Consider the following 42,993-nt stretch of genomic DNA (forward strand, 5'->3'; position numbering starts at 1 on the left):
GCGCTAATTGAAAAGCTATTTTTTATTAGCCTAGTATTGAGCAATGCCAATCAATCTTTTGTCGATGGCTTTTGGCTATCAATGGTAATGGACAGTATTATATGTGCTTACATCGCCGCTTATTTATGGTTTTGTCGAACCACTTCAGATTTAACGTCTTAAGCTAAGCAAACTTAATTTAGCCAAGACTATCTGGCGGTGCCGCGACATCGCATTTTTTACAAATAAGGATCATTCCTAATTGCTGTTGCCGACCTTCTACTGTTATTACCCAAGGGCGAACAGTCCAAGGTGGATTATGCCGAACATGTTGAAAATGGCCGCAACCTAATTCTGCCACCCAATGATGTTCTTCATCCAAATGATAACCGGTAATTTTTTGCTGCATCCTAGTTCACCCAATCTTTAATCCCAATTCTAATAGACGGTAAACACCTACAAAAAAGCCTGAACAAGTCAGGCTTTTTGAGTAATAAGTAACTTAAATAACAACGAGGTTACTTAGTACGATCGCGAATGTGGCTCATTGCACGCTTACGACGACGCTCTTGACCCACGGTCAACTTCTCAGTTCTACCTTCAAACGGGTTAGAACCTTCATGGAAACGTAACTGAATTGGCGTACCGACTACTTTTAATGAACGACGGAAATAGTTCATCATATAGCGCTTATACGAATCAGGTAGTTTCTTAACTTGGTTACCATGAATAACCACGATTGGTGGATTATAACCGCCAGCGTGAGCATATTTAAGCTTCACACGACGACCATTCACCAATGGTGGTTGGTGATCATCTTGCGACATTTGCATAACGCGCGTTAGCATTGATGTACTTACGCGACGTGTCGCACTGTCGTAGGCTTCTTCAATTGACTCATATAAATGACCAACGCCAGTGCCATGTAATGCCGAAATAAAGTGAATACGAGCAAAATCGATAAAGCCTAAACGGCGATCAAGTTCGCTTTTAACACGGTCTTTGACTTTTTGATCAATACCGTCCCACTTGTTTATCGCAATCACCAATGCACGGCCTGCGTTTAAGGTAAAACCTAATAAACCAAGATCTTGCTCTGCAATACCTTCGCGTGCATCGATAACTAATAATACTACGTTAGCATCTTCAACCGCTTTCAAGGTTTTAATTACCGAGAATTTCTCGATAACTTCATTTACTTTACTGCGACGTCGAACACCAGCAGTATCAATTAACACGTACTCTCTACCTTCGCGTGACATTGGAATGTAAATACTGTCACGAGTGGTACCTGGCTCGTCATAAACGACGACACGTTCTTCGCCGAGGATACGGTTAATCAGTGTTGATTTACCCACGTTAGGCTTACCAATAATGGCGAGCTTAATCGGTAAGTTTTGTAGGCGTTCTTGTTCTGCTTCCGCTTCTTCTTCAGTATATTCACGTTCAACTTGCTCGCCTTCTTCGTCGAGTTCGCGAACAATACCCATAGCTTCGGCATAAGGCGTTAGTGCGTAGTCAATCATGTTGGTTACACCACGACCTTGCGCGGCAGCCATTTGATAGACTTCACCTAAACCTAGAGACCAAAATTCACCACAAGCTGAATCGGCATCAATACCATCAACTTTGTTGGCAACCACAAAAGTGACTTTATCACGGCTACGTAAATGCTGAGCAATCGCTAAATCGGCAGCGGTCATACCAGCACGAGCATCGGTCATAAATAATACGACGTCAGCTTCTTCAATCGCGGCCAATGACTGTTCAGCCATTTTGGTTTCGATCCCTTCTTCGCTGCCATCAATACCGCCAGTATCAACAACGATAAACTCGTAGCCAGCTAGAAATGCACGGCCGTACTTACGGTCACGTGTTAAACCTGGGAAATCAGCGACTAACGCATCACGAGTACGAGTAAGACGGTTAAATAATGTCGATTTGCCGACATTCGGTCGCCCTACAAGGGCCACAACAGGGATCATGATTTTGCCTCTAAAAAACTTTTCAATAAAAAGCCCCCGGAACGCTTCCAGGGGCTCTAGTAAGGACATTATACCTTAATTAACGCAAAAATAGTGCTATGACTTATTCCGCATCAGTTTCAGTATCTTCCTCAACATTCATTTGCTCTTCTTTGTTCAACGTAACAATCGCGACTTTGCCGCTACGGCCTTGAACATAGATTTTGTCACCCACCACTAAAGGTTGGGCATATAATCCATCACTATCAACTTGAACTCGGCCAACTATATCGCCGCTATTACGGTCAATAAAATGCAAGTAACCTTCAAAGTCACCGACAACAATATAATTATCAATTACTGCAGGGGCTGTTAACTCACGGTTTTTAAGGACTGAAGTGCTCCATAACTCTAAACCATTACGGCGATCGACAGAGTAAATACGGCTATGATCATCGACCAAATACAGGCTAATACCTGCAGCGGCTAAATCATTAAAGCTTGAATATTTACGCGACCAAACTACGCGACCGCTACGAAGTTCCATAGAGACTAAGTTACCATTGTAACTAGCAACATACAGATTTTCGCCCAGTATTAATGGCGTCATATCAATATCAGCCATCCGGGTAAACTCATTTGCACCGGTTGGACTAAAAACGGCTTGTTCCCAAGCAGCTTGGCCATTACTTTTAACGACAACTGCGACTTTACCGTCAGCTGTTCCCAAAAAGAACCCGCCCGCTTCATACGCAGCAGAACCTGTACCTCTTAAGGTAAGATTTGGCAGTTGCATTTCATAGGTCCATAACTTTTTACCATTATCGATATCAAATGCTTCAAATGCGCCTTTACTGGTATTTACCGCGACAACATCTTCTGCCACTGTTGGTGCCGATAATAACTCGCCATTTGCTTGCGCAGACCACACAACGTCACCCGTTGCTTCGTCAAGCGCAACCAATAAACCGGTTTCGCCACCAACAAACACTTTATTACGTGCAGCGGTAACACCTGCAGCTAAAAGAATACCCTTGGTTTTGGTTTCAAGCTTATCTTCAAAGACATCATTGAAGTCTTTTTTCCAAAGCTCATCACCGGTTGTTTCATCAAAGGCAACCACAATACCGCTACGATCGGCGACAAACACCTTGCCGTAACGAACGGTAGGACGAAGTTGAGAGTAATAATCCCCTACACCGTCGCCGACACTGGTATCCCAAGTAATCTCAGGAAACACGGTTGCTTGTATATCAACTAATTCACTCACTGGCTCTTCTTCAACATCACTTGAAGAACAAGCAGACATAAGAGCAACACTTAACCCAACGGCAAGTAGATTTTTACACCACGACTTCATCGGCTAAATTCCTTATGCCTTGTTTAGATTGTCTAATTTCATGGTCAGCGCTGGACTGGCTAACGCGCCACCATTATCCACTGCTGCTTGATAAGCTGATTTGGCTTTATCCAAATCACCTTGACGCACTAAAAAGTCGCCTTTCAATTCTTCACGTTGTGAAGCAAATGCTTTATCAGTCACTTGATCTAACGTCGCTAACGCCATGCCTATATTGTTTTGTTCTGCTTGAATACGTGCTAAACGAATCATCGCTACCATACCCAAACCAGAACCTGGTTGGGCAGCAATTATCTTAGTAAATGAGGCTTCAGCTTTAGCTAAATCACCCGCTTCAACCGCTGACTTTGCTACCATCAATTCAAGCAATGCTTGATAACCTTGCTGATCATGTTCTGATGCAAAGCTTTCTGCCTGAACCAATAACGCAGCAGGGTTAGCCGACTGTGTCACGATAGACTGAAACGACTCTGAAGCTTCTTCAGCCGCCGTCACTTTCATGTCTGAATATTCGTTCCAACCATATAGACCGCCAAGGCCTACTACGGCACCCACAATAATTGAGGTACCATAATCTTTCCAGAACTGCTTGATAGCATCTACTTGTTGTTCTTCTGTGCTATAAATTTCCACTTGCACTTCCCCTTTAAAATCTGTTCTTAAATCAGTTCTGCAATTTTAGCTACGAGTTCACTACGCGTAACCAATTGTTGTTCATCGTTTGTTCTTAGCGGTTTAATAGCGACTTGGCTATTAGCCATTTCGTTTTCACCAATAATTAACGCAAACTGAGCACCACTTTTATCGGCACGTTTCATTTGCTTTTTAAAGTTGCCACCACCGCAATGGCTCATGACTTTAAGTGTTGGTAACTGTTGACGCAACTCTTGAGCCACTTTAATGGCTTCAACGACGCAATTTTCACCCATTGCAGTGACATAAACGTCAACTTCTGGGGCAATATCACTGGTTAACTCAAGTGTTTCAAGCAATAGTACAATACGCTCAAGGCCCATTGCAAAACCAACAGCTGGGGTATCTTTACCACCAAGTTGGCCGACTAAGCCGTCGTAGCGCCCACCCGCCAATACTGTACCTTGAGAGCCCAGACTAGTGGTAACCCATTCAAATACAGTGCGGTTATAATAATCTAAACCACGGACTAAGCGCGGATTAATGGTGTATTGGATACCAACAGCGTCTAAGAGTTCACATAAAGTTGAAAAATGTGTCTTGGTCTCTTCACCAAGATAGTCCATCAATGCGGGAGCATCAGCTAAAAGAGCCTGCACTTGCTGATCTTTACTGTCTAGCACTCGCAATGGATTGGAATACATGCGACGTTGACTATCTTCATCTAACTTGTCTTTGTGCTGCTCTAAGAATGCAATTAAGGCATCACGGTAAGCTGCACGTTCAGCCGGATCGCCTAAAGTATTAAGCTCAAGTGCCACGTGTTCTTTAATGCCTAACAAGTCCCATAAACGGGCAGATAACATTAATACTTCAGCATCAATATCGGCGCTAGCAATGCCGTAAACTTCAACGCCAAACTGGTGGAATTGACGGTAACGACCTTTTTGCGGGCGCTCATGGCGAAACATGGGTCCCATATACCATAAACGTTGTTCTTGATTGTAAAGCAGACCATGTTCGTTACCCGCACGCACTGTTGAGGCTGTGCCTTCAGGGCGTAAGGTTAAGCTGTCACTGTTACGATCTTCAAAGGTGTACATTTCCTTTTCAACAATATCGGTCACTTCACCAATAGAGCGTTTAAAAAGATCGGTACTTTCTACAATAGGAGTACGAATTTCACTGTAACCAAATGCACTAACTGATGAGCGCAATACAGCTTCGACTTTTTGCCATAAAGGACTTTGAGTAGGCAGAATATCATTCATTCCACGAATAGCTTGGATTTGCTTTGCCACTGTTAACGTGTCCACTTCTTGATTAGCTTGCGCTAATAAAATGTAAATATACCCTCAACATCGACAACTCTTGGTTGCCATGCACAGGATTAAGATTATTCAGTTTTATCGATTATCGCGATGCGATTAGCCATCATGCTGGCTTTAGCGCGGATTTTTGCTTCTAAACCATCGACAATATTTTTATTGTCAAAGCGCTCTTTTTGACGCACTCCGTCATCATAATAACCGCTCTTAGCATGGCCGCCAGTTAAGCCGATATCAGCCACTAACGCTTCACCTGGACCGTTGACTACGCAACCAATAATAGACACATCCATTGCAGTGGTAATGTCCTCAAGACGACGTTCGAGTTCATTGACGGTACTAATCACATCAAACTCTTGGCGCGAACAAGAAGGACAAGCAATAAAGTTAATGCCACGGCTACGAATACGTAGCGACTTTAAAATATCAAAACCAACTTTAATTTCTTCAACCGGATCGGCCGCTAACGAAATACGTAAAGTATCACCAATGCCTTCAGCTAATAACATGCCTAAACCGACAGCTGATTTAACTGAACCCGCACGCATCCCACCGGCTTCGGTAATACCTAAATGTAACGGTTGACGAATTTGTTTAGCCAGCAGACGGTATGATGCGACAGCCAGGAATACATCTGACGCTTTAACGCTGACTTTAAATTGATCGAAATTCAAACGGTCCAAAATATCCACATGACGCATCGCTGATTCAAATAATGCTTCAGGCGTTGGTTCACGATATTTGTCCATTAAGTCTTTTTCAAGCGAGCCACCATTCACTCCGATACGGATGGGAATGTTTTTATCGCGGGCGCACTCAACCACACTGCGAATGCGTTCTTCATTGCCGATATTACCTGGGTTAATACGCAGGCAATCTGCACCGTATTCGGCCACTTTAAGCGCGATACGATAATCGAAATGAATATCGGCCACTAATGGCACATTGACAGACTGTTTGATAATTTTAAAGGCTTCAGCATCATCCATTGTCGGTACTGAAATACGTACAATATCAGCGCCCACTTTTTCTAATGCTAGAATTTGCGCCACGGTGGCCGCAACATCGGTAGTTTTAGTATTCGTCATCGATTGAACAGCAATCGGTGCACCATCACCAATAGGGACATTGCCCACATAGATACGTGTTGATGGTCTGCGAATAATTGGGGATTCGTTATACATGCAAATATGCTCTACTGCTGATGCTAAAGCATTATGACGCTTTAGGCAGGGTTAATCTTGCAACTCGACCGTTGGCAAACTCAGCTAAACTGACATTATTGCCATCGAGGCTGATGCTGGCTACTTGAGGAGCACCCAGAATCACTTTAAAAGGTTTTATTCCACGAACTTCAATTCGTTGTGCCGAATTCTTCACGCCATCAACCATCACTTTGCCATTAGCATCAGTCACGTTAACCCAACAGTCACCGGTAAGCTCAATGGTTAATACACTTTCGCCACTGGTTAAACTGGTGTCTGTTGTTGATGAAGATTCAGTACTAGCAGTTGTAACACTGCTGCTAGCCGCTAATTGTTGTGCAGTACTGGCTGCATCTTGTGCCGTTTGAATCAGCTTATCTTCGGCTTCTATTGCTGCCTTGTTAGCCGAATCTGTTGCACTATCATTGCCTTCGTTACCTACATCATTAGCAGTAGATTGCACTGAGCCACTTCGAATGATCTGTTGCGGTTCAGGCATGTTACTTTCAGCAGCAATCTCTTCAACGGTAGGCTGCGATAAATCAACATTGGTTAGTAACGATGATTTCTGTACCCACCACAACACTAACATGGCAATCAATACGGCAACGATAAGATAAGTCACTAAATTAAGACGACTATTACGAGCTTGATGAGTCGTTTTACGTGAAAAACTTTGCATCGCAGGCGCAACAATTTCAGGCAACTGATGGCTTAAGCATTGTTGAATTTGGTTAATGTCAGCACTCACAACACGGGCATAATTTTTAATATAACCTCTAACATATGTGGTGGAGGCAATATTAACAAAAATGTCATTTTCAAGATCATTGATAATCTTGGGACGTAAATGCAATTGGGTTGCTACGGTCTCAATTGAGAGTCCCTTTGCTTCGCGAGCCGCTTTTAAAATGGCGCCAGCAGTAACAACATCCTTTAACAATGACGTTTCTTCTACGTCTTGTTCTACTTCGAATTCTTTAGTCATTAATTCAAGTTAGCTCTATAATTTTTGGCTTGTGGAGATGCAGGAAACTTAGCAATAAGTAAAATGCCAAATCGTTTTACGGCTTCTATATCATTCGCCGCCCGCTCAATCTTAATCCCTAAGGCTAAACTTTCTGCTGATTCGCTAGCAACTCGATGGTATCTTGCGAGTTGTTCGCGCGCATTGCCGTAGTCAGCATCTTCCATGGCTAACTCGGTTAATTCTAATAACGTTACTTTACGTCTTTGATCATACTTTAACGCCATATTAAAATACTGTCGCGCTTTTTCTTTATCACCGGCTTTACGGCTGCATACGCCTAAGTTTTCATAACTCGATGCGGTACGGGTATATTTAGGTGTTTCAATCGCCGCAAGAAACATTTTCTCAGACTCAACAAAATTATTTTGCTGACACAAAAACACCCCAAAGTTATTCCGTGCATCACCAGTAACATCACTCAAGCTAATGGCTTTTTTATATGACTCTTCTGTTCGCTCTATATCACCAACTGTTTGATAATAATAAGCCATTGCCATATGAACTTCACTGATATTCGGTGCATATTCAACAGCTTTATTTAAATTGTACTTGGCTTGTTCACTATTTCCACGATTTAGATAAGTTAACCCAAGTTGCATTCGTTCTCTAGCGGCCCCCTGCTTATCAAACCGACGCTCTGCTACAGGGGTATCAGTACCACTGTAAGTACGCTCAGTAACACAAGCAGTGACGGACAAAGCCACTAAAGTAATCAGAACAACCTTTTGCATTCCGTGCTTCATTTATAAGCCTATTATCTATGCAAACAACGAGTTATTCCATTGTGACTGAAATCTGATTCTGTTGCATTTGTTTTTTTGCTAAACGCTTTGTTCTATCACGAATATCGCCAGCTAGTTGGCCACAAGCAGCATCAATATCATCACCACGAGTTTTACGAACAATCACAGTTAGGCCGTGTTCCATCAACACTTTAGAAAAACGATCTATGCGTGAGTTAGATGAACGACCGTAAGGAGAACCAGGGTACGGGTTAAACGGAATTAAGTTAATCTTACATGGAGTATCTTTCATTAGAATCGCAAGTTCATGCGCTTGGTCTGTGCTGTCATTAATATGATCAAGCATGACATATTCAACCGTCACGCGGCCGCGATTTGCATTAGACTTTTCTAAATAACGACGAATACCCGCTAAAAATTCTTGTAATGGATATTTTTTATTAACTGGAACCAACACATCGCGCAGTTCATCATTTGGTGCGTGAATACTTACCGCTAATGCGACATCAATGGCGTCACCTAATTTATCAAGTGCAGGTACTACACCAGAGGTTGATAACGTCACTCGACGTTTAGATAAACTAAAGCCAAAATCATCCAGCATAATATCCATCGCAGGGATCACGTTAGCAAGGTTCAGCAAAGGCTCACCCATCCCCATCATCACTACGTTAGAAATTGGTCGATCGCCAGTGTCTTTATGGAAACCTAAAAATTGCGATACACGCCAAACTTGGCCAATAATTTCAGATACCGTTAAATTACGGTTAAAACCTTGTTGGCCCGTTGAGCAGAAGGTACATTCTAAAGCGCAGCCGACTTGTGACGATACACACAAGGTCGCGCGGTCTTCTTCAGGAATATATACGGTTTCAACTTCTTGGCCTTGGCCAACATTGATAGCAAATTTAATAGTGCCATCATTCGACTTTTGAAAACTCGCAATTTCAGGCGCAACAATTTCACATTTCGCTGCAAGTTTGGTACGCAACACTTTGTTTATGTTGTTCATTTCTTCAAAGTCAGTGACACCAAAGTGATAAACCCACTTCATTAACTGATCGGCACGAAACGGTTTTTCGCCCATCTCACTGAACAACGCCCGTAGTCCTTTACGATCAAGATCTAATAAATTGATTTTCTTTACACTCATTCGCCTAACCTCAAAACACCAAAACCTGTAACAGGGCGGCGAATTATACAGTTAGCATCACGTTTTAGCCAGTATATCTGCATCTAGTGATATGTTAGTATTACTGCAGGCTATATGGCCTTCTACGAGGAAGTTTTTACTCACACTATGTTAACCCTTTTATTGATTGTTTCTTTTGCTATTTTGATTTCCTTTTTGTGTAGTATTTTTGAAGCAGTTCTCTTATCTGTCACTCCAAGTTATATCGCAACCCTAAAAGAAACTAACCCCTTTATTGCTGCGCAGCTAGATAAGCAAAAGCAAAATATTGACTCTCCTTTAGTGTCTATCCTAACGCTAAATACCATCTCACATACCATGGGTGCTTCTATTGCTGGCGCACAGGCGGCTATTGTGTTTGGTAGTCAAATGCTTGGGGTATTCTCTGCTGTTCTAACTTTTTTAATTTTGTTCCTCTCAGAAATCATCCCTAAAACACTAGGGGCTAATCATTGGCGTAAATTGGCGCCATCGGTATCGGTATGCCTATTCTGGATGGAAAAAATGACCATGCCTTTAATTTGGATGTCTCAAAAAGTCACCAATCTGTTAGGCAAAGGTAATAACGGTCAATACATTCGTCAAGAGCTCGGCGCGATGAGTAAAATGGGTAAAGACAGTGGTGAGTTAAGTGAACAAGAATCACAAATTTTAACCCAAATGTTATCGATGAAAGACATGCACGTCAGCGACATCATGACCCCCAGAACGGTAATATTTAAATTATCGACTCACATCACTCATGCGCAATTTATCGACCAATATTTGTCGAGCCCGTTTACTCGTTTTCCGATTTACCAAGGTGACCGAGATAATGTGATTGGTTATGTCAATCGTAATGACATTATCCTTCAGTCTCGACAAGCACCAGATACCGAAATTGGTACTCATTTAAAAACGTTACTTGTAGTCCCCTCTTCCGTAAGAGTATTGCCACTGTTTCAATTAATGATAAAACGTAATGCTAAAATGGCATTAGTGGTTGATGAATATGGCTCAAGTGAAGGGATAGTGACAATTGAAGATATCATCGAAACCTTAATTGGTTTAGAAATCGTTGATTCAAAGGATTTAGCTCCCAACATGCAAGCTCTGGCGCGTAAGCTGTGGCAACGACGAATCAAGAATAAAGGGTTAGTTATATACGATGATAATTAACTTGGTTAATTAAGCCACTTGCGCACGGATACATAATCAAAAAATCAATTATTAACATTCTGTTGGTCGCATTTTTTAATACAAACTGTATTGGCTATATCCAGCCAATTAGTACCATCATTTCCGTTGTTTGAGCTGCAATATAAAGATCACAACAACGCGCAGTGATGACATGTTTAGCTAAATTAGTATAAGATGGTGACATTATATTGAGGAAAAAAATGTCACATATTTATCGTTTATCTATAGCTCATATTAATGACACTCATTCTAACTTCGAACCTAGTCCAGTCCAGTTTAGCCTGACAGCCCAGCAACGCACTTATACACTTGAAGGCCATTCAGGTGGCTATGCGCGTTTAGGTTACCAAATTGAACAAACAAGGCAGCAAGCCGCAGCCGAGCAAACTCCATTTCTATTTTTACATGGCGGCGATAGCTTTCAGGGCACTTTATATTTTAGAGAGTTTCAAGGTGCCGCCAATGCACACCTTCTTAACTTACTCAAACCTGATGCCATGGTGTTGGGTAATCACGAAATCGATGCAGGTAATAGCCCTGTGCAGGCCTTTTTAAACCGTATCGACTTTCCGGTATTAGCCGGAAATATGGATTTAAGCGCAGAAGATAGGCAGAAAACAGGTCGATTATACGGCCACCCGATGTTGTACGACTTTGATGACAGTACCGGGACAGCAAAAGTATTGATAAAGCCATTTCACGATATTCAAATGGCTATTATTGGTATTACCTTAGATCAAATGCATTTAATTGCTAGGCCGGATCCCGATACCCACTTTGTTAATGCTATCGACACTACCCGTAAAACAGTTCAAAAACTGAAACAGCAAGGCATTAATCATATTATTGTACTAAGCCACCTAGGTTTAGACCAAGACCAAGAACTTGCTGCCTGTGTCGACGGCATAAGTCTAATTGTCGGCGGACATTCTCATACTCTCCAAGGTAATATGAGCAACATTGGCTTAAGCGATATTCCTTACGCAGAAACCATAAACTCAACGCCTATTTTGCATGCCGGAAAATATGCAGAAACGCTGGGTATTGCTCAAATCAATTTTGATTCAAATGGCAAAGTAACCGAACTTATCGGTAATAACTATTTTATGCTTGATGACAATATTCATGTCAGCACTAAAGACGGACAGCCTGCCGATAGTGCTATTGCCGCAGATTTAATCGAGCAGTTGTTCAATCACCCAAGCATAAAAGACGCTAAGCATGATGATGCTATTCATCAGGTGATTCACAGCCAATACCGCCCATCATTAGATGCGCTAGAAAACCAAATACTGGCTCATATACCTCGAAACTTTGTCCACACTAGGTTGCCCAGCAAACAGCTGCCTCATGGCAGTGAAATAGCCCCTTGGGTGAGTCGTAGCATGTATAAAGCGGCTAAATATATTGAGCCAAATATCGATTTTGCACTCCATAATGCGGGAGGTGTAAGGCAATCACTCAATAAAGGGCAATTATCACTTGCCGATGTTATTGGCCGCATTTTGCCATTCGAATTACCCCTAACCTTGTATCAAATTATGGGTAAACATATTATTGAAGCTTTAGAATCGTCCATCAATAGCGCTACCAATAATGGTATTGTCGGCACAGGTGCGGGCAGTTTCCCCTACCCCTATGGATTACGCTACTTCTATGATGGTAAGCGAGTTAAAGGCCAGCGGATCACTCAAATTGATATCTACAAGCAGGATCAATGGCAAACTCTTGAATCTAATAAGTTGTATATTGGCGTATCAAGTTCTTATACCGCAGCGGGTAAGGAAGGTTATGATGCGTTATTGCATGCCCACTGGCAGCAACCGATGAGCAATCAAACGCTGCCAGAAGCCTTCATCGATTTTGTTAGTCAACATGGCCATCTCATTACGGGACAACTGTTTACAAATGTACATTACATTAGCCATCGCGATTAAACGGCAACTTCATATATTTAGAAGACAATACCTAAAAGAAACCACCTAACAGCAGATAGAAGACAATAATTCGCGGTAGATCACAGACCATAATGAGCAGAGATGGTTAAATAGTTCAAAGGTTGAATTAATATCCTCATTAATTATCATTTTTGGCAAAATAGGAATACATACATGAAAGCTAAATTAATTGCATTTGCTGCCGCTGCCACTTTGGCTATGGGTGTTTCTTCTGTATGGGCACAAGGTGCTTTGCATCAAGGCGAAGTACTCGACACCATGAATGGTGGCGGTTATACCTACGTTCAACTAAAAGAAGCTGACAAAACATATTGGGCTGCGGGTCCGCAAACTGAAGTGGCTAAAGGCGATAAGGTAGAAGTGTCGGAACAAATGTGGATGAGCGACTTTAAAAGCTCAAGCCTAAACAGAACCTTTGATAAAATCATGTTTGTTGGCAATATTAATAAAAAATAGTACGTTTTATCGTAAAAAACTTACATAATTGGCCAATCTTATCGATTGGTCTTTTTTATGAAAAACTCAATAAATCAACCTCATCAAATCGTTGATTTTTCTGCATCCTATGCAACTCAAATAAGTGAATTATACCATACGGCTGTACAAGGCATTATTCATCCAAGATACCCGACCTTAAAACTCAATGCGTGGTCATCAGCACCCCGTTCGGCTAAATTTTGGCAACTACGATACAAACGAAATAAAGCCTGGTTAGCACTTGATAACCAAAAGGTCATTGGTTTTATTAGTCTAGAAACTCATTTTAAACACCTGGGGTATATTGACTGCTTATACGTTCACCCCGACTATCAGCAGCAAGGCATCGCCCGCGCACTCTATAAACACTTACAACATTGGGCTCTTCAGCAACCATATCCTTATCTCAGTGTTGATGCGTCATACTTATCTAAACCGTTGTTTGAAGCTATGGGATTTGTTTTGCAACAAACAAGCTATCAACAAAAGTGTGGCCAAACGTTTACCGGCTTTTACATGAAAAAACGGTTAATAGACTCGCTACTAGGGCGGGCTTAGTCCTGCGAGAACGCTATAAAAGCGATAACGAGCGTTAAAAGCCTAGGTGCTAGGACGATAACGAGCGAACGCTTTGACCGCTTTATTTAACAGCGTAGCGATCTAGCAGGACGCAGTCCGCGCTAGCCTCTAGGCTGTTACGTTCGTCATCGCTTGTTACCAGCTTCATCGCTTACTACCTAGCTTCACCGCTTTAACAGAGGTTGTAGCATTTCTTCCAATCCATTGAGCTTCACTTCATACATTAATGCTAGTTGCTCACCAAGTTTGCCTTCAGGAAAACCTTTAGAGTGAAACCAAACCAAATAAGGTTCTGGTAACTGCAGTAATTTACGACCAGCATATTTACCAAATGGCATGGTTTGATTAATCGCTTCTAACAATTGCTGCTCATTCATCACTTATGGCTCCACGCCTTTGTTTATCGATTAGGTTAATGTAATACCGATTACATTAACTATTTTATCAGTTCAAAGCCTTTATCAAAACTGCTTTAAGTTAAGCAAAGTGAACTGACAATGCACGCGATTGACATTACGGGCCATCAAAAAAGTACAACGAGTGAAATGCACAATGAATTGATACTGGGTTAATTAATGAGAGGTTAGCTACTCATTAATCAACCAACCCAGAGTAAACTCATGCTGAATGAATCGTCGCCTCTATTCAAACTCACCCCAGGCTCAGTTCAAAAGCGATTGTAACTGACTATATCGGACAATAATAAGACCACTGGTTAGCGTAAAATAACCGATTGAATCAAATTTAAGCTTAAAATAACTCGTTTTGCTGCATCCCTAAAATATATCAATTAGCTATATCAAAATAGATTTATAGTCATTTAATGCATATAAAACACGTATTCATATTTTATATGCATTGAAAACACCTCATAAAACAACGATGTTATTTGCACATAACAGCTGCAAGTCATTATTAAATTTAACCTTTCACTAACATTGGCGGATGCAAACCTTTGCTGTCAATTTTCTGCCTTTATGGTCAAAAAAGTCAAATAACCGCCTCGAAGACATTAATAAAAAACCGTCAAAAATCAGCTAATTGACTAAATCTATAACCATTATTACAGTGTAGTATCAATTACATTTAACGGTGTAAGTTAGTTATATTGAGAGGGCAACATCCATGATCATATTAGTTGGTGGTGAAAAAGGGGGGAGTGGTAAAAGCTGCCTTGCGCAAAATATTGCAGTCTTCCTAACCAATGAAGTTCAAGCCAGCGTGATTATGGTCGACTGCGATCCGCAAAGAACCACATCAGACTGGATCCAAGCTCGGAACAACAACCCAAAACTGCCGGCCATTAACTGCGTGCAGCTGTATGGCAAAATTCGTAATGACTTGCTCAGCTTAAAGCAACATTATGACTATGTTATTGTCGATTGTGGTGGCCAAGATAATCTAGCGCTTAGAGCAACCATGTCAGTTGCATCCTATGTATTAATGCCATTGCGCCCAAAACGACGAGATTTAAAAACCGTCAGCCATATGGACGATATCGTCTCAACTTGTTTGATGATAAACCCAAAAATGAAAGCATCATTTGTGATCACTCAATGCCCAAGTTTACCGAACCAGGCAAGCAGAATTACTGAAGCAAAAGATGTCTGTCGTACTTATGACATTAATGTATTAGATGCCGTTAACTACAGTCGCAATATTTACGACGACAGTGAAGAATCTGGCTTATCAGTATTTGAGTTAGAACCCCAAGGTAAAGCTGCAGAAGAAATGCGCAATATTGCCTGTGAATTACTCAACATTACTGATGCAAAGCAACTCATTGAACAGCGCAATACTGCATCGAACGTGACCACGATGAGAGGAAATTATGGGACTAGCCGATCTCAAGAAAAACGCTTCGTTATGTAAAAGCACCAATAACATTGCAGTATCAATTGATGACTTTATTGCAGCAGCCGATTTATATGCTGCTGGCCAAGACCGCCCTCAACATGAGGAAAAGCAAACGCTAATGACAAGCGATGCAGGTAAGCAAAACAATATAATCGATTTTTTACAACGAAAATATCCACAGCATATAGAGCCAATAAAATCGGTCAATAAAAGTAAACAGCAACCTTATAGACGTTGTACCTATACCTTAAGTGAAACGGCAATAAGCCAGCTCGCATTACTCAGTCAGCAGGGAGGAGTTGCAAAATCAAAACTTATCAGGCAGTTGATTTCACAATATTTTAGTCTATCTCCACAACAACAAAAACGGTTAGATGTTAGCTTTACAGACCAATAGTTAATTTTGCAGACCAATAGTTAATTTTGCAGACAAATAGTTAATTGAACATAAATTTAACCAAACACAACGACGACCACTTTATCCCCGCCCTTTCACTGGCAGTAAATATGAGACTAATATTTGCTAGCCAGTGCTTTTACTTAACCAAAATCCCAACCTACACGTTAAGCAAACTACGTTATCACTTATGGCTCCCATTGCTATTTAGTTTTTCCTAAAGCTTGAATTTGCTAACAAACTGCCCCATTAAATACTCATGGAATTAAACAGCGACTAGCGAATGAAATAAATGAGCCATGCTAAAAATTGCAAGCTCAGATAATACATAAGCTTAAAATAACAATCTTAACGCCCTCTTCGACTACCAGGACACTTCTATGATCGCGATTGTAATATTGCTCGTTATATCAATAACAGCTGTGGCATGGATTGTCAGTAGCCAATGGCGCCTCAACCGTCAACGTAGCATTGTCGCCAGCAAACCATTTCCCACTCAATGGCGTCATATATTAAAAAAGCGTTTTCCTTATTTCAAAGCCATGCCGACGGATTTGCAACTTCAACTCAAAAAGCATATTCAGATATTTATTGATGAGAAACAATTTATCGGTTGTGACGGATTCGAAATCAATGACGAAGTAAAAGTGACGATTGCAGCCCAAGCATGTTTATTATTACTCAACCGTAAAACTGACTATTACCCAAAACTTAAACAAATTTTAGTCTATCCAAGCGCGTTTATCGTTGAGAAAAACCGCACGGATCTCGCAGGGGTACAATCAAACCAACGCAATGTGTTGCTTGGAGAATCTTGGGAATATGGCAAAGTCGTATTGTCATGGAACAGCACTATAGAAGGCGCTGCCGATCCGTTTGATGGTAGCAATGTTGTTATACACGAATTCGCTCACCAGCTTGATCAAGAAGATGGAACAGCTAATGGTGCACCACCACTGCGCGATATCACTTCATATCGCTCATGGTCTAGCACATTGGGGCAAGAATTTAAGCAACTTCAGTATTGCGCTCAACACCATATCCCGTCATTATTTAACTATTACGGCGCGACCAACCCGGCGGAGTTTTTTGCAGTGATAAGTGAAACGTTTTTTGAACGACCCGTGGAGTTTTACCAACAGCATCAACAATTGTATAAAGAATTGAGCCAGTTTTATCAGCTAGATCCAATAAATTGGCATTAAAAAAGTATTAAAACACATAATAATAATTTACTAGGTTAACAGGAATACTATGCAATCAATCATTCACCGACTCGGTTTTATTGCCGTGTTAATGACGACAGTGGCAGCCTTCGATTTACACGCAACTGAAGCCGAAGAATCAACACTTGAACAAAGCCAAACTGAGCCTAAAAACAAACAAGTTAGTCAGCAAGTGAGCTCCGAAAGTGAAGCTGTTATAAAAGACATTAGCCAAAAAAATGAGTTAATTGATAGCCAAGGCTTATCAGAAAAAGACAACCAAGAAGTCAGCGCCTTGTTAAATTTATTACATGAAAGTGCAGCTGCTGCTGACTGGACCACTTATTTTAGCCTTTATCATCCACAAGCGGTGTTTATTGGTACCGATGATTCAGAGCGTTGGAATATGGTTGAATTTGAGCATTATGCCAAACCCACTAAAGGCTGGCGTTACGATTTAAAGTCACGTCACTTGTTACAAATTGACGATACCATTGTATTTGACGAGCAGCTCTATAGCCCGGCGTATGGCATCAGCCGGGGTACTGGTGCGTTGGTACAAACTTCTGAAGGATGGAAAATAGCGCAATATCATTTGAGTTTTCCAATTCCAAACGATAAAGCCAAACGTATTACCAGCTTAATTATGCAATAGCCATTAAACAATATGGTGGCCATTGTCGAGTATGATGACCGCCATAATAGTGAATAGTTAACGCTTCACTAGACACTAGACAGATTGTAGCGAATTGGAAACTATTCAATAGCCACCTTATGTCATCGACACCCCAAAACACACGTTAGCGAGTTCACTAAAGTGAGTAAAACTGTCGAAATCCTCTTGCTCAAAACAACGTCCAGATCCCTGCCTGTCCGCATAAAATAATCCCAACACTTTATGGCCAACAAAGAGTGGTGCTAATAAAAAGCCATTTTGAGAAAAGCGTTCAACTAGCACATCATCAATTTGTACTTTGCATTCTTTACTGGTGGGTGCATTGACCCACACACTCTTTTTTTGCCCTATACATTGAGTGAAAACCGATCGAGGATCGTCTAGTTCAATCACAAAGGCTTGTTTCAACAATTCAGCGCCATCCCCCATCATCACCCTAGGTTGTAATAATTTACGGCTTGGAGAGAGTAACAGTACACCACAACGGTCTAAGCCAACTCCGGTTAACATCCCTTCTAATGTGGTTTGCATTATTTGATTAAAATCAGTTTTAACCACTGCATAGTGGGTTAATTGTCTCAATTTACTTAACTGATAACCTTGATTGGTTAGCCGAATTTCAGTGGGCTCAACAGGAGAGTCGACATGTTCTAATACGTCTGCGGTATTCGGTAAATAAGACACTATGGCTTTGGCACCATATTCAATGGCTAATTTATGGGTTATTTTACTGCAATCGATAAATTTTTCAGTAAATTCATCCACACTGATGTCTAGCATTTCTGCGGCTTGAGATAGGCGCTTATGCAGTTCTTCAGGGTTAACTTTAGGCTGCGACACAATTTCTGATAACTTATCGGCTAAAAAAATACAACGGATCTCAGGCATGCGCTCATCGGGTTGTGCTAAAGACTTAATCAGCACTTCACCTAAGCCCCAGCTTCTGGCAATACTTTGGGTCAGCTGGGTAAAAGAGGTGCCTAGTTCAGCTCGAATCAATGAGTTTTGTTCAATTTTATTGTCAATGGCTAACAGCTTATTATCAAGCTGTTCGGTCAATTCACCGCCCATACTCCAAAAAGCGCTTTCGCCTATTCGATACAATAACGAGGCAATAAACACCTCTTCACGTAGCGATTCTCCACGGTCGCTCATCATCATTCTGGCGAGCATCGCCGCTTGAAAAGATTGCGCCATCAGTTTTAATAAACGTTGATAGACACCTTCGCTCAGGTGCTTATTTTCAAGTAAACTGGTGAGTAGTTTTGCGGTAATGCATATGTTGCGGATAGTATCAAAACCTAATACTACCGCTGCACGGCTAACGGTCGAAACAGGATTAATACCTTTATTGTAAGTGGCGCTGTTTGCCACTCGTAAAATACGCGAGGTGAGTGCATTGTCGTGCATGACACTTCGACCTAACAAAGATAACGAAGACACATCGTCTTTTGCCAACTTTTCTAAATCACGCACAGTTGAACATAATGCAGGCATTTCTTGATCACTAATCCGCTTGGTCCAGTAATCAGCCCCTTTTTGCTGAGTCATCGCCTTCAAAAATTAACCTAAATATAACAAACATTGTTTTCAGTATACTCAATTTCATCACAGTGTCTTGTAGATATTGCTATTCACTCAAGCTAGCTCACGTATCAAAGCAAAACAACAATACTCATATCCTAGCGCCTACTGGTTGATGAATTAATCTCGCTGATGCTAGTACAACAAGTAAGCGACATGTTACATCGCTATTACATCACTTTATTCAGGAATAGCGATTTTTGAGCAAGTGTGGTTCGAAATAAATGGGATTCATCTGGGCGCAAAAGTGACATCTACATAAACGATAAATATTGGGCAAAAAAAAACGGCTCACAAGAGCCGCAATCACAATAGTGTGGTTGGAAAAAACTTACGGGTAGGAAGTATCCAAACAATCAGGTTTAACAACTAAGCATTCGCTTATAAACCATCATATGAGGATAAAAATCCCGTACGACCTGTAGGTGAGCCGCACGGGGTTACAACAGCCACAAAGTGACCAAACTTGTAAAACGGTTGGGACTAACGATTAAAACTGTTCTTCTTCAGTAGAGCCCGTTAGCGCTGTTACTGACGATTTACCGCCTTGAATACACGTTGTCACTTGATCAAAGTAACCTGTACCCACTTCTTGCTGGTGCGATACGAAGGTATAACCTTTCTTAGCCGCAGCAAATTCAAGCTCTTGTACTTTTTCAACATAATGCTTCATGCCTTCACCACGTGCATAGTCATAGGCTAAATCGAACATGTTGTACCACATGTTATGAATGCCCGCTAACGTGATGAACTGATACTTATAACCCATGTTAGACAGCTCTTGCTGGAATTTAGCAATCGTTACATCATCTAAATTCTTCTTCCAGTTGAACGAAGGTGAACAGTTATAAGCTAATAGTTGATCGGGGTATTTTGCATGAATGGCATCAGCAAATTTCTTCGCTTCTTCAAGACAAGGTTTAGCCGTTTCACACCAAATTAAATCAGCATAAGGAGCATAAGCAAGACCACGTGAGATTGCTTGGTCTAAACCAGCTCGAACACGGTAGAAACCTTCGTTAGTACGTTCACCGGTAACAAATTCACGGTCATATTCATCACAATCAGAAGTCATTAAATCAGCAGCATTAGCATCAGTACGTGCAATAACTAAGGTATCAACGCCACTAACATCTGCCGCTAAACGTGCAGCAACTAACTTTTGCACCGCTTCTTGGGTTGGCACTAAAACTTTACCGCCCATGTGACCACACTTCTTAACAGACGCTAATTGGTCTTCAAAGTGAACACCTGCAGCACCAGCATCAATCATCGACTTCATTAGTTCAAATGCATTCAATACACCACCAAAACCGGCTTCTGCATCAGCAACGATAGGTAGGAAATAGTCAGTGTAATTGTCATCACCAGGATTTACTTCTTTGCCCCATTGAATCTGGTCAGCACGGCGAAATGAGTTATTAATACGGCTCACAACAGCAGGTACTGAGTTTGCTGGGTAAAGTGATTGGTCTGGATACATAGTGCCCGCTAAGTTAGCGTCAGCAGCTACCTGCCAGCCTGATAAGTAAATCGCTTCTATTCCCGCTTTTGCTTGTTGTACAGCTTGACCACCAGTAAGTGCGCCCAGTGAGTTTACGTAGCCTTTTTTAGCGCCGCCGTTAACCAGTTCCCACAATTTTGCAGCACCCATTTTAGCAATGGTATTTTCTGGCACAACAGAGCCACGTAATGCGACAACTTCTTCAGCAGTAAAAGGACGCTTAACCGATTTCCAACGTGGATTTTCAGCCCAATCTTTCTTAATTACATCAACCTGTTGCTGACGAGTAAGTTGTGTAGTCATAGTGTCGATCCTTACTGTATGAGGGTGGCAAAGTGAATCATTCAACTTTGCCTAATTCAGTAGTGTTGTAATTAATATAGTTATCCGACATTACGCCGTTAACAGTTCATATCCTGGTAATGTTAAGAAATCGACTAGCTCATCAGAGGTAGTAATTTGTTCAAATAATGCTGCCGCTTTGGCGAACTCACCTGCTTTAAAGCGCTCTGCACCAAGTTCCTCTTTCACGTTGGCCATTTCTTCTTTCAACATGTCTTTAAACAATGCTTTAGTGACCAGTTTGCCGTTGGATAAACTTTTACCATGCTGGATCCATTGCCAAATAGAAGTGCGCGATATTTCAGCCGTGGCAGCATCTTCCATCAAACCGTAAATCGGTACGCAACCATTGCCCTGGATCCACGCTTCGATGTACTGCAACGCAATACGAATGTTCAAACGCATGCCTGCTTCAGTTCGCTCGCCTTGACAAGGCTCAAGTAACTCGCTGGCTAAAATAGGTGCATCGACATCACGAGTAATGTGTAATTGATTGGTTCTATCGCCACCGATGTAATCATTGAAAATTTTCATTGCGGTGTCGGCTAAACCAGGATGTGCGACCCAAGTACCGTCATGGCCATTGCGAGCCTCTAACTCTTTATCGCCACGCACTTTTTGCAGTACCAGTTCGTTAGTCGCTTCATCTTTAGCAGGAATAAATGCTGCCATACCGCCCATGGCCAGTGCGCCACGTTTATGGCAAGTTTTTATCAATAGACGTGAATAAGCACTTAAAAATTTAGTATCCATCGTTACCGCTTGACGGTCGGGTAGTACACGGTCCGGATAGTTCTTTAAGGTTTTGATGTAGCTGAAGATATAATCCCAACGACCACAATTAAGCGCGACAATGTTTGAACGAAGTTCATAAAGAATCTCTTCCATTTCAAATACCGCAGGTAATGTCTCAATTAAACAAGTACATTTAATCGTGCCAGGCTGTAAGCAAAAACGCTCTTCTACAAAGGCAAACATTTTTGCCCACCAACGCGCTTCCACATGGCTTTCTAACTTAGGAATATAAAAGTAAGGTCCAGATTTTTTAGCTAACAGCTGACGATAATTATGGTAAAAGTACATAGCAAAATCGACTAACCCACCAGGAATAGGTTTGCCTTTGTATTCAATGTGCTTTTCAATAAGATGCAAACCACGTACACGAGCAATTAACACTGCAGGGTCAGGGTTTAACGAATAATGCTTACCGGTTTCAGGAACGGTTAGTTCAATATCGCCACGAACGGCATCACGAAGGTTAATTTGTCCTTCGACAATTTTTTGCCAACTCGGTGCTAATGAATCCTCAAAGTCGGCCATAAACACTTTTACATTGGCGTTTAAAGCATTGATGATCATTTTACGGTCAACGGGGCCAGTAATTTCAACACGTCTGTCGGTGAGATCATCAGGCATGCCACGGATAGTCCAATCACCACCACGTATTGCACGAGTTTCAGGTAAAAAATCAGGCAACTCACCATTATCAATACGAGCTTGTTTTTGTTTACGCTTAGCTAATAGCTCAGGTACTTCATCAACAAATTTTGCACATAACGAATCAAGGAAAGCCACAGCGCCAGAGTTAAAAACGTCTTCTTGGCCGTTGACAGTGGGACCAATAAACGTGAGATCGGTTTTAATCGAATCATCAGCATTTGCTGTGGACTTACTGTATTGAGCTACTAATTGTTCTGCCGTCATAATAATGGCTCCCTAAATGCTGTCTGTTTTGATATCGGTTGTCATGCTTCACTGTGTAGTGGCGTTATCTACTGTCTACTTATCACGCTTATCTATACCAACTCATCGGCGTATATATTCGCGTTCAAATAAACCATTTCTAATAACATTTAACTGAAGCTGACTGTTTACCAAAAACTTTCAAATGTCTGTTTCGTACTAAAAACTAACCAAAAACGTTTGTAATTGCAACAGTCTTCACTTTACCAAAACGACTTAAAAACCAGTGTTGCAGATCACATAAAATGGTCTTACCAACCGAGAAATACATACTTAAATAAATGATATTAAACACAATAATAAAATAGAGCTTATACTTTAAATTGGCCATCTGAAATTCATCTTACCAATTGACCGGTAAATGATTATGGTAAAAAAGCTTGTAACATAATTACTTGATGTAAAGCTATGTTTACTGAACTTTAGTCTATGCTATTGAATTAAACAATTTTGTAACGTTTCTAGCTTACCTAAACGTAACAAGGTTTTAATCTTTAAAAACAGATAGTTAAAACTAGGTAATTAATCACTAAATTTAAACAACTGTTTTAAATTTACGTTTACGTAAACGGAATAAAATAAGCCGCCGCAACGGCTTAAAATGTGAGTTACGTCACCCGATCAACAAGCTCAAGTAGATTGGTTTTATTTAAATAAAATTCAATTTTTTTAAAAATAATTGAAAGAACTTCATAAATGGGGCAATAGAGAACCAAAATGGTGCAGCAACAAGTAACAAACGGTGATCTGCTCTGGGCGGAATATGCCAATAATAACCAAGCTTCGCTCACAGTATGTTAATTGTCGTTTATTGATAAATAGTTAATGATTCAGCTCTAGCTCAAATAGAGTGGCCAACAAGGTAACGCAAACGGTGATGAGTGTATGGAGTTAACACATGTTGTAAGTGATAAATGAGACGGACATAGCGTTAGCATTTGTGGCGGAGGATTTTACCTTGAAGCAATTTGGTGCAGACCATAAATGCATAATATTAACTCAGAATAAAAGATGGGGTTGCGCGATAAAAAGAGATTGTTTCAAATCTGCACTATCCAACTTACTCGTTGCTCGACTAACAAGGCGCAGTTATAGCGTGTCTGTGATAAATTAATAGCGCAAATTACACTGATAAAAAAGCTTTGATTAACTTTCCTTGTCCAGTGCACTGTAACGTTCACAACTGTCGTAGTGTCAGCGTTTAGCTGCTATCACAAGCTGGTTTAGCATATGTTGATTTACTTTACTCAAGGTAATACACGGGAGGGATATACAGTCAGCTAGAGGGTTATCGTTATTTGATGGCGTCGTTATAACAGATGACGCAATTTCGACCGTTATGTTTAGCCTTATAAAGCGCTAAATCGGCACGGCGAATTAACGGGTCGAGGCTTAGGTCATCCTTATCGACGCTACTCACACCACAACTCACTGTGACAGTAAAATCGTGCCCTGAGAAACGGGTGTTAATATTGGCAACGGCATGGCGAACCTGTTCGGCAAATTCAACCGCGATATCTTCAGTTTGCTTTGGCATAAAAATAGCAAACTCTTCCCCACCCATTCGGGTAAATATATGGGTCGGCTTTAACATTTCACCAATCACATGTGTGACCTTTTTTAATACCCAATCGCCCGTAGCATGACCATATTGATCATTAATGTTTTTAAATAAGTCTAAATCCATCAACAGCACAGAAAATGACTCGCCAAGCATTTGAGCTTGAATAAATTCATTTTCTGCCATTTCTTGCCCTGTACGGCGATTAAAGATACCTGTTAATCCATCTCGCTGCGCTTGCTTCATAAATTGATTACGCTGCATCCAAGCAGATATTAATAACAATAATAAACCAACAGAAAGCCCAACTAATAATGTTGAAAACATAATCGATGAACTTTTCTCTTTCATGAATAAATCTTTTTGTTTCATCAAAAGTTCATGGTCTTGAATTAAGCTGGTATTCTCACGATTTTTTTCAACGCTATCAAAGCGGGCCATTTGGTAGGCATTTTCTTTTACTTTCTGTTCATCAAGTAATTGCTGACCAAGTGCAGAAGCAACAACTTGATATTGGTATGCTTTATCGAACTGACCACGTTTACCCGCAATTAAAGACAGTATTTCGCTAACACGTTTTTTTACCTGCATATTACTGGGCTTATTGGGTAAAGCATTAACTAACTGCGCAAACATATCGGCTTGCTGATAATCACCCAGATGGAAATATATCGAGCTCAAATAAGACTGTATTTCATTAATCTCAATTTGAAATTTAAACTTCTGGTAGCGCTCTAAAGCCACTAGATAAAATGGTTCTGCTTCAGCATATAAGCCCTTATCAAACAAAACATTACCTTGCCCCTTAATTGACATAATCTCAATCAATGGAAAACCATGATTTTTACAATAAAGTTGAGTGTCTTTAAAGAACGTCTCGGCTTGATCAAAGTGGGCTAGCTTTAAATGAGCAACTGAGTGATATAACATCGAAAAACATTCACTTTTTGGGTCTTTACCTTGGTTTAAACTCAGTGCTAATTGCGCGATACGTAGCATTTCCTCATAAGCATTAAGCTGTAAATACACATTCATCAAGCGAATATAGGACATTATTTTGATACTTTGATCTTGATAACTGTCGATACGAGAAAGGTTATCCTCTAAAAGAGCAAAAGCTTTTTGATAATTACTCAAGCCGATATTTGCAGTGATTTTCAATAAATAAATATTGGTGAGTTCTTCACCAAGTGGTCCGTATGTCAGTGCTTCATCGAAAGCTTTATCTGCTTCGACAAAATGACCTAAATAAAGATCTTTTGTACCTAGCAACATATACAGACGGCTATGCTGTGGTGAGGTGAGTAACGATTCAGAGGATAACGCGGTATCAATCTTTTCAATGGCATAACCAATATCAGTCTTCAAAGATTGTTCAATAGTGTCGAGTTCTTTATCATAATCGATGTTGTCAGCTATCGCCGCGCGGCTAAAAAGCAACACGATGATAATAAAAAAACACATCAATATTTGAGGCAAAAAATAATTACTCTGTCGGATTACTTATAATCATATACATGGCCATTTCTTTATCACCAGACAACTGGCTAACACGTGCTTTATCTCCTGACATCACAGCTTCAATCTCTTCTTGTGTTAATCCATTTGATTTCATTACACCACGTGGATCAAGCTTATATGCTTCCAATAAAGCGGCGTCCGTTCCAAGCTTAGTAAAAAATGTATTCATGTTAGACATATCGTAACCTTATATTCTAGATTATATTTGTAATTAGCGACTTAAATTTACATCTATGTGATTATCATTTGTAACAACTTTAACTTTACTGGGTCGTTCCGTCGACATAAAACGTCGTAACCAATTGTTTTATCGAAAATCTCTACACAAAATTGCCCATTAACATCTTTTTATCAATAAAAACTGTATCAATTTCGCTAAGATTGAATCATTTACATCCAATAATCACCATTAATAGCTTGTCGATAAAAGTACGGCGGTTTAAAGCATACTATTACTTTATTACCTCATTTGTGAACAGCCATAAAAATACTTAGCCAATATCTGCTTCGGCGATACCTAATTTGGCTAACATCTCATGGTTAAGCGTCATTGGACGCGCTGGAGGAATTAACAATGTGCTAATCGTCGTTAGTTTAGCCTCTGGCAATACATATAACGGCATGCGCTCTATAACAGGTGATTGAAATGGCAAATTTGCTGCTTCATATATAATCACTTCATGATTCAGCGGATACCACTGATTTAAGTGTTCAACCAAAATCTGTAATTTATCTTTAGTGCTACTAAATTGAGTTAAGGTATGTTCACCCGCAAGAGCAATCTGCCAAAGTAAAAGATGCGTTGTAGGATCCGGAACGTGGTGATAAAGCATGAACTGAGTCGCTTCAAAGCTTTGATGACCACTATTGCCTGGGTCAATGCCTAAATCAGCCCACAAACAAGCTTCAGCTGAAATACCCGGTAACATGCTAGCGTCCAAACCTTCACTACGGGCCTGTTTAATCGACCAATGCGCTACGCAAGCAAATACCCCAGGATGGCCATATAAGGCACATACAACTAACTTGCCTAAGCGAACTTCGTCTAAGATAGCATCAACCATTTCGGCATAAGTATCACGACGATTTTTTACCTCATCGTGTTGAGCATAATAAGGTTGAAGCGAGCGAACATCTGAATTAAGCGACATTAACCAACGTTCAGAAAAACCATCGGGCACTAACGAAAAGACCACATCAGCATGCTCTATATAACTCAAACTTAATGCACCTATTTGCCCTGCAAGCTGTAATCCCGTGCCAACACAAACAAGGTTACCTTTCTTTGCACTGGTTAATGTTGCTATCGGTGATTGTTGTCTCGTCATCGTGGTTTCTTATTTTGAAATAATTACAACGCAAAATAAAAGCATAAAATAAAATTATCAATAACTTATGCATTAATAGCACTTGACATTATTAAACGTTAACTAGGGCATCTAAATCATAAATTGAGCAACATCCTACCAACATTTTTTGTACAATGTTAAATAAAAATGAAAATTTACTCTAAATTTATTTATCGAAGAAAATCGAACTTCAACCGCTAAATTGACTCAAAACCACAACATCTTCTAATAGACCCTTGTCAGCATAGGGACTGCTTGGGTATGATGACCGACAGAATTTAGGAAGTAGCGCAGACAATGATAAACAAAAAACAAAGTCTTACCCTTGTAAGCGCAGTAGCGCTTTCATTATCTCTTAGCGGATGCAGTGTGTTTGATTGGTTGATTTACAAGCCAGATGTGCCACAAGGCAACTACATGGAAACACAGCAAGTTGAAAAACTTCGTGTCGACATGACTAAAGAGCAAGCAGAATATATTTTAGGTCGTCCAGTATTGCGCGACAGCTTCTCCGATGACACTTGGTATTATGTGTACCATTTTAAAAGTGGTCGAGATGCTAGTATTACTCATAAAGAGTTGATCATTCACTTTAATGGCGACAAGATTTCAAGTGTTGCTGGTGATTATGACCTAAGTGCAGAATTTAATACTCCACTTGATGAAAGCTCGTTGCCGTCAGTTAACGAACAGGATCTTAAGCCTTTATTACCAGAAGTTCGTCCAGATGCGAAACCTTTAGTTGAAGAGCTACGTCCTGCGTTAAAAAACCAGGCCGAAAATGATAATGATAATGCACCAACATAAGCCACACGATAACATGTGATTTATGCCAATAAAAAAGCAGGACCTCTAACGAGAGTCCTGCTTTTTTATTATATAACCACCTAAAAACTTAATCCATCACCTTACTAATGGTAAGTTAATTGACTTTAGCACCGGTGATTTTATTAATACGACCTTCATCTTTGGCTTTTTCGGCACGTTTGCGACGAACATCTTTAGGATCTGCAATTAACGGGCGATATATTTCAACACGTTGCCCAGGAACGAGTACCTCATCATGTTTGGCCTGGCGACTAAACACCCCAAGCTTAACCTCTTCAAGGTTAATCTCCGGAAAAAATTTAACAATATCACTTTGCTTAACGGCTTCAATGAATGTAGTGCCTGGCGACACCATCACCGAAATAATTTTCTGCTGTTTTGGCAATGCATAAATAACATCTACCGAGAACTTTTCTGTTTCATTAATCACGATAAATCACCTTTGCCCTGTCAGTAAATGCCATTACCATCGACGACATCAAATCTTTAAACACTTTGCCAAACGCCATATCAACCAGCATGTTTGAAAATTCGAAGTCTAAATCAAATTCAACTTTACAGGCATCTTCGGTAAGCTCAGTAAATTTCCACAAGCCATGCATATACTTAAACGGGCCATTTTCCAATTCAAGTGAAATCGATTTAGCTTGGATCACTTGATTGCGGGTGGTAAATGTTTTACTGATCCCCGCCTTACTAACATCAACCGACGCCACCATGGTTTGACCATCAAACTCAAGCACCTTACCACCGACACATCCCGGTAGAAAAGCATGATACGATTCAACATCATTGACTAAATCATACATCTGTAAGGCACTAAATCTAACCAGCATACTTTTGGAAATCTTGGGCATCTGACATCACTATCGTTAATACAATAGTGCGATTTTATCACGTTAAATAAAAAAGGCATCTCCGAGAGCGTTAAATCACGTTGGAAATAACACAATCACCAAGAAACTGGGTATAATCGTTGAAATATCAAAAATCTCCCCCATATCTATTAGTTAATAGTATTAGCATAATAGAGTTTATCAAATGGGCTCACTGCGGGTTGTCCAGCACCATCCTTCAGGTCAATAACGGCAATCAGAACGGTAATAATAATGGTAAAAAAGAAATCAGCAAACGCCTCAGCGAGCATCGCACGCAATAAACGCGCGACCTTTGAATACCGCATAGAAGACAAAATCGAAGCGGGATTACAACTTATGGGCTGGGAAGTTAAGTCCATTCGCATGGGTAAAGTAAATTTATCTGATTGTTATGTCTATATTAAAGAGGGTGAAGCCTTTATGCATGGTTGTACTATTCAACCACTTAATACCGCTTCAACCCATGTAATATGCGATCCAATCAGAACCAAAAAACTGCTATTAAAGCGCAGTGAAATTGACAAACTTGCCGGCCTAATTGAGCGTCAAGGCTACACCCTCGTACCATTATCAATGTACTGGCGCAAAGGTGCTTGGGTAAAAGTCGAAATTGGCTTAGGTAAAGGTAAAAAAGATCACGATAAACGTGAAGATACCAAAGAACGTGAGTGGAAAATTGAAAAAGCTCGCGTAATGAAAAAAGACAAAGAAAACGCTTAATCTCGTTAGTAGGCCACTGAAACGATTAAAATTGATAAGTTGTTATTGAACATAGGCCTATAACGAACAGATAGTGAACAAACGATTATATTTTGTTAATGGATACTAGGTATTCATCTAACAAAGCGTTATAGTTAACTCAATTGGGGGCGATTCTGGATTCGACAGGATTCACGAAACCCAAGGAGCATGTCGAGGGGCGGTTGGCCTCGTAAAAAGCCGCACCGTTATAGTTGCAAACGACTCTAACTACTCTCTAGCAGCTTAGGCTAGCTAGCCATCAACCACACGTTTCGCACGTGGACAGTGGATCCTGATGGTCATATTACAGTGTGCTAGCGAGGGAACTCCGTCCGGGGGTGAACCGCGAAACAGTACCGGACTCACCAAGTAGCATCCTGTCTTTCGGAGACTGCTTGGTTAAATAAAAGAGAGACTAAACATGTAGTGCCGAGGATGTAGGCTTTCTGGACGCGGGTTCAAGTCCCGCCGCCTCCACCAATTAAAGGAACGAAGACGTCTTAGGACGTCTTTTTTTCTGTCTGTAAAACACCAAAATCAATGACTTACGTTAAATCCAGCTCCATTTGTGTACGATAACGTTTGTTGAAAACCGGAACTTTTAGTAACATCAGAAGTAACATCGGCAAATACATAGCCGTTTCGATGTTACTAAAACCACAATTTAGGCCTATAACTGTCAATAATTTATAGGTTTACATTTATTAGTAACATCGCTTTAATCACTCAGGTCAGTGTTACTAAGGATGGTGTTACTATGGCAAGACTCGCAAAGCCCCTTTCAGATACAGAAATCAAAAATGCTAAAGCAAAAGACAAAGAATATAACCTGGCAGACGGTGCGGGGTTGCAGTTAAGGGTAAAGCCTAACGGTTCTAAGCTTTGGCTTCTCAATTACGTCAATCCAATTACCAAGAAAAGACAAAACCTAAGTTTTGGCTCATATCCTGATATTTCTCTTGCTGATGCACGTAAACTCGCACAAGAAGCTAGAACGCTCATCGCGTTAGATACAGACCCCAAACAACATAAAGCTGATGAGCTAGCTGCAAAAGCGGCACTCACTGAACATACTTTTGAGATAGTCGCTCTACAATGGTTTGAAGCTAAGAAAGAATCCATAACTCTTGACCATGCTGATTCAACATGGCGCTCTTTCAAGCTGCACTTACTCCCTGCTTTAGCTAAAACTCCGATCAGCCATATCACTGCGCCGATGGTTATTAAAGTATTAAGGCCTGTTGAAGCAAAAGGTAACCTCGAAACTGTTAAGCGATTAAGCCAACGCATAAACGAAGTCATGATATACGCCGTCAATACGGGCCTTATTCATGCAAATCCTTTATCCGGTATTAAGTCGGTATTCAAAAAACCACGCAAAGAACACCTTGCAGCACTAAAACCAAATGAATTACCTGAGTTAATGCTGACTATTGCGAACGCCAGTATTAAAAAAGTCACCCGCTTTTTAATTGAATGGCAATTGCATACCATGACTCGGCCGAATGAAGCCGCAGCAGCACGATGGGATGAAATTAATTTTGATGACCGGTTATGGTTGATTCCGGCAGATAAAATGAAAATGCGCCGTGATCATGTTATCCCCCTTACCGACCAAACGATTGCGCTACTTGAAGCTATTAAGCATTTCAGCGGTCACAGAGAGTATATTTTTCCTGCTGAGAGAAACCCTAAAACACATTGTAATGTACAAACAGCAAACGCTGCATTAAATCGAATGGGGTTAAAGGGCCGCACCACCGCACATGGCCTCCGTTCGCTAGCAAGTACAACACTCAATGAGCAAGGGTTTGATGCTGACCTTATCGAAACAGCATTAGCACATATTGATAAAAATCAAATACGTAGTGCTTACAATAGAACAGACTACTTAGAACGCCGCAGAGTAATGATGAGTTGGTGGAGTGAATACATTATCCAAGCTGCTAATGGCAACGTTAGCTTAATTGGTATGAAAAATCTCAGAGTAGTTTAGGAATAAATATGCTTCTAGATAATAAAAAGTGGCTGAACTCAAAAGGTTTTAGCGATACTGACATCGATTCAATAATTAAACATTGCCAGAACTATCCAGCAGGTGAGAAAACATATAACGAACAACTTAGACGTCTCAGAACAGCAAAAAAACACTTTCAAGATGGCCTTACTCAAATTAAGGCTGTTGCAAACTCATTTCCAATCATAATGTCTGATATTGATGTGATTTATACTCAATTAGCTAACGGTAATAATCAAAATAACCTCAGAGTAAACGCCCCATTAATACTTAATGACACTAAAAATGATGAATTACAAAGCTTGATTGTTAAATTAGAGCAAGTCATACAATCCATATCTATTGCAGCAACGCCACCGAAGAGTGCTTTAATAGGCAACTGTACTGAGCCACCAATAGAGCTAAAACTAACAACAGGAAAAGGCCAACTAATTAATCAATTACACAATGTATGGCTTCAAAAAGATAATAAGATAACCATTAGTGATACATCAGATTTTGTGACTTTCCTGGCCATAGTTTTTGACGACAATATGGAAAATGCATCAAAATGGAAAAGTGCCTTCGACAGAATATGCCTAAATAAATTTCCAAAGTTAGAATAACTCAAGTTTGAATTGACTAGATAAAAGTGATCAATTCAAACCTCAAATTTACCACTAGAACATCCAATATAGCCCTGTAATAGCCAATTAACATTTTTACAGGAATCTATATTATGAACACATCAAACAATATGCGTATCATTCGCAAACCAGAAGTACTATCGATTTTAGCCATTAGTAAAAGTACGCTTCATGAGCGAATTAACGATGGCTTCTTGCCGCCACCAATAAAGCTTGGCGAAAGAGCTGTTGGTTGGCTTGAAAACGAAATACAGCAGACTCTCAAAGCTATGGCTGCCGGTATACAAGATGATTTACTTGCTGACTATATTGTAACACTCGTAAATGCTCGAAAAGTCGCTTGGGATGAACTGAGAAGATAGATAATAGGTATCTATTTAAGTGGTGAGGGTGCTTCCCTCAACCACTTGAATATATTACTAAAAAATTATAACAGACAATACTGGAAAATATTGATAGGTTTTTAACCCCCAAAAATGAAAATAATATGAGCAGAAAAGTCAGGCCGTGTATGTTGTTGCAGCTAAACTGACCCTGAATATTAGGGGGGATCTTAATAATATCTGTCTTTCTTTTTAATTAAGAAATTGAATCAAGCCTCTGGTAAAAACATATGCACATATCGATAGCAGACTTTTACTCATACAAAGGAAATCAATGGAAAGTTAATAATCGACCATCAGGCTGTTATACACCAATACTTAAATCATCATTTGAACAAATCTTTAACTTTCAAAGTCATCATTTAAAATTAATGGCTATTCGCTATGATCTTCACCAACCTAGCTATGTCCTGCTTAATAAGCAAATTACTGTTTTCTTCAGACGATTATCAAAGCAACTCAAAGCAAAGTACAAGATACACCGTTTAGGTTATATATGGGTACGCGAGCAAGAAAAAGCAAAATCACCTCACTATCACATCGTGCTACTTTTAGATGGTAAAAACATCATGTACCCAGGCTGGGTTAATATTATCAGCAAACGTATTTGGTCTGAACTCGGTGGTTTTATTTATTATCCAAGACATCAATATTACAAAATACAGCGTGGTGATAATAAAAATATGGCAAGACTATTGTATCGGGTTAGCTATTTCGCTAAAGCGAGAGGCAAAAGAAAAAAGCCACCACAAACCAAAAACTATGGTACAAGCCGAATAGAGTTTAACCCTAAACCCACCAACAAAAGGTTTACAGGTTATTATTAAGACTAAAATTCGCTGTGACAATGCCTTTGACTAAGGCTTTAATCATATCAAAAATTGCATGAAATTGACTTTATCACGAGCAAAAAAATATTGAAGTATGTTATTGTTCAATATACAAAACCAATCTCCCCGCCTAACGAATAATACAGACACATCTTGTTATCGCTAGGTTAAAAACCCATAAAATCAGTAGGATAGACATGAGTAGTTTAAAATCAATTTTGGAGCAATTTAGAGACGCTTCACATACTGAAAGAGAAAAAGGAAATTATTTCGAAGAACTCATTTTGACCTATTTCAAATATGAAGCTACCTACAGAGATCTTTATAGTGATGTTTGGCTTTATGCCGATTGGGCCAAAATCCAAGGCATAGACTCAAGAGATGCGGGAATTGATTTAGTTGCCAAAACAACGGGTACGAACGAGTTCCACGCTATTCAATGTAAATGCTACGCTGAAGATTACCGTCTTCAGAAAAAAGATATCGATAGCTTTTTCACCGCTTCCGGTAAGAGTATTTTTTCAAGACGAGTTATTGTTGCTACAACAAATAACTGGAGCGTTCATGCTGAGGCTGCTCTTGTTGATCAAGTTCCTCCGGTAACAAAAATCGACTTAGCTGATTTAGAAAGTAGTCAAATTGATTGGTCGAAATATAAGCCTAATGAAGCACCAATATTCAAGAAGAAATTTGAACCTAAACCTCATCAAATAACAGCTATAAGAAATGTAATAAATGGTTTAAAAACTGCCGATAGAGGTAAACTGATTATGGCTTGCGGCACTGGTAAAACGTTTACCAGTCTACGTCTAGCGGAACAACAAGCTGGTAAAGGTGCAAAAGTATTATTCTTAGTTCCTAGCTTATCATTATTGTCTCAAACACTTACAGAATGGACCCAGCAATCAGAAGTGCCATTACATAGTTTTGCTGTTTGTTCAGATAGTGACATAGGGAAAAAACGAAACAAAAGTGATGATGTGGTGCAAACTTTTGTGCATGAACTTCGTTATCCAGCAACTACAGAAGCAGACAAATTAGCAAGAGAATTTCAGATAAAACATGATGACACTCATATGAGTGTCATTTTCTCTACTTACCATTCAATTGCCGTTATAAACAAAGCCCAAAAAGAGCATGATCTTTCAGAATTTGATCTAATTATTTGTGATGAAGCACATCGCACAACAGGATCTACATTCGATGATGAAGAAGAAAGTGCTTTTGTAAGAGTTCATGACCAAAATTTTATCTCTGCAAAAAAACGTCTCTATATGACGGCAACCCCTCGCCTTTATGGTAATGCGGCTAAAGCCACAGCAGAAAAAGACAGTGTTACTTTATGCTCAATGGATGATGAAAATCTATATGGGAAAGATCTGCACATAATTTCGTTCTCGGAAGCTGTTCAGAGGGATTTGCTTTGTGATTATAAAGTTATCGTACTAACAATTGATGAGGCCCATATTAGTCGTCGTATTCAGAGTCTGCTTAAAGATGAAAATAATGAATTGAAAGTCGATGATGCGGCAAAAATTATAGGTTGTTGGAAAGCTCTTAGTAAACAAGGTACTCAGGAAGATTTATCGGATGATTTAAGGCCAATGCAGAAAGCTGTAGCATTTTGCCAAGTCATCGAACCACAAAGTACCTCAAAGCGGAAATCAACTAAACACAAAGTCAGCTCTAAAAATATTGCTTCAGTATTTCAGGCTGTAGTTGATGCATATCAAGAAGGGACTGAATATGAGGATGGATTAGTTTGTGAGGCAGAACACATCGATGGAAGCATGAATGCCTCTGAAAAAGGAGAAAAATTAACTTGGTTAAAAGAGAAAACTGATGAAAATATATGTCGAATACTAAGTAATGTTAGATGTTTATCTGAAGGTGTTGACGTTCCAGCACTAGATGCTGTGCTTTTTTTAACGCCAAGGAATTCACAAGTTGATGTGGTACAGTCTGTTGGCCGAGTGATGAGAAAATCACCAGGAAAAACTAGAGGTTACGTAATATTACCAGTGGTTGTTCCTACAGGAATGGAGCCTGAAGAAGCTTTAAACGACAATCAAGTTTTTAAAGTTGTTTGGGATGTTCTACAAGCATTAAGGTCACATGATGACCGATTTGATGCAATGATAAATAAATTGGATTTAATAGGAAAAGCGCCCTCAAAAATGGAAGTTATTTCCATTACCGACAAAATTCAACCTAAACAAAAAGCTAAATCAAATAAAAAAGCAGGTAAAGGCGATTTTATAATTGGCTCTAAACGTGATGGCAGAACAAAAGCAGGCACTGAACACGACAAAACTCAAATGGGTTTCGATTTCCAAGTCAGTGAAGTTGAAAGAGCACTTTATGCTCAAGTTGTAAAAAGATGTGGGAATAGAAGGCATTGGGAAGAATGGGCCAATGACATTGCCAAAATTGCAGACACTCACATTCTGCGAATCAAAACTATTGTTGAAAATCCTGATAATGTCAAAGAAGCAAAAGCATTTCACGGTTTCGTTGAAGAATTAAGGGATGACCTTAATACCGCGATATCAGAGGCTGAAGTGATTGAAATGCTAGCTCAGCATCTTATAACTAAGCCTGTATTTGATGCATTATTTAAAGATCATAGCTTTGCTACTAATAACCCTGTTTCTCTTGCTATGCAGGATGTATTAAACCTCTTAAATGAACACAATATAGATAAAGAAGCAGATACGTTAGAACAATTCTATGAAAGCGTTAAAATGCGTGCAGATGGAATCGATGATGCTTCTGCTAAGCAAAAAATCATTGTCGAACTTTATGATAAATTTTTCAGAAATGCATTCCCCAAAATGACTGAAAGATTAGGGATTGTATATACCCCAGTAGAGGTGGTCGACTTTATTATTCATAGTGTTAATGACCTACTTCAACAAGAGTTTGGTCAAACTCTTGGTTCTAAAGGTGTGCATATTCTTGATCCATTTACGGGTACGGGGACTTTTATTACTCGATTACTCCAAAGCGGTTTAATTACAAATGAACAACTTGAATATAAATATAGAAACGAGATCCATGCGAATGAGATTGTGCTTCTAGCTTATTACATAGCTGCTATTAACATTGAAGCTGTTTACCATAGCTTGGTTGGCAACCAGGATGATGATGGCGATTTAACCCATTATGAGTCATTTAAAGGTATTTGTTTGACTGATACTTTTCAGCTATATGAAAAAGACGACCTTATCCAAGAACGCTTATCAGATAATAGCCAGCGTAGAATTCGCCAGAAAAATCTTGAAAATATTCAGGTTATTATAGGTAATCCTCCATACTCAGCAGGGCAAACAAACGCCAATGATAATAATCAAAACTTAGCATATATAAAACTCGATGAAGGTATTCGAAATACTTATGCTGCATATTCAACAGCAACTAACAAAAATGCATTGTACGACTCTTATATCAGAGCTATTCGTTGGGCCAGCGACCGTATTGAAAACAAAGGTATCGTTGGTTTTGTAACCAATGCAGGGTTTCTAGAAGGTAATACCGCTGATGGTATAAGGAAGTGCCTAGCAGAAGAATACAGTAATATTTACGTATTTCACTTAAGAGGTAATCAAAGAACTTCGGGTGAGTTATCACGAAAAGAAGGAGGTAAAATTTTCGGAAGTGGTAGCCGAGCGCCTATAGCAATATCGATTCTAGTAAAAAATCCTAATTCAGAAGAATCAGGTAAGATTTTTTGGCACGATATAGGTGACTATTTATCCCAAAGTGAAAAACTTAATATTGTTGAACATTTTGGCAGTATTAATGGGATTACAAAAAGCAATCAATGGACTGAAATTACTCCAGATAAATATCATGACTGGGTGAATCAACGTGATGACAGCTTTTATGATTTTATACAAATCGGCGATAAGAAAGACAAACATAATTCTTCATTATTTATAAACTATTCTCGTGGATTAGAGACTGGTAGAGATACATGGATTTATAACTTCTCTAAATCTTTAGAAACAAGAAATATCACAAATATGATAAGATTTTATAACAATGAGGTTGAAAGGTATTCTTCTTCACCTAACAAAAATATGATTGAAATCAATGATTTTGTTAATGCTAATCCAAAAAAAATAAGTTGGACAAGAGATTTAAAGAAGAGCCTTGAGCAAGGGAAAAAGTATTCTTTTGAACAAAATGGAGTACAGAAGTCAATTTATAGACCTTATTCAAAGTGTTGGAGTTATTACAATAAAAATCTTTGTTCGTATTTAAATCAATTATCTAAAATATTCCCGAATGAGAAGAGTGAAAATAGAGTTATTTATCTTAATGGTATTGGCAATGGAGGTAAATCGGCGTCGGCAATTATGGTTGATGTTATTCCGGATTTAAATATGCAACATTCTGGAGGTCAAGGTTTTCCACTTTACATTTACGAGCAAGACTCTGAAAATAAGATAAAAAAAGTATCTGGTATCTCTTCTTATGGTTTAGAGCACTTTAAAACTTTTTATAACAACTCTAAAATCACTGAAGAAGATATTTTCTATTATGTTTATGGTTTGTTACATTCAGAAGAATATTTTGTATTATATTCTGACAATTTAATAAGATCATTACCAAGAATTCCATGTGTAAAAGTAGAAGATGATTTTTGGTCTTATTCAAAAGCAGGCCGAGATCTAGCGGAACTTCATTTAAATTATGAATCAGTTGAATGTTATCCTGTTGTATTTGAATTGGGTGGTAAATCAAAAGAAGAGCTAACATCTGAAGATTATTATGTAACTAAAATGAAACAGGCTAAAAATGGGAAAGATAGAGATTTAACCACAGTTATTTACAATCAACACATTACAATCAAGGGTATACCGCCAGAAGCATATGAGTATGTTGTGAATAGTAAATCTGCCCTTGATTGGGTGATTGAACGCCAAGGTGTTTCTACAGATAAAGCTTCTGGTATCGTTAATGATGCCAATGACTGGGCAATTGAAACCATGGGTAATGCAAAATACCCATTAGAACTCTTTCAAAGAGTAATCACAGTCAGTTTGGAAACAATGAAAATAGTAAAAAACCTACCTAAACTTGATATTTAAGATGAATATACGCTGATTACTTTTTCTGTGGTCAGCGTTTTTGTAGTGGTCAAGTAATATTGGCCACGGTTTTAGAGTCATTCCAATATAAACGTTCTGACTCATTTGGCGTTAACCCACCATTATATTGATGGGGTCTAGTTTCACTGTAATATCCAGTGATGTAATTTGTGATCGCTTTGTCTGCTTCTGTAAAATTCCCATAGCCACTTGCGGGTACCCATTCAGATTTCAAACTTCTAAAGAAACGCTCCATTGGTGCGTTATCCCAACAATTCCCGCGACGACTCATGCTTTGCTCAATCTGAAGACGCCATAATAACTGTCTGAATTTCAAGCTTGTGTAATGTGAACCTTGGTCGCTGTGATATATCACATTCTCAGGTTTCCCCCTTAACTCAAATGCCATTTTCAAGGCTTTAGAGGTCAGCTCGCTGTCAGGCGATAATGACAAAGCCCACCCAACAGGTTTGCGGGAAAATAAGTCTAAAACAACGGCTAAATATGCCCAACGATTACCGACCCAAACATACGTCACATCGTCACATCGCCACACCACACTTGATCTGGTTGAGTTACTGCAAACTGTCGATTAAGCGTGTTTGGGATCGCTACATGCTCTTGTGCAGCTTTCCTATAAAAATGCTTAGGCTGCTGACAGCTTAATAATCCAAGCTTTCTCATTAGATTACGGGCTCGATAACGACTGAGATTAATCCCTTTGTTAGCCACTAATTGCGCTATCGTTCTAGCACCGGCTGAGCCATTACTAATACGATGCGCGGCCTTCACTTCACTGCATAAAATAGTAAAGTCAGCATCGATATGTTCTTTTCTTTTTAGCCAATATTTATAGCTACTTCGATGCACTTTGAATGCATTACAAATTGTGAGAATAGAGTGGCTCTGCTTGAGTGCGCTGATCAGCGTAAATTGTTCATTGAGTCTGACATCAAGAGAGCGGTAGCCTTTTTTAGAATAAGATTATGCTCCTCAAGACGGACTACCTGTTTCTTCAGTTCACGGATTTCAATTTGTTCAGGGGTAATGGGGGAGGCTTTTGGCGTGCCACCCTGGCGTTCTAGTTTTAACTGTCTCACCCATTTATCCATGGTTGATTTACCCACGTTCATCGCCTTTGCTGCTTCTATGATGCTATGGTTTTTATCGAGGACTTATTGGGCTGCTTCAAGTTTGAATTCAGCACTAAATGTTTTTCTGGTTATCGATCTCATGTGTTCACCTAAAGTCATGTACGAGGTAATAATATCAACTCTATTTAGATGGCCCAAATAACTATGCCACTCCTTTGAAGCCTCTTTGAAGCCTCTTTGAAGCCTCTTTGAAGCCTCTTTGAAGCCTCTTTGAAGCCTCTTTGAAGCCTGGTAAGTAAAAAGCAAGCTCTACTAATTGCAAAATAATTTTATCACTGAGCACTCAAAACTAATTAATTGATATTGGGATGAGCATACATTGAGTGATCACTGATGACTCACTGATCACTCACTGATGACTCACTGATCACTCACTGATGACTCACTGATCACTCACTGATGACTCACTGATGACTCACTGATGACTCACTGATCACTCAGTGAGTGCTCATCGTTTAAGACACAATAGTAACTGAGCTTAGTTATTGGCTTATGATACGCTTTGAACGTGCTTAAATATTATGATTAACTCGATTCACAAAAAACAGTGCTGGCTTACGCTGGATTAGCGCGGATATGGTCGGAACTTATTTTATAAATAACTCAACTAGAGATAACTTGAGCTGTAGGTGTGAAAATTACTTTTAGTAACACCAGAAGTAACATCAGAAACAACCAATGTATTAATAATCATTTACAAACAAATGGTTAAAGCTCCAATTCAGGTGACACCGCCACATCTGACCGGTTATTGTTGTTCCAAAAGTATATTGTTTAGCAATGCCCGATCGCATGCTTACCCAGTTGTCCTCCCCAAGTGCAATCACTTCCGTGACACGCTATAAACCCATCCATGCTATTGATTTTATAGCCTCCAGCCTCAGAGCGTCTTAGCAACGCAGCGCTCTAGGCTCTTAGTTTGTCATCGCTGGTATAGGGGCAGCTTCGCTGCTAAGATTTTATAGCCTCTAGCTGCGAAGCGTCCTAAGCTATTGATTTTATAGTCTCCTAGCAGCAAATAACAAATCAAACGAATAAGGATTCAAAATGAGTAGTAATGTAGATATTAACAATCGTCCCGATTACGACCATGTCATCCAAGATATTGCTGATTATGTATTAACGTTTGAAGTCTGCAGCGAAGAAGCTCTCGACACCGCTCGTAACTGTTTAATGGACACAATAGGTTGTGGGCTGCTCGCGCTGCGCTTTCCTGAGTGCACCAAACACCTCGGACCTATCGTACAAGGCACATTGGTGCCAAATGGCGCCCGAGTGCCAGGAACATCGCTGACTCTCGATCCGGTAAAAGCCGCGTGGGACATTGGTTGTATCATTCGCTGGCTCGATTACAACGACACTTGGTTAGCAGCTGAATGGGGGCATCCATCGGATAATTTAGGCGCCATTCTGGCCGTGGCGGATCATTTATCTCAAGTTAGACTGTCAAATGGCGAGCCGCCTCTCATGATGCGAGAAGTACTTGAAGCGATGGTCATGGCACATGAAATTCAAGGCGTGATTGCGCTAGAAAACTCGTTTAATCGGGTTGGTTTATGCCACGTATTATTAGTACGAGTGGCCTCCACTGCGGTTGTTACTAAAATGATGGGCGGCAACAGAGAGCAAATCATGGCGGCAATATCTCAAGCTTGGGCCGACGGTGGTGCACTGCGCACCTATCGTCACGCACCAAATGCGGGCTCTCGTAAATCTTGGGCTGCGGGCGATGCCACCTCACGAGCTGTTTGTTTGGCCAACATGTCAATGCGCGGTGAAATGGGCATACCAAGCGTGTTAACCGCGCCACAATGGGGTTTTTACGATGTCTCCTTCTCGAAAACCAATAAAGACCAAGCGCTCAAACCCCAGGCTGAACGTCAGTTTTCATTTTCCCAAGACTATGGCTCTTATGTGATGGAAAACATCTTGTTTAAGATTTCCTTTCCTGCCGAGTTTCACGCGCAAACCGCCGCAGAAGCGTCGGTTATACTATATCCTCAGGTAAAATCTCGTTTGGCGGAGATTAACAAGATTGTGATCCGCACCCACGAGTCAGCCATTCGAATTATTTCAAAAACGGGTTCGCTTGCCAACGCTGCGGACCGCGACCATTGCTTGCAATACATGATTGCGGTTCCGTTGGTGTTCGGCAGTTTGACCGCCGACCATTATGAAGACGAATTTCACGGCGCACATCCCATCATCGATGAGCTGCGTGACAAAATGGAGATTGTCGAAGATAAGCGCTTTACGGCAGAGTATTTAGAAGCGGATAAACGCTCTATCGCCAATGCGATTAAGGTTTTCTTTAACGATGGCAGCAGTACAGAAGAAGTGGTTGTAGAATACCCAGTGGGTCATCGCCGCCGTCGTAAGGAAGGAATGCCGCTATTGGAGCTGAAATTCAAAGCGAACTTAGCATCACGTTTCCCAAACCAGCAGTGCCAAACGATCTTCACTGTGTGTAAAGATCAAACCACGCTAGAGGCCACGCCAGTAAACCGCTTTATGGACTTATTTGTTATCGGGTTCTAGGTGCTAGATTCTAGGAAATCGCAGGCTCGCCAGAGGGCGTGACTTCGTCACTGCTAGAGCGGACTTCGTCCTGCTAGGATCGCTGCGCGACTAGGCTGTTGCTATTGATTGTATAGCATCTAGTCGCGTAGAGTCCTAGGCTCTTAGATTGTCATCGCTTGATATCGCCCGCCACCGCTTGCCATCTAGCCGAAATTAACCATGCCACCCATTTTATGATAATTAACATAACTGCTTTTAGCTTTAGTTGCGATAACCTTCTGGACTATTCAAATGTATAAATTATATGGGAATTATCAATAAACTGAGCGCTAGATGGAGAATGGTGAGCAATGCGGTAGATCAAACACAGCACTAGTGGCTTGATTGATATCAAGCTGGAAATCAGGTTTTAGTTTTAGTTTTAGTTTTAGTTTTAGTTTTAGTTTTAGTTTTAGAGATTAAGCCTTAAGCGCACAGTGATGTGGTCAACTAAATCTGTACACCAACAGGAGTTGCGTCTTTACGCTGCCATTTCGGCTGCTGTTGGCGTCATA

General features: G+C 40.1%; 35 protein-coding genes, 1 other RNA gene and 1 pseudogene (1 of these 37 cut by a window edge). 18 read left to right on the forward strand and 19 right to left on the reverse strand.

Annotation, left to right across the window (positions count from 1 at the left end; all coding sequences use genetic code 11):
- A protein-coding gene (locus AAEY99_RS12360) for a hypothetical protein (protein ID WP_351010662.1) crosses the window boundary here: on the forward strand, positions 1 to 162 show its 3' portion. The gene continues 78 nt to the left of window position 1, outside the view; the window shows 162 of its 240 coding nt (coding positions 79-240); its start codon lies off the left edge, out of view; the stop codon is at positions 160 to 162.
- A 16-nt stretch (positions 163 to 178) separates the two neighbouring features.
- Here AAEY99_RS12360 and AAEY99_RS12365 read toward each other — a convergent pair whose 3' ends face one another.
- The 9 genes from AAEY99_RS12365 to rlmN form a co-directional block, all read right to left on the reverse strand.
- Complete coding sequence (locus AAEY99_RS12365) at positions 179 to 388, reverse strand: DUF3565 domain-containing protein (protein ID WP_350999924.1); 210 nt, start codon at positions 386 to 388, stop codon at positions 179 to 181.
- 109 nt (positions 389 to 497) lie between these two features.
- Positions 498 to 1,964: a ribosome biogenesis GTPase Der gene (der, locus tag AAEY99_RS12370; RefSeq protein ID WP_101085510.1), complete on the reverse strand. Its 1,467-nt coding sequence runs from the start codon at positions 1,962 to 1,964 to the stop codon at positions 498 to 500.
- 103 nt (positions 1,965 to 2,067) lie between these two features.
- Positions 2,068 to 3,303 (reverse strand): outer membrane protein assembly factor BamB, encoded by a 1,236-nt coding sequence (bamB, locus tag AAEY99_RS12375; protein ID WP_101085512.1) that lies wholly within the window; start codon positions 3,301 to 3,303, stop codon positions 2,068 to 2,070.
- 12 nt (positions 3,304 to 3,315) lie between these two features.
- Complete coding sequence (locus tag AAEY99_RS12380; RefSeq protein ID WP_101085514.1) at positions 3,316 to 3,936, reverse strand: tetratricopeptide repeat protein; 621 nt, start codon at positions 3,934 to 3,936, stop codon at positions 3,316 to 3,318.
- A 26-nt stretch (positions 3,937 to 3,962) separates the two neighbouring features.
- Entirely contained in the window at positions 3,963 to 5,237 is a 1,275-nt protein-coding gene (hisS, locus tag AAEY99_RS12385) for a histidine--tRNA ligase (RefSeq protein WP_162022604.1), read from the reverse strand.
- A 95-nt stretch (positions 5,238 to 5,332) separates the two neighbouring features.
- Entirely contained in the window at positions 5,333 to 6,448 is a 1,116-nt protein-coding gene (ispG, locus tag AAEY99_RS12390) for a flavodoxin-dependent (E)-4-hydroxy-3-methylbut-2-enyl-diphosphate synthase (protein ID WP_101085518.1), read from the reverse strand.
- Positions 6,449 to 6,479: 31 nt separating this feature from the next.
- On the reverse strand, positions 6,480 to 7,457 hold the full coding sequence (locus tag AAEY99_RS12395) for a RodZ domain-containing protein (protein WP_351010664.1): 978 nt from the start codon (positions 7,455 to 7,457) through the stop codon (positions 6,480 to 6,482).
- Positions 7,457 to 8,242 carry a type IV pilus biogenesis/stability protein PilW gene (gene pilW / locus AAEY99_RS12400; protein ID WP_101085522.1) on the reverse strand — a complete coding sequence of 262 codons (786 nt, stop codon included), beginning with the start codon at positions 8,240 to 8,242 and terminating at the stop codon, positions 7,457 to 7,459. The genes AAEY99_RS12395 and pilW overlap by 1 nt, the downstream gene beginning before the upstream one ends.
- Positions 8,243 to 8,273: 31 nt before the next feature.
- A complete protein-coding gene (rlmN, locus tag AAEY99_RS12405) occupies positions 8,274 to 9,395 on the reverse strand; it encodes a dual-specificity RNA methyltransferase RlmN (RefSeq protein WP_011636587.1) in 1,122 nt (373 codons plus the stop codon).
- A gap of 147 nt (positions 9,396 to 9,542) precedes the next feature.
- Between rlmN and AAEY99_RS12410 the strand changes: the two genes are divergently transcribed.
- The 4 genes from AAEY99_RS12410 (at position 9,543) to AAEY99_RS12425 (ending at position 13,606) form a co-directional block, all read left to right on the forward strand.
- The gene (locus AAEY99_RS12410) at positions 9,543 to 10,592 is read left to right on the forward strand and encodes a CNNM domain-containing protein (protein ID WP_162024297.1); all 1,050 of its coding nucleotides are present in this window, start codon (positions 9,543 to 9,545) and stop codon (positions 10,590 to 10,592) included.
- 221 nt (positions 10,593 to 10,813) lie between these two features.
- On the forward strand, positions 10,814 to 12,550 hold the full coding sequence (locus tag AAEY99_RS12415; RefSeq protein ID WP_101085525.1) for a bifunctional metallophosphatase/5'-nucleotidase: 1,737 nt from the start codon (positions 10,814 to 10,816) through the stop codon (positions 12,548 to 12,550).
- Between the two features lie 174 nt (positions 12,551 to 12,724).
- Entirely contained in the window at positions 12,725 to 13,027 is a 303-nt protein-coding gene (locus AAEY99_RS12420; protein ID WP_059747853.1) for a hypothetical protein, read from the forward strand.
- A gap of 57 nt (positions 13,028 to 13,084) precedes the next feature.
- Complete coding sequence (locus AAEY99_RS12425) at positions 13,085 to 13,606, forward strand: GNAT family N-acetyltransferase (RefSeq protein ID WP_351010666.1); 522 nt, start codon at positions 13,085 to 13,087, stop codon at positions 13,604 to 13,606.
- A 185-nt stretch (positions 13,607 to 13,791) separates the two neighbouring features.
- On the opposite strand, the gene AAEY99_RS12430 is transcribed toward AAEY99_RS12425, so the two are convergent.
- Entirely contained in the window at positions 13,792 to 14,004 is a 213-nt protein-coding gene (locus AAEY99_RS12430) for a DUF3820 family protein (protein WP_041413444.1), read from the reverse strand.
- 748 nt (positions 14,005 to 14,752) lie between these two features.
- On the opposite strand from AAEY99_RS12430, the gene AAEY99_RS12435 reads away from it, so the two are divergent.
- From AAEY99_RS12435 to AAEY99_RS12450, 4 genes are all read left to right on the forward strand, one after another.
- The gene (locus AAEY99_RS12435) at positions 14,753 to 15,499 is read left to right on the forward strand and encodes an AAA family ATPase (protein WP_351010668.1); all 747 of its coding nucleotides are present in this window, start codon (positions 14,753 to 14,755) and stop codon (positions 15,497 to 15,499) included.
- Positions 15,459 to 15,881, forward strand: coding sequence for a hypothetical protein (locus AAEY99_RS12440; RefSeq protein ID WP_351010670.1), 423 nt, complete (start codon positions 15,459 to 15,461; stop codon positions 15,879 to 15,881). The genes AAEY99_RS12435 and AAEY99_RS12440 overlap by 41 nt, the downstream gene beginning before the upstream one ends.
- 380 nt (positions 15,882 to 16,261) lie before the next feature.
- Positions 16,262 to 17,086, forward strand: a complete 825-nt coding sequence (locus tag AAEY99_RS12445; RefSeq protein WP_351010672.1) for a M90 family metallopeptidase — start codon at positions 16,262 to 16,264, stop codon at positions 17,084 to 17,086.
- Positions 17,087 to 17,135: 49 nt separating this feature from the next.
- Positions 17,136 to 17,741 carry a nuclear transport factor 2 family protein gene (locus AAEY99_RS12450; protein ID WP_162022599.1) on the forward strand — a complete coding sequence of 202 codons (606 nt, stop codon included), beginning with the start codon at positions 17,136 to 17,138 and terminating at the stop codon, positions 17,739 to 17,741.
- Between the two features lie 117 nt (positions 17,742 to 17,858).
- On the opposite strand, the gene AAEY99_RS12455 is transcribed toward AAEY99_RS12450, so the two are convergent.
- From AAEY99_RS12455 to AAEY99_RS12480, 6 genes are all read right to left on the reverse strand, one after another.
- Complete coding sequence (locus AAEY99_RS12455; protein WP_162024296.1) at positions 17,859 to 19,313, reverse strand: HDOD domain-containing protein; 1,455 nt, start codon at positions 19,311 to 19,313, stop codon at positions 17,859 to 17,861.
- A 523-nt stretch (positions 19,314 to 19,836) separates the two neighbouring features.
- Positions 19,837 to 21,153, reverse strand: coding sequence for an isocitrate lyase (gene aceA, locus AAEY99_RS12460; protein ID WP_101085537.1), 1,317 nt, complete (start codon positions 21,151 to 21,153; stop codon positions 19,837 to 19,839).
- Between the two features lie 90 nt (positions 21,154 to 21,243).
- Positions 21,244 to 22,896, reverse strand: a complete 1,653-nt coding sequence (aceB, locus tag AAEY99_RS12465; RefSeq protein WP_182743956.1) for a malate synthase A — start codon at positions 22,894 to 22,896, stop codon at positions 21,244 to 21,246.
- Between the two features lie 1,333 nt (positions 22,897 to 24,229).
- Positions 24,230 to 25,975, reverse strand: a complete 1,746-nt coding sequence (locus tag AAEY99_RS12470) for a GGDEF domain-containing protein (RefSeq protein ID WP_157822770.1) — start codon at positions 25,973 to 25,975, stop codon at positions 24,230 to 24,232.
- 7 nt (positions 25,976 to 25,982) lie between these two features.
- Positions 25,983 to 26,195 carry a hypothetical protein gene (locus tag AAEY99_RS12475; RefSeq protein WP_101085543.1) on the reverse strand — a complete coding sequence of 71 codons (213 nt, stop codon included), beginning with the start codon at positions 26,193 to 26,195 and terminating at the stop codon, positions 25,983 to 25,985.
- Positions 26,196 to 26,508: 313 nt separating this feature from the next.
- Positions 26,509 to 27,345 (reverse strand): SAM-dependent methyltransferase, encoded by an 837-nt coding sequence (locus AAEY99_RS12480; RefSeq protein WP_162022596.1) that lies wholly within the window; start codon positions 27,343 to 27,345, stop codon positions 26,509 to 26,511.
- A gap of 318 nt (positions 27,346 to 27,663) precedes the next feature.
- Here AAEY99_RS12480 and AAEY99_RS12485 point away from each other — a divergent pair, with 318 nt between their 5' ends.
- A complete protein-coding gene (locus tag AAEY99_RS12485; protein ID WP_101085547.1) occupies positions 27,664 to 28,173 on the forward strand; it encodes an outer membrane protein assembly factor BamE in 510 nt (169 codons plus the stop codon).
- A 115-nt stretch (positions 28,174 to 28,288) separates the two neighbouring features.
- On the opposite strand, the gene AAEY99_RS12490 is transcribed toward AAEY99_RS12485, so the two are convergent.
- Together AAEY99_RS12490 and AAEY99_RS12495 are read right to left on the reverse strand one after the other, a co-directional pair.
- On the reverse strand, positions 28,289 to 28,624 hold the full coding sequence (locus AAEY99_RS12490) for an RnfH family protein (protein ID WP_101085549.1): 336 nt from the start codon (positions 28,622 to 28,624) through the stop codon (positions 28,289 to 28,291).
- Positions 28,617 to 29,051: an SRPBCC family protein gene (locus AAEY99_RS12495; RefSeq protein ID WP_162022595.1), complete on the reverse strand. Its 435-nt coding sequence runs from the start codon at positions 29,049 to 29,051 to the stop codon at positions 28,617 to 28,619. The genes AAEY99_RS12490 and AAEY99_RS12495 overlap by 8 nt, the downstream gene beginning before the upstream one ends.
- A 252-nt stretch (positions 29,052 to 29,303) precedes the next feature.
- Here AAEY99_RS12495 and smpB point away from each other — a divergent pair, with 252 nt between their 5' ends.
- The 7 genes from smpB (at position 29,304) to AAEY99_RS12530 (ending at position 38,765) form a co-directional block, all read left to right on the forward strand.
- Positions 29,304 to 29,792, forward strand: a complete 489-nt coding sequence (gene smpB, locus AAEY99_RS12500; RefSeq protein WP_011636568.1) for an SsrA-binding protein SmpB — start codon at positions 29,304 to 29,306, stop codon at positions 29,790 to 29,792.
- 145 nt (positions 29,793 to 29,937) lie between these two features.
- Positions 29,938 to 30,293, forward strand: a transfer-messenger RNA (tmRNA) gene (gene ssrA / locus AAEY99_RS12505).
- Positions 30,294 to 30,570: 277 nt separating this feature from the next.
- Positions 30,571 to 31,809 carry an integrase domain-containing protein gene (locus tag AAEY99_RS12510; RefSeq protein ID WP_351010675.1) on the forward strand — a complete coding sequence of 413 codons (1,239 nt, stop codon included), beginning with the start codon at positions 30,571 to 30,573 and terminating at the stop codon, positions 31,807 to 31,809.
- 8 nt (positions 31,810 to 31,817) lie between these two features.
- Complete coding sequence (locus AAEY99_RS12515) at positions 31,818 to 32,435, forward strand: hypothetical protein (RefSeq protein ID WP_351010677.1); 618 nt, start codon at positions 31,818 to 31,820, stop codon at positions 32,433 to 32,435.
- Positions 32,436 to 32,548: 113 nt separating this feature from the next.
- Complete coding sequence (locus AAEY99_RS12520; protein WP_351010679.1) at positions 32,549 to 32,818, forward strand: helix-turn-helix transcriptional regulator; 270 nt, start codon at positions 32,549 to 32,551, stop codon at positions 32,816 to 32,818.
- 251 nt (positions 32,819 to 33,069) lie between these two features.
- Positions 33,070 to 33,666, forward strand: coding sequence for a YagK/YfjJ domain-containing protein (locus tag AAEY99_RS12525; RefSeq protein WP_351010681.1), 597 nt, complete (start codon positions 33,070 to 33,072; stop codon positions 33,664 to 33,666).
- 200 nt (positions 33,667 to 33,866) lie between these two features.
- Entirely contained in the window at positions 33,867 to 38,765 is a 4,899-nt protein-coding gene (locus AAEY99_RS12530) for a DEAD/DEAH box helicase (protein WP_351010683.1), read from the forward strand.
- Positions 38,766 to 38,814: 49 nt separating this feature from the next.
- Here the strand turns inward: AAEY99_RS12530 and AAEY99_RS12535 are convergent.
- Positions 38,815 to 40,000: pseudogene (locus AAEY99_RS12535) on the reverse strand (IS3 family transposase).
- A gap of 966 nt (positions 40,001 to 40,966) precedes the next feature.
- On the opposite strand from AAEY99_RS12535, the gene prpD reads away from it, so the two are divergent.
- Positions 40,967 to 42,457, forward strand: coding sequence for a 2-methylcitrate dehydratase (prpD, locus tag AAEY99_RS12540; RefSeq protein ID WP_351010685.1), 1,491 nt, complete (start codon positions 40,967 to 40,969; stop codon positions 42,455 to 42,457).
- Positions 42,458 to 42,993: the final 536 nt, after the last annotated feature.

Source organism: Shewanella sp. S1-58-MNA-CIBAN-0166 (genome assembly GCF_040310085.1).
Taxonomy (GTDB): domain Bacteria; phylum Pseudomonadota; class Gammaproteobacteria; order Enterobacterales; family Shewanellaceae; genus Shewanella.

Bases quoted from the DNA above. Each gene is read 5' to 3' on its own strand.
- AAEY99_RS12510 (WP_351010675.1), top strand. From the start codon at position 30,571: ATGGCAAGACTCGCAAAGCCCCTTTCAGATACAGAAATCAAAAATGCT.
- AAEY99_RS12425 (WP_351010666.1), top strand. From the start codon at position 13,085: ATGAAAAACTCAATAAATCAACCTCATCAAATCGTTGATTTTTCTGCA.
- AAEY99_RS12530 (WP_351010683.1), top strand. From the start codon at position 33,867: ATGAGTAGTTTAAAATCAATTTTGGAGCAATTTAGAGACGCTTCACAT.
- AAEY99_RS12515 (WP_351010677.1), top strand. From the start codon at position 31,818: ATGCTTCTAGATAATAAAAAGTGGCTGAACTCAAAAGGTTTTAGCGAT.
- AAEY99_RS12475 (WP_101085543.1), bottom strand. From the start codon at position 26,195: ATGTCTAACATGAATACATTTTTTACTAAGCTTGGAACGGACGCCGCT.
- aceB (WP_182743956.1), bottom strand. From the start codon at position 22,896: ATGACGGCAGAACAATTAGTAGCTCAATACAGTAAGTCCACAGCAAAT.
- rlmN (WP_011636587.1), bottom strand. From the start codon at position 9,395: ATGAGTGTAAAGAAAATCAATTTATTAGATCTTGATCGTAAAGGACTA.
- AAEY99_RS12450 (WP_162022599.1), top strand. From the start codon at position 17,136: ATGCAATCAATCATTCACCGACTCGGTTTTATTGCCGTGTTAATGACG.
- prpD (WP_351010685.1), top strand. From the start codon at position 40,967: ATGAGTAGTAATGTAGATATTAACAATCGTCCCGATTACGACCATGTC.
- AAEY99_RS12520 (WP_351010679.1), top strand. From the start codon at position 32,549: ATGAACACATCAAACAATATGCGTATCATTCGCAAACCAGAAGTACTA.
- pilW (WP_101085522.1), bottom strand. From the start codon at position 8,242: ATGAAGCACGGAATGCAAAAGGTTGTTCTGATTACTTTAGTGGCTTTG.
- AAEY99_RS12365 (WP_350999924.1), bottom strand. From the start codon at position 388: ATGCAGCAAAAAATTACCGGTTATCATTTGGATGAAGAACATCATTGG.
- AAEY99_RS12495 (WP_162022595.1), bottom strand. From the start codon at position 29,051: ATGCCCAAGATTTCCAAAAGTATGCTGGTTAGATTTAGTGCCTTACAG.
- AAEY99_RS12445 (WP_351010672.1), top strand. From the start codon at position 16,262: ATGATCGCGATTGTAATATTGCTCGTTATATCAATAACAGCTGTGGCA.
- AAEY99_RS12430 (WP_041413444.1), bottom strand. From the start codon at position 14,004: ATGAATGAGCAGCAATTGTTAGAAGCGATTAATCAAACCATGCCATTT.
- AAEY99_RS12395 (WP_351010664.1), bottom strand. From the start codon at position 7,457: ATGACTAAAGAATTCGAAGTAGAACAAGACGTAGAAGAAACGTCATTG.
- ispG (WP_101085518.1), bottom strand. From the start codon at position 6,448: ATGTATAACGAATCCCCAATTATTCGCAGACCATCAACACGTATCTAT.
- AAEY99_RS12415 (WP_101085525.1), top strand. From the start codon at position 10,814: ATGTCACATATTTATCGTTTATCTATAGCTCATATTAATGACACTCAT.
- AAEY99_RS12525 (WP_351010681.1), top strand. From the start codon at position 33,070: ATGCACATATCGATAGCAGACTTTTACTCATACAAAGGAAATCAATGG.
- der (WP_101085510.1), bottom strand. From the start codon at position 1,964: ATGATCCCTGTTGTGGCCCTTGTAGGGCGACCGAATGTCGGCAAATCG.
- AAEY99_RS12435 (WP_351010668.1), top strand. From the start codon at position 14,753: ATGATCATATTAGTTGGTGGTGAAAAAGGGGGGAGTGGTAAAAGCTGC.
- AAEY99_RS12455 (WP_162024296.1), bottom strand. From the start codon at position 19,313: ATGACTCAGCAAAAAGGGGCTGATTACTGGACCAAGCGGATTAGTGAT.
- AAEY99_RS12480 (WP_162022596.1), bottom strand. From the start codon at position 27,345: ATGACGAGACAACAATCACCGATAGCAACATTAACCAGTGCAAAGAAA.
- AAEY99_RS12440 (WP_351010670.1), top strand. From the start codon at position 15,459: ATGGGACTAGCCGATCTCAAGAAAAACGCTTCGTTATGTAAAAGCACC.
- AAEY99_RS12410 (WP_162024297.1), top strand. From the start codon at position 9,543: ATGTTAACCCTTTTATTGATTGTTTCTTTTGCTATTTTGATTTCCTTT.
- AAEY99_RS12420 (WP_059747853.1), top strand. From the start codon at position 12,725: ATGAAAGCTAAATTAATTGCATTTGCTGCCGCTGCCACTTTGGCTATG.
- bamB (WP_101085512.1), bottom strand. From the start codon at position 3,303: ATGAAGTCGTGGTGTAAAAATCTACTTGCCGTTGGGTTAAGTGTTGCT.
- aceA (WP_101085537.1), bottom strand. From the start codon at position 21,153: ATGACTACACAACTTACTCGTCAGCAACAGGTTGATGTAATTAAGAAA.
- AAEY99_RS12485 (WP_101085547.1), top strand. From the start codon at position 27,664: ATGATAAACAAAAAACAAAGTCTTACCCTTGTAAGCGCAGTAGCGCTT.
- smpB (WP_011636568.1), top strand. From the start codon at position 29,304: ATGGTAAAAAAGAAATCAGCAAACGCCTCAGCGAGCATCGCACGCAAT.